We start from the raw sequence: 57,671 nt of genomic DNA, 5'->3' as shown, positions 1-57,671 counted from the left end.
CCCGGACAAGGACTTCCTGCCACCGGACCTGGCGGCTGCGGCGGCGAAGAACTTCGAGCGTCGCCCCTGAAGCGCAGTCGTTGCAGGGCGGCCTTGTGTCGCGAGAGGGCCGCAAAGCGGCCCCCGGGGATATCAGCGTGAAGCTCATATGCCGGGGCCGCTCTGCGGCCCTTTCGCGACACAAGGCCGCACCTCTGAAATCGCATCGCTGTGATGATCTACCTGGAAATCAGCGCATGAGTTTACCGAGGCCATCGAGCAGTCGCTGCAATGCCCCCTGATTGGCTCGCATCACTGCCCTGCCCGCCTCGCCCATGCGCTGGGCATCCTGCGGCAGCTCAATCAAGCGTCGCACGGCCTCGGCCAACCCATCGGCATCGTCCACCTGTTGCAACGCCCCCGCCTCGCGCAGCATGGCGCTGATCTCGAGGAAGTTGAACACGTGCGGCCCCATCAGCACCGGCAAGGCCAGCGCTGCGGGCTCCAGCGGGTTGTGCCCACCGGTCGCTACCAGGCTGCCGCCAACGAAGGCAATGTCGGCCAATGCATAGAGGAACAGCAACTCGCCCATGGTGTCGCCGACCAACACCTGCGTCTGCGCATCGACCGGGGTGCCCGCAGACCGGCGCACGCTGGTGAACTGTTCGCTGCACAGCGCGTGCACCGCAGCGAATCGCTCGGGGTGACGCGGCACCAGGATCAGCAACGCATCACCATGTACCTGCAGCAACTGCCGATGCGCCTGCAGGATCAAGGCATCCTCACCTTCGTGGGTGCTGGCGGCGATCCACACCGGGCGCTGTTCAGCGCCCCACTGCTCACGCAATGCCCTGGCACGCGGCAGCAGTTGCTCGTCGATCTTCAGGTCGAACTTGATCGAACCCGTGACCTGCACGCATTCAGGGCGCGCGCCCAGCTCACGGAAGCGCCGGGCCTCGGTTTCGGTCTGCACGGCGATCAGGCTCATCTCGGCCAGCATCGGCCGGGTCAGGTTGGCAAAGCGCCCATAGCCACGGGCCGAGCGCTCGGAAAGGCGCGCGTTGGCCAAGGCCACCGGGATGCCACGCCTGGCACATTGATGGATATGGTTGGGCCACAGTTCGGTTTCCATGATGATGCCGAGCTTCGGCTGCACATGGTCGAGAAAACGCCCAGCCGCCCAAGGCAGGTCGTAGGGCAGGTAGCAGTGCTGCACGCGAGGCTCGTCGGCGAACAGGGCGCGAATGCGCTCGGAACCGGTCGGGGTCATGCAGGTCAGGGTGATTGGCAGCCCCGGGTAGGCCTTGAGCAAGGCGCGCACCATGGGTGCCGCGGCGATGCTCTCGCCCACCGAAACGGCATGCACCCATATGCCACCCTGACGCATGGCTGGCAGCTTGCAGGCAAAGCGCTCGCCGATGCGCTGGCCATAGGCCGGCGCCTTGCGCGCGCGCAGGTACAGGCGCAGCGCAACCAGCGGCAGGCCCAGGTGAAACAGCAAGGTATAGAGTGTTCTGTTCATGGCGGCGCAGTTTACCCGATCGCGCGCAGGTGCACTGCAAAGCGCTCGGCCAGCCACTGCGCGGCCGGGCCCAAGGGCTCGTCGCGGCGCCAGGCCAGCTCCGCGACCAGGGCCGGTGGCCGCCATTCGCTGTCCAGCTCGACCATATGTGCCTGGTAGGTCGGGTATTGCACCACGTGGCGCGGCAGCCAGGCCCAGCCCAGCCCACGCATCAACAGCTCGGCCATGGCATAGAAACTGTCGGCGCGCCACACCTGCGGGCTGATTGCCTCGCCGCCGGGATAGCCACTTTGCTGCGGGGTGATCAGCAACTGGCGGTGCCGCGCCAATTGCTGGCGGGTTACCCGCCCTTCGCCTGCCAGCGGGTGGCCGACCGCGCACACGGTGACCATTTCCACACTGCCCAGGGCGCGCCGCTCCAAGGAGGCCGGGATACGTTCGTGGTTGAAGAACAAGCCCAGGTCGGCGCGTCGCTCCACCAGCTTGCGCGCCACATCGCCCTGGGCGCCACTGGCCAACTGCACCTCCAGGAACGGGTAGCGGCTGGCCAGCTCGTCGAGGCTGTCGATCACCGGCTGGTAGGGCATGGCTTCGTCCTGAGCCACCCGCAGCAGGGCCTCCTGACCGCGCATCAGCGCCAGCGCACGGCCATCCAGGCGCTCGCACTGGCGCAACAGTTCACGGGCATCTTCCAGCAGGGCACTGCCGTTTTCAGTCAGCCGGGGTTGGCGGCCACTGCTGCGCTCGAACAAGGTGACCCCCAGGTCGGTTTCAAGCAGGGCTATCGCGCTGCTGATCGCCGACTGGGCCTTGCGCTGTTCGCGGGCCACGGCCGAGAACGAGCGCAGTTCAGCAACCCGCAGGAACGTACGCAGCTGTTCGAGGTTCCACTGCTCGGCCATCGACCTATCTCCCATATAGATAGGTAATGACTTTACCCCATTCAAGGTAAGTCTAGAATCTGCCGCCAGTTACCGGAGGATCTCGCCATGAATGCCTACACCTACCTCGCCATCGCCATCTGCGCCGAAGTCATTGCCACCGCCTCGATGAAAGCGGTCAAAGGCCTGAGCACGCCCTTGCCGCTGTTGCTCATGGTAGTCGGGTATGCCGTCGCATTCTGGATGCTGACCCTGGTGGTACGCAGCATTCCGGTGGGGATCGCCTATGCCATCTGGTCAGGTTTGGGGATCGTGCTGATCAGTGTGGCGGCGCTGGTGATCTACGGCCAGAAGCTGGATGTGCCGGCCATGCTGGGTATGGCGATGATCGTGGGTGGGGTGGTGGTGATTCAGCTGTTTTCGAAGACGGCTGGCCATTGATGTTGCCTGTATACTTGCCAGCTGTCCCAGTTTTCGAGGTACCGCCATGCCATCCGCCATTTCCACTGACGTGCTGATCGTCGGCGCCGGGGTCGCAGGCCTCTGGCTCAATGCCCGCCTGCGCCGCCTGGGCTATTCGACGGTGCTGGTGGAGCGCGCCAGCCTTGGCGGCGAGCAGACCATTAAGTCCCAGGGCATCATCCATGGTGGTACCAAGTACGCCCTGCACGGCGCCCTCACCGGTGCCTCGGAAGCCATCGCCGACATGCCGCGCCGCTGGCGCGAAGCGCTGAATGGCAGCGGCGAGCTGGATCTTACCCATACCCGCCTGCTGTCCGACGCCCACTACCTGTGGTCGCCAGGCACCCTGGCCGGCAACCTCACCAGCTTCTTCGCCAGCAAGGCCGTGCGCGGCCGGGTCGACCAGGTGAAGGGCGAGCAACTGCCACCCGCACTGCAGGACCGCGCCTTCAAGGGCAAGGTCTATCGCCTGGCCGAACTGGTCGTCGACGTGCCCAGCCTGCTTGCCAACCTGGCCGAACTGGCGGGTGACAGCCTGCTGGCCGGCGAGCGCATCGAACCGTTGCGCGAGGCTGACGAGCTGGTCGGCCTGCGCGTCGACGGCCGCGACATCCGCGCGCAGCGCATCGTGCTCAGCGCCGGCGCCGGCACCGAAGACTTGCTGCATGCCCTGGGCCTGACTCAACCAGCCATGCAGACCCGCCCGCTGCACATGGTCATGGCCAAAGGTGCCAACCTGAAGCCGCTTTATGCCCACTGCCTGGGCGGCGGGCCAAAGCCGCGGGTGACAGTGACCACCCATCCGGCTGCCGATGGCCAGTGGGTCTGGTATATGGGCGGCGACCTGGCCGAGGCCGATGGCGTCGCCCGCGAGCCGTCTGCGCAAATCGTGGCGGCACAGAAGGAAATCGCCAGCCTGCTGCCATGGGTCGACCAGAGCCAGGTGCGCTGGGCCACCCTGCGGGTCAACCGCGCAGAACCGGCGCAGTCGGGCCTGGTGCGCCCGGACAACGCCTTCCTCGCCGACCAGCAGCGCCTGCTGGTCGGCTGGCCGACCAAGCTGGCCCTGGCACCGGACTTCAGCGACCGGGTCATCGCCCACCTGGAGCGCGACGGCATCCGCCCACAGGCCCAGGCCAACCTCGCCGACCTGCCACGCCCCCCGCTGGGCGTACCGGCCTGGGAGCAACTGCTACCATGAGCCTGCCAACCCTGCACGACTTCCACCGCAACCTGGGCAGCACCGGCTTCAAGGTATCGCCGCTGGGCCTGGGCACGGTCAAGCTGGGCCGCGACCAGGGCGTCAAGTACCCCACCGGCTTCACCATCCCCGGTGATGACGAAGCCCGCCTGCTGCTGGCCCAGGCCCGCGAGCTGGGCATCAACCTGATCGACACCGCCCCGGCCTATGGCCGCAGTGAAGAACGCCTGGGCCCGCTGTTGCGCGGCCAACGCGATGAATGGGTGATCGTCAGCAAGGTTGGCGAAGAATTCGACAACGGCCAGTCACACTTCGACTTCAGCGCTGCCCACACCCGCCGTTCGGTAGAGCGCAGCCTGCAGCGCCTGGAAACCGACCGTATCGAGCTGGTGCTGGTGCACTCCGACGGCAATGACCTGGCGATACTCGAACAACAGGAGGTGTACCAGACCCTCGCCGAGCTCAAGCAGGAGGGCAAGATCCTCGGCTATGGCCTGTCTGGCAAGACCGTCGCCGGTGGCCTGAAGGCCCTGGAGCGAGGCGATTGCGCCATGGTCACCTATAACCTCAACGAGCAGGCAGAACGCCCGGTGCTGGACTACGCTGCCGAACACGGCAAGGCCATCCTGGTGAAGAAGGCCCTGGCCAGCGGGCATATCTGCCTGGCCCCAGGCGTTGACCCGGTGCAAGCCAGCTTCGAGCTGCTGTTTGCCCATCCGGGCGTCAGCAGTGCTATCGTCGGCACCATCAATCCGCTGCACCTGGCCCACAACGTGGCAACCGTCGCCCGTATTCTTGGCCAGCATTGAGTTGCCCCTGGCCCCAGGGCCTGGAGACTGACCGGACGCAAGGAGGAGCCGCGTGGCGCGAACGCTGATCCGCAAGAACCCGAGCAACTTCAAGACGCTGCCGCTGCATGTCGAGGCCACGCCCGAAGGGCTGATCTACCAGAGCATCGGCATGCCGCTGAATTTCGCCCAGACCCAACAGCGGCGCAAGGCCATCCAGTTGCCCGATGCGCAGCGCTTCGTGGTCGAGCTGGCCAACCTGGGCGTGTCGGTGCGACTGACCTTGCATTGGCAGAACCGCGATTACTGGGTGTTGGTGCGCCAGCGTCGCCAAGACCGTGGCGATGTGGTGCTGAAACTGATCTCCGGTTACGTGCCGGCGCAGGAGCTGAACCTGCCGTTGCACACCGCCGTGCAGGAAGTCGCCGAGGAATGCCTGCTGGAAACTCCGGAAGGCTGGCTGGGCGGGCGCTTCAATGATACCTGGCTGCCTGTGCCCTACGCGGCCGCCCTGCACTACCGCGAAAACCCGCACTTTGTGCTGACCCCGCAGTCCGGTGCAGCGCGCCCGGTGCATTGCGGCAAACTGATGCTGCTGGAACGGCCAAGAGCCTACGTGCACCTGCCTACCGCCTCGTTGCAGCTGATCTATGACATGCGCCTGCAGGTTCCGCGGGAGGCCAAGAAGCTCAGCCTGTTCCACGTCGATGAGCGGCTCGAAGGCGACCAGCTGGTGGCGCGGCTCAACCGCAAACGGCCGGACCTGTACCTGATGCCGCTACAGGACGGCCAGCCACTGGCTGAGCTGTATACGCTCAAGAAGGATGAGCTGATGCCGGCAAGCACCCGTGGGCTGTACCTGGCCGAAAGTTTTGCCCGCCAGGAGGGTTGGGTGGTGAAGGAAGAGCGGGTGCGCTGGAAGGATTGGGTGAAGCAGCAGGGGTTGGTGGAAAGCAAACCGGTGCGGGCTTCGCACTTGCAGCGCTTTGGTGACAAGGCGCGGGCACTGCTGGAGCGGGCGCGTACTTCGCTGCACAAGTAAGAATCGGGGGCTGCTGCGCAGCCCCGGCTTTCAGTTCTTGCGGATCTTCTCGACGATCGCCGTGGTCGAGCTGTTCTCGACCAGCCCCAGCACCTTCACGGTACCGCCATAGGCCTTGACGATATCGGCACCCACCACCTGGTCGATGCCGTAGTCACCACCTTTGACCAGCACATCCGGCTTGACCTGGCTCAGCAGGTTCTCCGGGGTACCCTCAGGGAAGCTGATCACCCAGTCCACCGCCCCCAGCCCGGCCAGTACGGCCATGCGCCGGTCGACGCTGTTGATCGGCCGGCCCGGCCCTTTCAGGCGGCTGACCGAGGCATCGTCGTTGACCGCGACGATCAGGCGGTCGCCCTGGGCACGGGCCTGCTCCAGGTAGGTGACATGGCCAGCGTGCAGGATGTCGAAGCAACCGTTGGTAAAGACGATCTTCTCTTTGTGCGCCCGCGCGTCATCGATGGCCAGCAGCAACTGCTCCAGGCCCAGCACGCCGCGCTCGGAGCCTTCCTCACGCTGGATGGCCCGGCGCAGTTCAGGGGCGCTGATCGCCGCCGTACCCAGTTTGCCGACCACGATACCCGCCGCCAGGTTGGCCAGGGCCACCGCGTGTGGCAGGTCCTCTCCAGCAGCGATGGCTGCCGCGAGGGTGGAAATGACGGTATCGCCGGCACCGGTCACGTCGAATACTTCCCGAGCCCGTGCCGGCAAGTGCAGCGCCGGCTGGCCACTGCGCAACAGGGTCATGCCATGCTCGCCACGGGTCACCAGCAAGGCGCCCAGGTCCAGGTCCTGCAGCAACTGCAGGCCCTTGGCGACCAGGTCGGCTTCATCGGCGCAACGGCCGACGATGGTCTCGAACTCGCTGAGGTTCGGGGTGATCAGGCTGGCGCCACGGTAGATGGAGAAGTCCTTGCCCTTGGGGTCGGCGAGCACCGGAATGCCCTTGGCCCGCGCCGCCTGGATCAGGCTCTGGTGATTTTTCAGTGCACCCTTGCCGTAGTCGGACAGGACCAGCACCTTGACGCCCTCGAGCAGGCTGTCGACCTCGGCACCCAGCGACAGCGGGTCGGTGGCGAACGGTTCTTCGAAATCGATGCGCAGCAGTTGCTGGTGACGGCTCATGACCCGCAGCTTGACGATGGTCGGCTGGTGCGCGATGCGCTGGAACACCGAACGCACGCCGGCGGCCTGCAGGCTGTTGGCCAGGCTGTCGGCGGCTTCGTCCTGGCCGGTGACGCCAATCAGCGAAGCCGGTGCACCGAGGGCGGCAATGTTCAAGGCAACGTTGGCCGCGCCGCCGGGGCGATCCTCGATCTGGTCGACCTTGACCACCGGGACTGGCGCTTCCGGCGAGATACGCGAAGTACCGCCATGCCAGTAGCGGTCGAGCATGACATCGCCGACCACCAGTACCGGGGCTTGATCGAAACGCGGCATGGACAACTTCATGGGCAACCCATATGGAAATAATGAACAGGGGCAGGATATTAGCACAGGGTTGGGAACGGCTTTACGGCCAGATCACCCTGGGAAAATTCCCGTGACAATCGGGGCCGTGATGGCCCCGGTCAACGAGGGTTCAGGTGATATCGGCCTTGGCCGGCTCATCCAGGCCCATGGCATGCAGGCGGGCATAATGGCCATTAGCCGCAAGCAGCTCGGCATGGGTGCCACGTTCGACCAGACGGCCCTGGTCCATGACCAGGATCTGGTCGGCCTTCTCGATGGTCGACAGACGGTGGGCAATTACCAGCGTGGTACGGCCTTGCATCACATGGTCCAGGGCAGCCTGGATATGCCGCTCGGACTCGGTATCCAGCGCCGAGGTAGCTTCGTCGAGAATCAGCAGCGGTGCGTTTTTCAGCAGTGCCCGGGCAATCGCCAGGCGCTGGCGCTGGCCGCCAGAGAGCAGGACGCCGTTTTCACCCACTTCGGTATCGAAGCCGTTCGGCAAGCGGTCGACGAACTCCTTGGCATAGGCATCGGCCGCAGCAGCTTCGATGTCGGCGCGCGGTGCACCGGCCAGGTCGCCATAGGCGATGTTATTGGCCACAGTATCGTTGAACAGGGTGACGTGCTGGGTCACCTGCGAAACATGGCGGCGCAGGTTGCGCAGGCGATAGTTCTCGATTTCCACGCCGTCGAGCAGGATCTGCCCCTGGTTGTGGTGATAGAAGCGCGGGATCAGCGCTGCCAGGGTCGATTTGCCGCTGCCGGAGCGGCCGACCAGGGCAATCATCTGCCCCGGCTCGGCGATGAAGCTGATGTCGCTGAGCACCTCGCGATCGGTGCCCGGGTAGGTGAAGCTCAGGTTGCGCACTTCCAGGCGCCCTTCCACCCGCTCTTTCTCGACGGTGCCGGTGTCCACTTCAGGTGCTTCGTCCAGTTGCTCGAAGATGCTCTCGGCACCGGCCAGGCCCTTCTGGATGGTCGAACTTACCTCGGAAAGCTGGCGAATCGGCTTGGGCAGCAGGCCTGCAGCGGTGATATAGGCCACCAGGTCACCAGCGGTGGACTCACCGCGCAGGAACAGCACCAGGAACATCAGCGCAGCCATGGCGATGTAGATCACCAGCTGCAGCATCGGCGTGTACAGCGAACCGGTCTTGGTCATGCGCAACTGCTTGTCGGTGTTGCTCTGGCTGGCCTTGCCGAAACGCTGCTCCTCGTAGGCCTCGCCGCCGAAGCTGCGCACCACGCGATAGCCCTGGATGGTCTCCGAAGCGACATGAGTGACGTCGCCCATGGCTACCTGGATCTTCTTGCTCTGCTTGCGGAATTTCTTGCTGGCGACACTGACCATCACCGCGATCAACGGCATGATGGCAATCATCACCAGGGTCAGGTGCCAGTTCATCCACAGCAGGTAGGCGAACAGGAACACCACGGTCAGGCCTTCGCGGATCACTACCTTGATCGCATCGGTGGCCGCACCGGTGACCATGGTCACGTTGAAGGTGATGCGCGAAATCAGGTGCCCGGAGTTGTGGTTGTCGAAGTAGCGGTTGGGCAGGACCAGCAACTTGTTGAACAACTCCACGCGCAGGTCATGCACCAGGCACAAGGAAACCTTGGCCAGGAAGTAGTTGCCGAGGAACGAACCCAGGCCCTGCCACGCGGCAATGAGGATGATCAGCAGCGGTACGGCCTGCAGCAATTGCAGGTCACGCAGGTAGGGGACGTTGGGGAACAACACCGCTTCGGGGTTGCTCAGCCCATCGACGAAATACTTGAGGATGCCGGCCAGCATCGGCTGGGTCGAGGCAAAGATCACGAAACCAACGATGCTCAGCAGGAAAATGCCGACATAGGGTTTCACATAGCTCAGCAGCCGGAAGTAGATCTTCAGGCTGGAGGTGTGTTCCGCCGGTCGCGGTGTTTCGGCCATTATCGAGCTCGCTGTTCAGGTTGAACCGGAAATTTTACCACAGGCGTCATTTTCGGCACGCCCCCATGGCAGCAACATGGCCAGGCCCACGGGCAGCCAGCTGATGAACCATTCGGCACGTGGAGTACCGGTGAGGCTGGCGGCGTCGAACTGCATGGCCAGGGTCGAATAGACCCAGAAGCCGAGCAGGATCTTGCCGAACAGTGTGTCGCGTGCGCGTACAATCTCACCTAGCGTGTACAGCCATACCAAGACCCATAGCAGCATGCCGGGCAGGCCGATTTCCACCGCGATATGGGTGAACATGTTATGGGTGTGGTCGAAGTGCTTGCCCACCGCACTCACGTCGTAGGCTGCCCCCAGGCCGAGGCCGGTCCATGGATGTGCGGCAATCATGTCGACCACGGCATGGAAGATTTCCGGCCGGTAGGACGAGCCGCGCTGGGCGATCAGGTCATATGCCAGGTAGAAAGCCAGACCAGTGGCGGTGGCCGCCAGGATCGAAAACACTCGGCTATGCCGGTCACGGAACCACAGCGGGGCCAGGATCACGGTAAGCACCAGAGCCAGGACCGCGCCACGGCTCTGGCTGAGCATGGCGAACGCACCCAGACAGGCCAGCGCTGCCAGCCACAACAGCTGCAGGCCGCGTTGCTGTGGCGGCAGGTAAAGCAGGAAGAGCACAGCCGAGCCGATGACATAAGCGCCCAGGATCGGGTGCGATATTTCACCGATGCCTTGCAGGCGGGCCAGCAAAGGCTGGGCCTGCATGCCGTAGAAATGGATCACGGAAACCAGCGCGGCAACGGCCAGCAAGGCGCTGCCGGCCAGCAGCAGCTGGCGAATGCGTGCCTGGCCAAGCTGGGCCAGCAATGGGAACGCCAGCAGGAAGACGAGGATGTAAAGCAGCCGCTTGATCTCCCGTCCCGGATCTTCTGCTATCGACCATGCCAGGCTCAGCCCGCTCCACGCCAACAGCAACAGCACACTGCCCCACAAAGCTGGCTGATGCTTCCAGGCTTGTACCAGAACCTGCCTGGCAGACCAGGCCAGGACCAGCGTGGGCAACCACAGGAACAACACCAGGCCTTGCTGATAAATCTTGTTGCTGGGTGCCAGGGCGATGGCCGCCAGGAACCAGACCAGACCCAGGCCCAACCAGGCTCGAGCCCAGCTTTTTTGATACAACATCCTTTTCCCCCGATGAATCAAAGACACCATCCATGGTGCTACTGCATTATTTTCGGCATTATTGCCGGTCATTTTGCTCGACAGACGACAAGGCCCTATCCATGCAATGCTCCCGGCTCCCCCAGGTCGACTTCGATCAGCTGACACAAGGCGCTCAGGTGCTTGAGGCAGACAGCCATGGCGCCAAAGTCTACCTGCTCGCGGATGGTAATTTCCTCAAGGTTTTTCGCCGCAAGCGTCTGATTTCATCTGCACTGCTGCGCCCGTACTCGCAGCGCTTCGTCGACAATGCCGCACGCCTGGCGCAAATGGGCATCCCCACCCTGGAAGTGATCAGCCAGCACAAGCTCGACCTGCCAGGCCGCACTGCAGTGCTGTACCGCCCGCTGCCAGGGCGGACCTTGCTGCAGATGTCGCGCGACCAAGGTTTCAGCTGGGATATCTACCTGCCGCGCCTGATCGAGCTGATCCGCCAGTTGCATCGCAGCGGTGTGTACTTCCGTTCCCTGCATCTGGGCAATGTGGTGGTTACCCCCGAGCATCAGCTGGGCCTGATCGACGTGGCGGACATGCGTTTCCTGCGCGCGCCCCTGTCGGCGCGCATGATTCGTCGCAACGTGCAGCACATGGTGCGCTACATCGAGCGGGAGAACCTCGGTGACCGATTCCCCGTTGCCGCCTTCGAGGCAGCCCTGCTGGCGCGCTGAAAGTCAACCGCGCAGCAGGTTATGCGAGTCGTTGCAGAACGCCTGCCAGGCCTGCTCCGGGGCCAGCGCCCGACGCTGCCGGGCGGCCGTTGCAGGGGCATCGCGCGTCGTGCATTGCTCGATCGCCTCGGCCCAAGCGTCTTCATCGGCAATTGGCAGGTAGCAACCCGTATCCTGCAACTGCTCACGGAATACCTGCAGGTCGCTGCAGACCACCGGTACATCGGCCATGACCGCTTCCTGAACCACCAGCCCCAGGCCTTCGGAACGCGAAGGAACCATGAGCCAGTCGAACGCACGGTACAGTTGCTGCAGGTCGTCGCGGTGTCCGCTCAGGTGTACGCGCCCGGCCAGGCCCAGCGCATCGATACGCGCCTGCAGCGCCGCACGCAGCGGGCCTTCACCGATGATCGCCAATTGCAGCCCCGGCTGGCGCGCGCTGGCCTTGGCAAAGGCCTCGACCAGCATCTCGAAGCCTTTGCTCTCCACCAGCCGCCCGACCGCGCCCAGCAGCAGACCGCTGGCCGCTGGCAAATCCAGCACTTGCCTGGCCACTTCGCGGCTCAACAACGGCTCGGCGAAAGCCCGAGGATCCAGGGCCATGCGCAGCGTCTGCACCGGCCTGCCGAGGTCATTTTCAAGCGCCGCAGCGAGCGTCTGCGAAACAGCGGCAATGCTCAGCCGCTCTGCCGAGAACATGCGTAGCAGGTGCACATCACTGGCACTCAGCCGCGTCTTGCCGTGGAACAGCACCTTGGCGCGCACCCGCGGAACCTGCTGCAGCAACGGCAACACCAGCCGCGCCACGCCGACGCCGTCGAGCAGCACCACTTCTGCCTGGGCCTCGTCCAGCGCCTTGCGCAAGCGCATGCGCAACCATGGACGCAAAAGGCGCCACAAGTGCCGCCCTTTCAGGGCCCGTGGCGGCATGTGCCACTCCCGGGTCGAGCCGAGCCCACAACACAGCCCGCTACCGAGCAGCAGCCAGTTGCTGATCCGGGCATCGGCCCCCGCGTGCGACAACACTTGCCGATGCACCTTGTGGATGGACATGTACGGCGTTCCGCCCGCCCACATCATATTGACGATGTTCATGGGTCCGTTCCCGCTCATGTCAGGTGGGACAGTGACTTCATTGAACAAATAGTGTGATTACCATGCCGATCACGGCACCTGCCACCAACGTCAATGCCAACTTGATCCGATCCCGCTTACGACGTTTGGCCTTGCGCTCCACTTCGATGGGCAAGGTCACGTGGTTACCAAAGCCGGTGTGCAATACTGCATCACCCTCCAGAGTGACCGCTGTCAGATTTAACTCAGCATAGCGTCGGGAAAGAGCCTTTTCCCCAGAATAGGCAGCAAATGGCGCGCAGCGCTGGTAGTCGGCAAGCCGGCGCAGCCCAGGGTTGAGCGAAAAGGCCTGCCACTCGGCCTTGTCGGACAGCAGCGGATAACAAGGCACACCGGCAATTACCTGACGATCACCGAGGTGGATATAGGGGCTGTGGATGGCCAAGTCATGGGCATGGCTGCGCAGCCACACCTGCAACAGGTCGGGGCTGGCCTGCAGAATGGCCCGCGAGTCTTCGACGAAGCCCTGGCGGTAGAAATGCCAGTCATCCTCGCAGTGGAAGATGTACGGCGTCCTGACGTGGCTGTAGGCCAGGTCGATGGACGGCAACTGGCCGAGCTTGGGCCGGTTGACGAACACCTTGCAGTGCGGTTTCCAATGCTCCGGCACAGCGGCGTGCACGGCATCGTCACCGGAATCCTCGGTAATGAATACCTCACGAATGGGCGCGGTGTTGTAGCGATCGAAACTCTCAAGGGTATCTTTGAGCAGATCGAACCGCCCACAGCTGGTCACGACGAGCGTGACATCACTCTCATTTGAAAAGCGCACCGGACTCCCTCCGCCTTGCGACTATCGACTTTCAACACCCGCTCCGTACGGGCGAAAGTTCTTGTGTTAGATACCCAGCTTCAGGCGCAGCCGCTGCCATGCAGACAACGGCGGGTGGGGCCTGAGCGCCGGGCGCATGTGGTCGACGATGCTACGTCCAACGGCCCCGAAACTGAAACGGGAAACCGCCAGATGGCGACCATTTTCGGCAATCTGCCGGGCCAGTGCAGGGTCTGCACGCAAGCAACGGAGTTTTTCCTGAAGGGTCGGGATGCTGTCATAAAACACCACGTTGTGCATGTCTTGCAGGCCCAACGCGCGGTTTTCTTCCTCGCCCTGGTCATACGCCAGCAACACACAGCCGCAGGCCATGGCTTCGAAGTTCTTGATCATGTATTCGCCCATGCCGACATCGGCACTGACGAAGAAGCGGATCCGATTGAGCGTGTTGCAGTAATCCTCGCCCGATTTGGTACGGGTCACCACCAGGTTCTCGACCCGGCCCAGCTCGTCCAGCAGCGCCTTGCGTCCGCTGTAGGCTACGCTGTTGGTGCTGCCGACAAACGCCAGCTCGATGTCACGCTCGCGCCCCTGATCACTGAGTAACTGCTCGTCGTAGCCCTTGGGTACGAACACGGCATCGAACCCTTCCTGGCGCAGGCGCTCGCTGACCATGTAGCCGGAACTGATAACCCGCGCCCATGGCAGCTGGCGATAATGCGCACTGAACTTGCCGGTGTACTTGCACGGGATGTAGTTCTGGTAGGCGTCATGCTCGAGGATGACCAGGTTCGGCACCGTGCGGATGAACGCCGCCTGGCGAATTTCCTGCTTGAAACGCAGGAAGAACACGATGCGGTCATAGCGCTCGACCTCCACCTCCCGCTTGAAATAGCGGCGCAGGTTGCGCTGGTCTTCGCTGGTCAGCCAGCGCAGGTCGCATTCGCAGTTGGCCGCGACGCCATCGTACAGGCGGTCGAGAATGGCCCGCTGTTCCTTCTGCACCAGAAATAGGACTTTCATTGCTTTCCTTGGGCGCTCTGCGCCATCGCGGTCAACCATGGGGGCTACAGCTCACGCCGCCAGAACAGTTCATGTCGGCGCACGGCCTTGCGGAAGAACTCGTTCTCGCCGTACGGCGATGGCCTGCGCCCGGCCAGCCAACGCTGCAACCAGCGGCGTACCCGGCGCTTGAACGGCGCGGGCGGCTGCAGGTCGTGCATCATGCCCAGGGCCATGGCCTTGTCGCGCTGGGTCACCAGGTCGAGCACCAGGCTGCAGGGCGCCCAGGCCTGATCAGCGCTCATCTGCGGTGGCAGGGCTACACCATCGCCACTGTCGCCCATCGGCCAACGGTCGTTGTCATGCAGGTGGTTGGCGTAGCAGAGCAAGGTTTGCGGCTGCCAGGCCTGGCCTTGCAAGGCTTCCAGAACTGCGGCCTGGGCGCAGATGTGGTCGGGGTGCGGGTCGAGCTGCGGGTGCGGCATCACCAGCACATGCGGCCTGGCCATTGCCAGCAAGGCCCGCAGGTCGGCAAGCAGGTTGTGCCAGGTCGGCGCGCCATCGCCATCGGCCGGCAGTGGGAACGGGTTGAACTGGCGGAACAGGCGGATATCGGCAAGGCCGGCCTCACGGGAAGCGGCCGGCTGGTCTGGCGCGGCCTGCATGGCGGGCAGTTGCAGGCAGAAATAGCCCAGTTGCACGCAGCGCGATTCCGGGACCCCGGCCCAGCGTGGCACGGCGATACTGTCCCAGGCCCGCAGGCGGCCTTTCAACCGTGCAGCCTCGGCCTTGGCGAGGCCCATCTGCTGGTAGTGCTCAGCCTCGATTTCACCGGCGGTCAGAGTCACCACCCAGGCTTCGTCGGCCTGGCTGTAGAGACCGTAAGCAGCCAGCTCGGCATCATCGGCATGCGGCGCGATCACCATCACCCGCCGCCGCTGCAATTCAACCGCCGGGGATATCCACAGGCGCGGCTGGCCGAGCAAGCGACAATGGCGGCCACGCAGGCGCAACGAGCCGCCCTGCAGAGGCGCGGCCAGGCCGGTCAGGTTGAGAAAACGCACGCCATCGACGCCGCGCTCGAAGGTTTGCCGATCGCCCTGCTCGCTGACCAGAATGTCGACCTTCGGATCGAACAAGCGCCCCAGCCAGCTACTTGTCACTCGCAGTTCGAGGATCAGGGTTTCGTTGCCTTGCAGCACGCAGTCGGCCTTGAGCAGATCACCCTCCAGCCTGGCGGCAACCGCCCGGGCCTGATCGCCGAAGTCGTAGGCGTAGTCCTCGCTGGGCGCATAGAACAGATGGTCGGCAAACCAGGCTTCGTGCCCCGCCCACAACAGCGGCAACAGCAGCAGCGGCAGCCACCACCAGCTGAATACCCCCAGGGCGACCAGCGCGACCAGGCCCGCCAACAAGCTCAGGCGCTTGTTGCGCCGATGGCGCTTGAGCAACTGCTGCTTGCGGCTCACGCCTGATACACCGGCACGGGGTTGCACCAGCGGTCCTTGTATTCGCGGTCGGCACGGCCGAACGAGAACCGCAGCGGTTTGTTGCGCGCCCGGGCATCCTCCCAGGCAGCCTGGGTATTGAGGAAGCTCAACACGCTACCAGGGCTGAAAGCCTTGGTTTCCGGGTCGACACCGCCATTGATGTACTCGACACTGACCCACTCGGGCGCTTCGACGCGGTACACCAGCTGGATGGCAATCGGCTTGCCGTCCAGCAGCAACACCGAACCGATCAGCAGCTCGCGCAGGCGCTCCAGCACATCGGCCATGCGCTCGGCCCCGGTGGCCGGGAAACCCCAGCGACGCTGGAACAGGTCGCAGTACATGCAGGCAATCTCCTGAGCGCTGAAGTCGCCGATCGGACTCACCACGCCGCCCGCCTCTTCCAGCAGGCGCAGCTCGCGGCGCTGGTTGTAGCGGAACTTCTTCGACAGGTCTTCCGGCGCACGCGCCATGGCCAGCTGTTCCTTCTGCGCCTTGAGGCCACTGAAGCGGCCCTGGTTCAGTTCGGACAGGTAACGCGCCGTATGGCGCAACGGCGCAGCGGCATCGGCCGCCGCCGGCAGGATGATTTCGGCATTGCCCAGGTCGAACAGGGCTTTCTTGCCGCTACGCTTGAGCACATCCTTGGACAGCGCCAGGTGGTGCCCCCAGGCCGGGAGGGCGGCCTTCAGCACGCCGGCCTGGTGCCACCCCAGGTAACGCACCGGGAGCTGCGCCAGGTCGGCCAGTTGTTCGACCACCAGCGGATGGGTAGCGACGCTGCCGCCGAAGCGGGCCCATGCCTCGGCGTAGGCCTTCGCGTCGATGGCTTGCCAACCGCGTTCGCGGAAGGCCTGGATACGGTTGAGCATCAAGCCTTCCCTACCAGAGAGCGGACTTGCGGCAGCTGCCAGAAGGCTTCGCGCACCGCCTGGTCGGAGAAGCGCTCACGCAGACGCAGTAGCATGTGTGCGGCACAGGCCTGGCGCTGCGGCTCATCGAGCACGGCCATGTGCTTCAGGCCTTGGGCCAACTGCCCGGCATCACCCAGCGGGAACAGCACGCCAACCCCCTCGACCACTTCGCGCGCACCGCCACAGGCCGTAGCCAGCACGGGAACTCCGGCGACCATCGCCTCGAGCAGGACCATGCCAAACGGCTCATGGTCGGAACTGAGGGCGAACACGTCGAACGCCTGGAAATAGCGGCGTGCGTCTGGCACCTGGCCAAGGAAATCGACCTGCCCGGCAATGCCCAGCTCGGCGGCCAGCGCCTTGAGCCTGGCCTCCAGGCGGCCCTTGCCGAGGATCGCCAGACGTGCGCCAGTCGGCAGCCCCGGCAGCGCTTCGGCAAAGCCACGCAACAGGGTGGCCTGGTCCTTGTCCGGGTGCAGGCGCCCGACATTGCCGACAATCCATGCCTGCGCATCCAGGCCCAGGGCCTGACGGGCTTCGACGCGCGGCACCAAAGCCGCTTGCAGGGCTTCGATGTCGATGCGGTTGTACAGGGTCTGGATACGCTCTGCCGGCCACTGCGGCAGACAGCGACGCATGTCGTCACGCACGGCGTCCGATACCCCGAGCAGGCTCAAGCGCTTGCTGAACAGGTTGGCGAACAGCCGGCGGCCCTTGCGCTGATAGTCGCCGAAGGCATGGTGCACGCCAATCACCGGCAGGCCGGTACCCAGCAGCGCGACATAGATCGGCTTGAAACGATGGGCAATGCAGAAGGCAAAATTGCGCTCGGCCGCTATCCGCCGCAATGCGCGGATAGCGCCGAGCTTCAGGCCACGCACGGCCTTGGAGCTGAACTCGAGGAACAATACCTCGTCCGACGCACAGCCGGCCGCCACATGCGGGTCGGCAGCGCCGGTGAGGAACACCGTGGTCACCTGGTAGCCATGCCCCTGGAACAGGCTGGCATACTGACGGGCGCAGTCCAGGAATGGCCCGTCATAGCCATGGCAGAACTGCAGGATGCGCGGCTCAGAGCGGCTGGTCATACGGGGCTGCGCCGTCCTTCACCACCAGGATGTCCTCCATGATGAGGTACTGCAGATCCGAGCCGAAGAACATGTTCAAGGCGTCGGTCGGCGAGCAGATCATCGGTTCACCACGGCGGTTCAGCGACGTGTTGAGCGACACGCCATTGCCGGTCAGGTCCTCCAGCGCCTTCATCATGTCGTAGTAGCGCGGGTTGTATTCGCGCTTGAGCACCTGGGCCCGCGAGGTGCCATCCTCGTGGACCACCTCCGGCACGCGAGTCTTCCACTCTTCAGCCACTTCAAAGGTGAAGGTCATGAACGGCGCAGGGTGGTCGACCTTGATCATGTGCGGGGCGACGGTGTCGAGCATCGACGGGCAGAAAGGTCTCCAGCGTTCGCGGAACTTGATCTGCTCGTTGATGCGGTCGGCCACACCCGGCACGCTTGGGCAACCGATGATCGAGCGGCCACCCAGGGCACGCGGGCCGAACTCCATGCGGCCCTGGAACCAGGCCACCGGGTTGCCATCGACCATGATCCGGGCGATGCGCTGCGGCATGTCGTCGAGCTTGCGCCACTTCGGCGCGTTCGGGTGGCGGGCACAGGCGGCGATCACGTCCTCGTTGGAGTACGACGGGCCGAGGTAGACGTGCTCCATCTTCTCGACCGGCACGCCACGGGCGTGGGAAACGTAGGCGGCGGCGCCCACGGCGGTACCGGCGTCACCGGAGGCCGGCTGCACGAACAGTTCCTTCACATCGGAACGGGCGATGATCTTCTGGTTGAGCTTGACGTTCAGCGCGCAGCCGCCAGCGAAGGCCAGCTTGCCGGTTTCACGCAGGGTGTCGCCCAGGTAATGGTCGATCATCTGCAGGGCGATCTTCTCGAACAGCGCCTGCATGCTGGCTGCGTAATGGATGTACGGCTCGTCGGCGATGTCGCCTTCGCGCTTGGGACCCAGCCATTCGATCAGCTTCGGCGAGAAGTAGAAGCCCTTGCCCTTTTCTTTATAGCGACGCAGGCCGATCACGTTGGCGTATTCGGTGTTGATCACCAGCTCGCCGTTTTCGAAGCTGGCCAGGCGCGAGAAATCGTATTTGCTGGCGTCGCCATATGGCGCCATGCCCATGACCTTGAACTCGCCGTCGAGCATCTCGAAGCCGAGGAACTCGGTGATTGCGCCGTACAGGCCACCGAGCGAGTCCGGGTCGAAGAATTCCTTGATCTTGTGGATCTTGCCGTTTTCGCCGTAGCCAAAGAAGGTGGTGGCATACTCGCCTTTACCGTCGATGCCGAGAATCGCGGTCTTTTCCTTGAAGCCCGAGCAGTGGTAGGCGCTGGAGGCGTGGGCCAGGTGGTGCTCGACCGGCTCGATCTTGACCTTTTTCGGATCGAAGCCCAACTGCTCCAGGCACCAGACGATCTTCTTGCGGTAGCGCTTGTAGCGGCGGTTGCCCATGAGGATGGCGTCGAGGGCACGATCCGGGGCGTACCAGTAACGCTTGGCGTAGTGCCAGCGTGCCTTGCCGAACAGGCTGATCGGGGCGAACGGAATAGCTACCACGTCGACATCGGATGGCTTGATGCCGGCCTGCTCCAGGCAGAACTTCGCCGACTCGTAGGGCATGCGGTTCTTCGCATGCTTGTCACGCACGAAGCGCTCTTCTTCGGCGGCGGCAACCAGCTTGCCGTCTATGTACAGGGCCGCGGAAGGGTCATGGCTAAGGGCGCCGGACAGGCCAAGAATCGTCAATGCCAAGGGATCAGCCTCTTCATTCGTAGAAATGCGCCAGCGGCCCATCGGGCGGGTGGCGGCTAAAGGGCGGGATTATAACGCAAAGATCACGAACTGCGCGGTCGTTGTAGGAGCGGCCTTGTGTCGGGAACAGGCCGCAAAGCGGCCCCAGGTTTTCAGCTTCGCAGCAGAAATTGCCGGGGCCGCTTTGCAGCCGTTCGCGACACGAGGCTGCTCCTGCAGGGGATTGCAGTGCTGACTATTCGGCGATCAGCCAGTCCATGCGGTAGCTGCCGGCAGTCTGTGCCAGCTCCCTGGCCAGCCAGGGCAGCAGTTCCTTCAGTTCGTCCTCCAGCCCCCACGGCGGATTGGCGATGGCCAGGCCCGAACCATTCAGGCCCTGCGGGCTGTCCTGGTGGTGCACGTACAGCTCGACACGCAGCAGCTTCGGTGCGCCGGTGCTGGTCAGGTCCTGGTAGAAACGGGTCAGCGAGCGCTGGTCCTTGATCGGATACCAGATGGCCGCGACCGTCTGGCGCATGCGGCTGATCGCTTCTTTCATCGCCGTAGTGCAGCGCTTCAGTTCATCAGCCTGCTCGAACGGCGGGTCGATCAGCATGATCGCGCGCTTTTCCTGCACCGGCAGCAGGGCTCGCGGCACATGCCAGCCTTCGCCCAGGTGCACGACCACGCGCGGGTCCTTCTTCATGTTCTCCTTGAGCAGCGGCCCGTCTTCCGGGTGCTTCTCGTTGAGCAGGGCGCGGTCCTGCTGACGCATCAGGCGGCGGGCCAGCTCGGGCGAACCGGGGTAATAGCGCAACTCGCCATCAGCGTTCAGGCGCTTGATGATGCGCAGGTAGTCAGCGGCCATGGCCGGCAGGTCATCGCGATTCCACAGGCGGGCCACCCCTTCCAGGTATTCGCCGGTGCGGGTTGCCTGGTCGCCTTGCAGGTCGTACAAGCCGAGCCCTGCGTGGGTATCGATGTAGGCGAACGGCTGCTCCTTGCGCGACATCAGGGCGATGAGGCGGGTCAGCACGATGTGCTTGAGGACGTCGGCGTGGTTGCCGGCGTGGAAGGCGTGACGATAATTCATGGCAACTCCTGCGGGGGTGGCAAGTTTACCTTGCCTTGCAGGCGGAGTCAGGCCTGGCTGTCGATCGGCGGCGCCCGCCAGGCAGGCGCCGCCGATTCAACCGGTGTTACTTGTCAGCGTGGTACGCCGCATCAGCCGTTTCGAAGCGCTGCACCATCGCTTTCGAAGGGCTGCCCAACTTGCTCACCACGACGATGGCAATGCTGGCGAACAGGAAGCCCGGGATGATTTCGTACAGCCCGAGGGTGTCGAAGTTCTTCCACAGGATCACGGTCAGCGCACCGACCACGATACCGGCCAGTGCGCCGTTACGGGTCATGCCTTTCCACAGCACCGAAATCAGCACCACCGGACCGAATGCGGCACCGAAACCGGCCCAGGCGTAAGCCACCAGGCCCAGTACACGGTTTTCCGGGTTGGCGGCCATGGCGATGGCGATCAGGGCCACGGCCAGGACCATCAGGCGACCGACCCACACCAGCTCGACCTGCGAAGCGCTCTTGCGCAGGAAGGCCTTGTAGAAGTCTTCGGTCAGGGCGCTGGAGCACACCAGCAACTGGCAGCTCAAGGTACTCATCACCGCTGCCAGGATGGCCGACAGCAGCACACCGGCGATCCACGGATTGAACAGGATCTTGGCCAACTCGATGAACACACGCTCGTGGTTCTCGGTGACCGGGCCAGCCAGATCAGGATGAGCCGAGAAATAGGCGATGCCAAAGAAGCCCACGGCGCAGGTGCCGGCCAGGCAAAGGATCATCCAGGTCATGGAGATACGGCGGGCGTTGGCAATCGATTTCACCGAGTCGGCGGCCATGAAGCGCGCCAGGATGTGCGGTTGACCGAAGTAGCCCAGGCCCCAACCCATCAGCGAAATGATGCCGATGAAGGTCGCGCCCTTGAACATGTCGAAGTGAGCCGGGTTCACCACCTCGATAGCGGCGAAGGTCTGGTCGAAGCCGCCAGTGGAGATCAGCACGATCACCGGGGTGAGGATCAGCGCGAAGATCATCAGCGAGGCCTGCACGGTATCGGTCCAGCTCACCGCCAGGAAGCCACCAATGAAGGTATAGGCAATGGTCGCCGCCGCACCGGCCCATAGCGCGGTTTCGTACGGCATGCCGAAGGTGCTCTCGAACAGACGGGCACCGGCGACGATGCCGGAAGCGCAGTAGATGGTGAAGAACACCAGGATCACGATGGCCGAAATGATCCGCAGCAGGCCGCTATGGTCTTCGAAACGGCTGGAGAAGTAGTCCGGCAGGGTCAGCGCATCGCCGTTGTGCTCGGTCTGCACGCGCAGCCGGCCGGCAACGAACAGCCAGTTGAGGTAGGCGCCGACGGTCAGGCCGATGGCAATCCAGGCTTCGGACAGGCCAGAGAAATAGATGGCGCCCGGCAGGCCCATCAGTAGCCAGCCGCTCATGTCGGAAGCACCGGCGGAGAGCGCGGTCACCACGCTGCCCAGGCTGCGACCGCCAAGGATGTAGTCGGAAAGGTTCTTGGTGGAGCGATAGGCCGCGAAGCCGATCAGCACCATTGCCGCGATGTAGATCACGAACGTGATCGTTAGTGGGTTGCCCATTATGTGTGCCCTGGCGTTTGTTTTTATCTCATGCACAACCGCAGCCATGGCGGTTGCACCCAGGCGGCGAATGCTATGCAACAACGCGAAGCGGGTGCAACCATTTTTCACCGGCAAGTTGCACCTGCCCGCGGATTTTCCGATAAAGCCGATTTCTTGCTCCTTTTTGGAGCAATCAGGCCGGTTTTCAGAATAAAACGCACCGAAAACACGCCTTTTAAACTTCCACGATCGGCCAGCTGACGAGTTGCACCTTTTTCAGCAAAAATTAGGGTTGCACCTGGTTGCACCCGAATTGTCCTACAGCTACTCTTGGCGCCAGCTTAGGCCACAGCCGTGGCAATAACGAGGATAAGAAATGGCGACGACCACCCTTGGGGTCAAACTCGATGACCCGACCCGTGAGCGACTCAAGGCAGCTGCGCAGTCCATTGACCGCACGCCGCACTGGTTGATCAAGCAAGCGATCTTCAACTACCTGGAGAAGCTCGAGGGTGGTGCCACCCTGACCGAACTCAACGGTCACGCCAGCAACCTGGCCGACGACGCTGGCGAAATCCAGCCCGACCACAGCCACCAGTGCTTCCTCGAGTTCGCCGAGAGCATCCTGCCGCAGTCGGTGCTGCGCTCGGCGATTACCGCCGCCTACCGCCGCCCCGAACAGGAAGTGGTGCCGATGCTGCTGGAGCAGGCTCGCCTGAGTGCCCCGCTGGCCGAGGCGACCAACAAGATGGCCGCTGGCCTCGCCGAAAAACTGCGTAACCAGAAGAGCGCCGGCGGCCGTGCCGGTATCGTCCAGGGCCTGCTGCAGGAATTCTCGCTGTCGTCCCAGGAAGGCGTGGCGCTGATGTGCCTGGCCGAAGCCCTGCTGCGCATCCCCGACAAGGGCACCCGTGACGCGCTGATCCGCGACAAGATCAGCACCGGCAACTGGCAGCCGCACCTGGGCAACAGTCCGTCGCTGTTCGTCAACGCCGCCACCTGGGGCTTGCTGCTGACCGGCAAGCTGGTGTCCACCCACAACGAATCCGGCCTCACTGCCTCGCTTACCCGCATTATCGGCAAGAGCGGCGAGCCGATGATCCGCAAGGGCGTCGACATGGCCATGCGCCTGATGGGCGAGCAGTTCGTCACCGGCGAAACCATCGCCGAAGCCCTGGCCAACGCCAGCCGCTTCGAGTCCAAGGGCTTCCGCTATTCCTACGACATGCTCGGCGAAGCCGCACTGACCGAGCATGACGCGCAGAAGTACCTGGCGTCCTATGAGCAGGCCATCCACTCGATCGGCAAGGCCTCCCATGGCCGTGGCATCTATGAAGGCCCGGGCATCTCGATCAAGCTGTCGGCCCTGCACCCGCGCTACAGCCGCGCCCAGTACGAGCGCGTGATGGAAGAGCTGTACCCGCGCCTGCTGTCGCTGACCCTGCTGGCCAAGCAGTACGACATCGGCCTGAACATCGACGCCGAGGAAGCCGACCGCCTGGAGCTATCGCTCGACCTGCTCGAGCGCCTGTGCTTCGAGCCTTCGCTGGCCGGCTGGAACGGTATCGGCTTTGTCATCCAGGCCTACCAGAAGCGCTGCCCTTACGTGATCGACTACGTCATCGACCTGGCCAAGCGCAGCCGCCACCGCCTGATGATCCGCCTGGTGAAAGGCGCCTACTGGGACAGCGAGATCAAGCGCGCCCAGGTCGAAGGCCTGGAAGGCTACCCGGTGTACACCCGCAAGGTGTACACCGACGTGTCCTACGTGGCCTGCGCCCGCAAGCTGCTGGCCGTGCCAGAAGCGATCTACCCGCAATTCGCCACCCACAATGCCCACACCCTGTCGGCCATCTATCATATTGCCGGGCAGAACTACTACCCGGGCCAGTACGAGTTCCAGTGCCTGCACGGCATGGGCGAACCGCTGTACGAGCAAGTGGTCGGCAAGATTTCCGAAGGCAAGCTGAACCGCCCGTGCCGCGTCTATGCACCGGTCGGCACCCACGAAACGCTGCTGGCCTACCTGGTGCGTCGTCTGCTGGAGAACGGCGCCAACACCTCGTTCGTCAACCGCATCGCCGACCATTCCATCTCCATCCAGGAACTGGTCGCCGACCCGGTCGCCAGCATCGAGCGCATGGGCACCCAGGAAGGCAGCATCGGCCTGCCGCACCCGCGCATCCCGCTGCCGCGTGAGCTGTATGGCAGCGAGCGGGCCAACTCGGCCGGCATCGACATGGCCAACGAACACCGCCTGGCATCGCTGTCGTGCGCCATGCTGGCAACCGCCCACAACGACTGGAAAGCTGCCCCGCTGCTGGCCTGCGCCGCCAGCGAGAGCGCTGCCGTCGCCGTACTGAACCCGGCGGACCACCGCGACGTGGTCGGCCATGTGCAGGAAGCCACTGTCGCCGACGTCGACAACGCCATCCAGTGCGCCCTGAATGCCGCACCGATCTGGCAGGCCACCCCGCCGGCCGAACGTGCTGCCATCCTGGAACGCACCGCCGACCTGATGGAGGCCGAAATCCAGCCGCTGATGGGCCTGCTCATCCGCGAAGCCGGCAAGACCTTCGCCAACGCCATCGCCGAAGTGCGTGAAGCGGTAGACTTCCTGCGCTACTACGCGGTGCAGGCACGCAACGACTTCAGCAACGACGCCCACCGCCCGCTGGGCCCGGTGGTGTGCATCAGCCCGTGGAACTTCCCGTTGGCGATCTTCACCGGCCAAGTGGCCGCGGCCCTCGCCGCCGGTAACCCGGTGCTGGCCAAGCCGGCCGAGCAGACCCCGCTGATCGCCGCCCAGGCCGTGCGCCTGCTGCTGGAAGCCGGCATTCCGGAAGGCGTGCTGCAACTGCTGCCAGGCCGTGGCGAAACCGTCGGTGCCGGCCTGGTCGGTGACGAGCGCGTCAAGGGCGTGATGTTCACCGGCTCCACCGAAGTTGCCCGTTTGCTGCAGCGCAACGTCGCCGGCCGCCTGGACAACCAGGGCCGCCCGATCCCGCTGATCGCCGAAACCGGCGGCCAGAACGCGATGATCGTCGACTCCTCGGCGCTGACCGAGCAGGTAGTGATCGACGTGGTGTCCTCGGCCTTCGACAGCGCCGGCCAGCGTTGCTCGGCACTGCGCGTGCTGTGCCTGCAGGAAGATTCCGCCGACCGCGTGATCGAAATGCTCAAGGGCGCCATGGCCGAAAGCCGCCTGGGCAGCCCGGACCGCCTGGCGGTGGACATCGGCCCGGTGATCGACGCCGAAGCCAAGGCCGGCATCGAGAAGCACATCCAGGGCATGCGCGAGAAAGGCCGCCCGGTCTACCAGGTGGCGATTGCCGATGCCGCCGAGATCAAGCGCGGCACCTTCGTCATGCCGACCCTGATCGAACTGGAAAGCTTCGACGAACTGAAGCGTGAAATCTTCGGCCCGGTGCTGCACGTGGTGCGCTACAACCGCCGCAACCTCGACCAGCTGATCGAGCAGATCAACAATTCCGGTTACGGCCTGACCCTCGGCGTGCACACCCGCATCGACGAGACCATTGCCAAGGTGGTGGAAACCGCCAATGCCGGCAACATGTACGTCAACCGCAACATCGTCGGTGCAGTGGTGGGTGTGCAGCCGTTCGGTGGTGAAGGCCTGTCCGGCACCGGCCCGAAAGCCGGCGGCCCGCTGTACCTGTACCGCCTGCTGTCGACCCGCCCGGCGGACGCGATTGGTCGCCACTTCCAGCAGCAGGACGGCGAAGGCAAACCAGACCGCACCCTGCACGAGCAGTTGATCAAGCCGTTGCACGGCCTGAAAGCCTGGGCCGAAAGCAACCAGCATGCCGACCTGGCCGCGCTGTGCAGCCAGTTCGCCAGCCAGTCGCAGAGCGGCATTGCCCGCCTGCTGCCAGGCCCGACCGGCGAGCGCAACAGCTACACCATCCTGCCGCGTGAGCACGTGCTGTGCCTGGCTGACAACGAAGCCGACCTGCTGGCGCAGTTCGCTGCAGTGCTGGCTGTGGGTAGCTCGGCGATGTGGGTAGACGGTGAACCTGGCAAGGCCCTGCGCGCTCGCCTGCCGAAAGAGCTGCAGGCCAAGGTCAAGCTGGTGGCGGACTGGAGCAAGGACGAAGTGGCGTTCGACGCCGTGATCCACCATGGCGACTCGGACCAGCTGCGCGGCGTGTGCCAGCAGGTGGCCAAGCGTGCCGGGGCGATCGTCGGTGTGCACGGGCTGTCCAGCGGCGATCATCAGATTGCGCTGGAGCGCCTGGTGATCGAGCGGGCGGTGAGTGTTAACACTGCGGCGGCGGGTGGTAACGCCAGCCTGATGACCATTGGCTGATGGCTGAGGGTTGTTGAAGAGAAAGGAGAGCTTCGGCTCTCCTTTTTTTATGGGCACTGAGTTGAAAATCAGGCCTTCTTCCTGCCCAACTCAGCATCATCCATGAGCGCTTTGTCCATCACATCGCCAGAGCCACCAGAGACACCAGCTTTTGCCGCCCTCCGAAAGTAGCATCAGCCCAAGCCACACCGAATAACCCGTATTGGAAACCAGCATCGGCCAAACCAGGAACGTGGATATCGAAGGAACGAAAAAAAAGATACGAAAGGGGATCTGCACCATCGCCAGGTAGACCGCCACCCGACAACGCAGAAGAAACAACACGCAAGTCACGATCAAGGAGAGCTGCAGAGCCAGGCCCAGCCAGACTATGAACTCCAGCCCTCCTCCCCAGTTCTGCATGTTGTGCAATCCATCGTTGAAATCCGTCCAGAAAGGTATCGCGCCTCGCGCCATGCTGCGAAGGACGTAAAGAAAGAGGTAGAACGCATCCATGCCTCCCCAGAACAGGAAAGCGGTTCTATACATGCTCAAGCTCGAGCTCTCCAATGTCACCTCCAGTTTTCGCAGAAGTACCGCTTTCTGTGGAGCGATCTCGCGTCGCGAAACGGCCGCCACGCGGCCCCAGCAATTTCAGCAGTGGAACTGAAACCTGGGGGCCGCTTCTACACGCAGCAGAGAAACCCGCTCAAACCATGGATGACAGTGCGATCAAAGCAAACAGCTGTGCTGTTCCAAGCGCGATAAACAGTAACATCCATAGCCAATTGGCCAGCGTGAAACGGCTGTTGGCCAACCCTTCTTTGTCACCCGCACTAAAGTTGGTGCCTTTTTGCATGGGTACCAGAACGATCAGCCAGGCAGCATGGGACACCAGCCCCGCAAAATAGGCTTCCCACAGTCGGTTCTCCAGAACAATGCTGGTGACCACCCAAACAACGCACATACCGTAGTAGCCCAGCGTGAGCGCCAGGATGGACCATGAATAGCTTCTATCTGAGTCGCGAATATGGTCATTCACTCTTCTCAGTAGTGGATAGATGAAGAAAAGCGCAAAAAAGCTTCGCCAGAACGGGCTGACCTTTTCACCTGTTCTGGCTCCATACAGCTTCCAGCTTTGATAGAAGCAATACAGCCAGTAGAAGCCCATGGTGAAGAAGGTCATTACGCCAAACTTCATAGGCGAAACTACGAAGAAGGGCAGCTGATCGCGTTGGACAGCTGTCAAGTCATTACTGTTGACATCATTCATCTGAAACGTCGCCTTGTGAAAACCAAAGAGCACATTCAAGGCCAAATGCCACGTGGTCCGCGATAGTCCAAATCCACTCCGACTTGTGGGAAACGTCTCGGTTTTTTTCTGTGCCTGTTCGGCTTTTCTCGTGCCTCCTACTGGTAATGCGCAGTTCCCCGCATCAACACACTCCTGTGGTCTCACGCCAAAGGCACCGCCCAGGGGCCCCAGCTTTCTAAACCCATATCACCCAAACCTATTAACCTCCCGCACCCCTCCCTATCCGCCTAGACTCGCAGCATCCCGCCTCAGGACCGCGACCATGCCCGAGACCCTGCTCAGCCCCCGCAACCTGGCCTTCGAGCTCTACGAAGTACTCGACGCCGAAGCCTTGACCCAGCGCCCGCGCTTTGCCGAGCACAGCCGTGAAACCTTCGATGCGGCGCTCACCACCGCCCGCACCATCGCCGAAAGGTTCTTCGCCCCGCACAACCGCAAAGCCGACGAAAACGAGCCGCGCTACGTCGATGGCCGCGCCGAACTGATCCCGGAAGTGAAACCTGCCATCGACGCCTTCCTCGAAGCCGGCTTCCTCAACGCCAACCGCGACTTCGAGGTCGGCGGCATGCAGTTGCCCAGCCTGGTCTCACAGGCCTGCTTCGCCCACTTCCAGGCCGCCAACGCCGGCACCACGGCCTACCCGTTCCTGACCATGGGCGCAGCCAACCTGATCGAGAGCTTCGGTAGCGAAGAACAGAAACGCCTGTTCCTGCAGCCGATGATCGAGGGCCGTTACTTCGGCACCATGGCCCTGACCGAACCCCATGCCGGCTCTTCGCTTGCCGATATCCGCACCCGTGCCGAGCCTGCCGATGACGGCAGCTACCGGCTCAAGGGCAACAAGATCTTCATTTCCGGCGGCGACCACGAACTGTCGGATAACATCGTGCACATGGTGCTGGCCAAGCTGCCGGACGCCCTGCCCGGGGTGAAGGGTATCTCGCTGTTCATCGTGCCGAAGTACTTGGTCAACCCGGACGGCAGCCGCGGCCCGCGCAACGATGTGCTGCTGGCCGGGCTGTTCCACAAGATGGGCTGGCGTGGCACCACGTCCACCGCGCTGAACTTCGGCGACAACGGCCAGTGCGTCGGCTACCTGGTCGGCCGGCCGCACCAGGGCCTGGCCTGCATGTTCCAGATGATGAACGAAGCCCGCATCGGCGTCGGCATGGGCGCCGTAATGCTCGGCTATGCCGGTTACCTGTACTCGCTGGACTATGCCCGCCAGCGGCCGCAGGGCCGGCTACCGGACAACAAGGACCCGCATAGCCCGGCGGTGCCGATTGTCGAGCACACGGATGTGAAGCGCATGCTGCTGGCACAGAAGGCCTATGTAGAGGGCGCCTTCGACCTGGGCCTGTACGCCGCACGCCTGTTCGACGACACCCATACCGCCGCTGCTGAAAGCGCCCGTAACCAAGCGCAAGACCTGCTCGACCTGCTGACCCCGATCGTCAAGTCCTGGCCCTCGACGTTCTGCCTCAAGGCCAACGAACTGGCGATCCAGATTCTTGGCGGCCACGGCTACACCCGTGAATATCCCGTCGAGCAGTACTATCGCGACAACCGCCTGAACCCGATCCACGAAGGCACCGAGGGCATCCAGTCGCTCGACCTGCTCGGTCGCAAGCTGGCGCAGAACAATGGCGCAGGTCTCAAGCAGCTGATCCGCCTGATCGCCGCCACCGGCGAGCGCGCCAGCCACCACCCCAGCCTCGACCCGCTGCGCCAGCCGCTGGAACAACTGGTCAACCGCCTGCAAGCCACCACCCTGGCCCTGCTTGGTGACCTGGCCCAGGGCAAAGTCGCCGGCGCCCTGGCCAACTCGGCCTTGTACCTCAAGGTCTTCGGCCATTGCGTGATCGGCTGGCGCTGGCTGGAACAGGCCATTCACGCCGAGCTTGGCCTGCGCAAGAGCAGCCCGCTCGACCGCGACTTCTACCTCGGCAAGCTACAGGCCGCACGTTATTTCCTGACCTGGGAAGTACCAGGCTGCCATAATGAGCTGGCATTGCTCGAGGCGCGCGACGATACCTGCCTCGCCATGCAAGACGGGTGGTTCTAGGGGGAGCCACCGTGTACACGGAGGCTTCCGCATGTTCGATTCCAGCGCCCTGCTGCGCCAGCGCTTCGCCGCGCTGCGCAGTACGGCCGAGTTGTTTTCCCTGCGCCATGTGAAACAGTCGCACCAGGCGCTGTCGGTACGTCGCAATGTTGCAGAGCCGCCGCTGTTCAGCCAGGACGAAGGCGCCATGCTCACCGTGCGGGTCAATGGCGTAGAGGCCTATGCCGCCACCGCCGACCTGTCCCAGGGCGGCCTGCAACGCGCGCTGGAGCACGCCGAGGCACTGGCTCGGCAGATCGCCAGGCACAGCCTGCTGGACCTGCGCGGGCAGGCAGTGACCAGTGCCCAGCATGACCACATTTCGCCCAACTTCGACCAGCCTGTGCCCTCCCTCGCCGACTGCCTGGGCTTGCTCGCGGCGGAATCGGCCAGCGTGCCCAAGGACAGCCGCCTGGTGGACTGGCAGGCCAGCCTGGGCATCAGCCTGGTCGAGCAGACCTACCTGAATTCGGCCGGCGCGCAACTGCGCCATGCGCAACGCTTCCTGTTCCCCGGCGTCGGGGTCACCGCCAGCGACGGCCAGGACAGCCAGAGCCGCAGCCTGGGCCGTGACAACTTCGGCCAGCAGGGCGGCTTCGAAGTCATCGAGCGCTGTGGCCTGGTGGGTGCCGCCCGCCGGGTGGCAGACGAGGCGCTGCAACTGCTGCTGGCGCCGAACACCCCCAGCGGCCCGCGTGACCTGTTGTTGATGCCGGACCAGATGATGCTGCAGATTCACGAATCGATCGGCCACCCGCTGGAGATGGACCGCATCCTCGGCGACGAGCGCAACTACGCCGGCACCAGCTTCGTCAAAACCAGCGATTTCGGCCAGCTGCAATATGGCTCCAGCCTGCTGAACGTGACCTTCGACCCGACCATCGGCGAAGAGCTGGCCAGCTACAGCTTCGATGATGACGGGACCCCGGCCAGCAAGCAGTTCCTGATCCGCGACGGCCTGTTGCTGCGCCCGCTGGGCGGTGCGCTGTCGCAATTCCGCTCCGGCCTCGACGGCGTGGCCAACAGCCGTGCCTGCGGCTGGAACCGTGCGCCGATCGACCGCATGGCCAACCTCAACATCGAGCCGGGGGACAAGTCGCTGAGCCAGCTGATCGAGGGTATCGAGCACGGTATTCTGATGCGCACCAACCGCTCCTGGTCCATCGACGACGCGCGCAACAAGTTCCAGTTCGGCTGCGAATGGGGCCAGCTGATCGAAGATGGCGAACTCAAGGACATCGTCAAGAACCCCAACTACCGCGGCATTTCCGCGCATTTCTGGCGTAACCTGGCGGCGGTCGGTGATCGCAGCACCTTCCAGGTGCTGGGTACGCCCAACTGCGGCAAAGGCGAACCCAACCAGGTGGTACGGGTTGGTCACGCCTCGCCAGCCTGCGTGTTCCGCCAGATTGATGTATTCGGAGGAGACGCCTCGTGAAGAACGCTTTCGAAACCTTGGTCGCGGAGCTGAACAAAGCCTTGCGAACGGGCGAGCAGTTCACCCTCGGCTACAGTGCCGAGCAGTCGCAGTTCGTGCGTTTCAATCACGCCAAGGTGCGCCAGGCTGGCGAAGTGAGCCAGGCCAGTGCGCAATTGCGCCTGATCCGCGATGGCCGTCAGGCGGAGCAACAGGTGACCTTGAGCGGTGACGCGCAACTCGATAGCCAGCGCCTGAACACTGCCCTTGAGCAACTGCGCCAGACCTTGCCGCTGTTGGCCGTCGATCCGTACCTGCGTCTGGACGAAAGCGCCTGGCACAGCCACAGCCAGCAGCAACAGCCGCTGCCCGAACTGAATGAGGTACTGGCCCTGCTCGAGCACGAAGCCGGCGACCTTGACCTGGTCGGCATCTACGCCGCCGGCCCCATCTGCCGGGGCTTCGCCAGCTCGTTCGGGGCCTTCGGCTGGCATCAGGCCAACAGCTTCAACGTCGACTGGAGCCTGTTCCATGCAAATGGCGAGGCGGTGAAGGCCAACTACGCAGGGCAGGCGTGGCGCGCTGACGACTTCACCACGCGGCTGCGCCAGGCACGCGAACAACTGGGCTTCCTCGGCCGCCCGGCAGTTACCCTGAAGCCTGGCAGCTATCGCGCCTACCTGGCCCCGGCGGCGATGGACGAAATTGCCGGCATGTTGTGCTGGGGCGGGTTTTCCGCGCAGGCCCTGGCCACCGGGAACAGCGCCCTGCAGCGCCTCTACAACGGCGATGCGCGGCTGAGCCCGCTGGTGAGCTTCAGCGAGCAGGTTAGCGGCTCGCTGAGCCCGGCGTTTTCCGATGAGGGCTCGCCGCGCCTGGACGTGCCGTTGATCCAGCAAGGCAAGGCGCTGCAACGGCTGGTCAGCGCACGCAGCGCTGCCGAATTCGGGTTGCTGGCCAATGGCGCCGACAGCTACGAATCGCCATGCGCGCTCAGCCTGGCACCCGGTAGCTTGCCCAGCGAGCAGGTGCTTGAGCGGCTCGGCACCGGGCTGTACATCAGCAACCTGTGGTACCTGAACTACTCGGATCTACCGGCAGCGCGGATGACCGGGCTGACCCGCTTCGCCACGTTCTGGGTGGAGAATGGGCAGATCCAGGGGCCGGTGCGCACCATGCGCTTCGATGACAGCCTGTACAGCCTGCTCGGCAGCCAACTGGAGGACCTGACCCGCGAACGCGAGATGATCCTGTCGACCAGTACCTATGGGCAGCGCAGTACCGGGTCGAGTCATTTGCCGGGGGCACTGGTCAAACACCTGACCCTGACATTGTGATTGGACTTGCCTGCCCTTTCGCGGCCAAAGCCGCTACCACAGGAAACGCACAAACCCTGTGGGAGCGGCTTTGGCCACGAAAGGGCAGGCACTGACAAACGAGGAAGTCATGCCCGAACGCACCCCGCTGGACCCCGTCACCGCCCGCTGGATCCCCTGGGTGGTGGCCATCGCCTTCTTCATGCAGTCCCTGGACGGCACCATCCTCAACACCGCATTGCCGGCCATGGCCCGCTCGCTGGCCGAAGACCCGCTGCGCATGCAAGGCGTGATCATCGCCTACATGCTCACGGTGGCCTTGCTGATCCCCGCCTCGGGCTGGATCGCCGACCGCTTCGGTACCAAGCGCATCTTTTTCAGCGCCATCCTGCTGTTCAGCTTCGGCTCGCTGCTGTGCGCGGCGGCCAACAGCCTCGGTTTCCTGATCTTCGCGCGGGTCGTGCAGGGCCTGGGCGGCGCGCTGATGCTGCCGGTCGGGCGCCTGGTGGTACTGCGCGCCTACCCACGCACCGAGCTGGTGCGCATCATGAGTTTCATCACCATTCCCGGCCTGCTCGGCCCGCTGTTGGGCCCGACGGTCGGCGGCTGGCTGGTGGAGATTCTCAGCTGGCACTGGATCTTCCTGCTCAACCTGCCCGTCGGCCTGGTCGGCTGCTATGCCGTGTGGCGGTTCATTCCCGACCTGCGCGGCGCCGAACGCACCACCTTCGACGGCCCGGGGTTCCTGCTGTTTGGCGCAGCGATGGTGCTGATCACCATCGCCATGGAGGGCCTGGGTGAACTGCACTTGCCACACCTGCGGGTGATGTTGCTGCTGTTCGCCGGCATGGCCTGCCTGGCGGCCTACTGGCTGCGCGCCGGGCGCGACCCCGAGCCACTGTTCTCGCCCAGCCTGTTCCGCGTGCGCACCTTTGCCATCGGTATCCTCGGCAACCTGTTCGCCCGCCTGGGCAGTGGCGCCCTGCCGTTCCTGGTGCCATTGCTGCTGCAGGTGGCGCTGGGCTACTCGCCGGCCCAGGCCGGCATGAGCATGATTCCACTGGCCGCAGCGGCCATGCTCGCCAAGTCCATTGCCCGGCCGCTGATCGAACGCCTTGGCTACCGCATCATCCTCACCGGCAACACTTTGCTGCTGGGCGTGCTGCTGGCCAGCCTCGGCCTGGTCGACGAGCAGACGCCCTATGCCGTGTTGCTGCTTCAGCTTGGCCTGCTCGGAGCCGTGAACTCCATGCAGTTCACGGCGATGAACACCGTAACCCTGATCGACCTTGACGACGCCAGCGCCAGCAGTGGCAACAGCCTGCTGTCGGTGGTGGCGCAGCTGTCCCTGAGCCTGGGCGTGGCCTGCGCCGGTGCGCTGCTGGGTGGTTTCACCGCTGCCGGCAGCGCCGAGGGTGTGGAAACCACCCTGGGCGCATTCCAGCTGACCTTCGTGACCATCGGCGTGATGGCCATGCTCGCGGCGGCGATCTTCCTGCAGCTGGCGCCGACGGACGGAAGGCGTGCGCGTCGTCCGGAACAACACATGGAGTCGTAGGGCGAATGGCCACGAGGCTGGTAGACTATGCGGCATTTTTCGCTTCGCAACGCAGGCCCGCCTCGTGACCACCGACTCCACCGCCTTTGCCTCCCTGCCGCTGTCCGCCGCCATGCTGGCCAACCTGGACGCCCTCGGCTATGCCTCGATGACGCCGATCCAGGCCGAGAGCCTGCCGGTCATTCTCAAGGGCCAGGACCTGATCGCCCAGGCCAAGACCGGCAGCGGCAAGACCGCCGCCTTCGGCATCGGCCTGCTCAACCCGATCAACCCGCGCTATTTCGGCTGCCAGGCGCTGGTGTTGTGCCCCACCCGCGAGCTTGCCGACCAGGTGGCCAAGGAGCTGCGCCGCCTGGCCCGCGCCGAGGACAACATCAAGATCCTGACCCTGTGCGGCGGTGTTTCGCTGGGCCCGCAGATCGCTTCGCTGGAGCATGGCGCGCACATCATCGTCGGCACCCCGGGGCGTATCCAGCAGCACCTGGACAAGGGCACGCTGGTACTCGACGGCCTGAACACCCTGGTGCTGGATGAAGCCGACCGCATGCTCGACATGGGCTTCTTCGACGCCATCGCCAGCATCATTGGCAAGACCCCGTCGCGTCGCCAGACCCTGCTGTTCTCGGCCACCTACCCGGCCAGTATCAAGCAACTGGCCGCCGACTTCATGCGCAACCCGCAACAGGTCAAGGTCGAGAGCCTGCACAGCGACAACCAGATCGAGCAGCGTTTCATCGAGATCGACCCGCAGCAGCGCCTGGAGGCCGTCACCCGCGTGCTCGGCCACTATCGCCCGCAGTCCTGCGTGGCGTTCTGCTTCACCAAGCAGCAGTGCGAGGACCTGGTCGCCCACCTGACCGCCAAGGGTATCGTTGCCCAGGCCCTGCATGGGGACCTGGAGCAGCGCGACCGCGACCAGGTGCTGACCATGTTCGCCAACCGCAGCAGCTCGGTGCTGGTGGCCACCGACGTGGCTGCACGCGGCCTGGACATCGACGGCCTGGACATGGTCATCAACGTCGAGCTGGCGCGTGACGCGGAAATCCACGTGCACCGCGTGGGCCGTACTGGCCGTGCGGGCGAAAAAGGCATTGCAGTCAGCCTGGTGGCACCTGCCGAGGGGCACCGCGCCCAGGCCATCGAAGAGTTGCAGAAGAGCCCGCTGCGCTGGGACCAGCTGGACAGCCTGAAGAGCAAGGGCGGCGAGCCGCTGCTGCCACAGATGAGCACCCTGTGCATCGCGGCCGGGCGCAAGGACAAGCTGCGCCCGGGCGACATCCTTGGCGCGCTGACCGGGGATGCCGGGATCCCGGGCAAGCAGGTGGGCAAGATTGCGATCTTTGACTTCCAGGCCTTTGTTGCCGTGGAGCGGCCACTGGCCAGGCAGGCCATGCAGCGCTTGAACAGCGGCAAGATCAAGGGCCGCTCGCTGAAAGTTCGCATCGTCTGACATTTTTTCCGGGGCTGCTTTGCAGCCGTCACCGGCAAGTCAGCTCCCACTGGATCTCCCCTGGCCTCTGCCCGGGTGCAGTCCCTGTGGGAACGGGCTTGCTGGCGACGAGCCACACAGCGGCCCTGGCTACCAATGAGGTAACACCGTGCACTCCACCGACGTGATCATCCTCGGCGCCGGCGCCGCCGGCCTGATGTGCGCCCAGCTCAGCGCCCGTCGTGGCCGCCGGGTGCTGGTACTCGACCATGCCAACAAACCGGGCAAGAAGATCCTCATGTCCGGCGGCGGGCGCTGCAACTTCACCAACCTGTACACCGAACCCGGCAACTTCCTCTCGCACAACGCCCACTTCTGCAAGTCGGCCCTGGCCCGCTATACCCAGTGGGACTTCATCGAGCTGGTGTGCAAGCACGGCGTGCCCTACCACGAGAAGAAGCTCGGCCAGCTGTTTTGCGACAACAAGGCCAGCGACATCCTCGACATGCTGCTGGCCGAATGCGACGAGGCCGGTGCCGAGATCCGCATGCACACCAGCATCGACCAGATCGAGAAGACCGAAGGCGGCTACCTGCTGCAGACCAGCGGTGGCCAGTTCGCCTGCCAGTCACTGGTGATCGCCACCGGCGGCCTGTCGATCCCGACCCTGGGTGCCACCGGCTTCGGCTACCAGGTGGCACGCCAGTTCGGCCACACCCTGCTGCCGACCCGCGCCGGCCTGGTGCCGTTCACCATCACCGAGCCCCAACTCAAGGCACTGTGCACCGAGCTGTCCGGCACCTCGCTGGATTGCACCGCCAGCTGCAACGGCACCAGTTTCCGCGAGAACCTGCTGTTCACCCACCGTGGCCTCAGCGGCCCGGCGATCCTGCAGATCTCGTCGTTCTGGGAGGCCGGTGACACGGTCGAGATCAACCTGCTGCCCGACCGCGACGCGCTGGCGTGGCTGCAACAGATGCAGGCCGAGCGCGCCAACGCCGAACTGAAGACCGTGCTCGCCGAAGTGTTCACCCGCAAGCTGGCCAACCTGCTGGCCGAGCAGTGGTTCGAGTCCAGGCCGATGAAGCAGTACACCCCGGCAGAACTGGCGCAGATCGCCGACAAGCTGGCGAACTGGCAGGTAGTACCGGCCGGCACCGAGGGCTACCGCACTGCCGAAGTGACCTTGGGTGGGGTGGACACCCGCGAAGTGTCGTCCAAGACCATGGAGTCGCTGAAGAGCCCAGGCTTGTATTTCATCGGTGAGGTGCTGGATGTGACCGGCCACCTGGGCGGTTTCAATTTCCAGTGGGCCTGGGCCTCCGCCAACGCCGCTGCGCAGTTCGTGTAGAGTAGAATCCATTCAGCAGCACGGAACGCTTCTTGCTGACCGTGCAGCCATGCATTCAATCGCTCACTGCCCAGCAGGCCATCATGTCATCGAGCTCGTTCCGTCAGTCACTGCGTCGCCTGTGGGGCCAAGACAAGTTCAGCTACAGCATCCGGGTCACCATTGCCCTCACCGGCAGCCTGGCCCTGTGCTGGTACCAGAACGAGATGGCCCTGCTGATTCCGCTGTTCCTCGGCATCATCGCCAGCGCCCTGGCGGAAACCGATGACAGCTGGCAGGGCCGCCTCAGCGCCCTGGCCGTTACCCTGGTGTGTTTCGCGATCGCCGCGCTGGCGGTCGAGCTGCTGTTCCCCTACCCCTGGATCTTCGTCATTGCCCTGGCCCTCGCCGCCTTCAGCCTGACCATGCTCGGGGCGCTGGGTGAGCGTTATGGCGCCATCGCTTCGGCGACCTTGATCACTTCGGTATACACCATGATCGGCGTAGACCAGCGCGGCGGCCAGGTCACCGACTTCTGGCACGAACCGTTGCTGCTGGTGGCAGGTGCGGCGTGGTACGGGCTGCTGTCGGTGCTGTGGCAGGCGCTGTTTTCCAACCAGCCGGTGCAGCAGAGCCTGGCCAAGCTGTTCTTCGAGCTGGGCAGCTACCTCAAGCTCAAGGCTAGCCTGTTCGAGCCCATCCGCACCCTCGACATCGAAGCGCGGCGCCTGGAGCTGGCCCAGCAGAACGGCAAGGTAGTGGCGGCCCTCAACGCAGCCAAGGAAATCATCCTGCACCGGGTCGGCAATAGCCAGCCCAACTCCAAGGTCAGCCGCTACCTCAAGCTGTACTTCCTGGCGCAGGACATCCATGAGCGGGTCAGCGCCTCGCACTACCCCTACAACGCCCTGACCGAGGCGTTCTTCCACAGCGACGTGATGTTCCGCTGCCAACGCCTGCTGCGCAAACAGGGCTCATCCTGCCAGGAGCTGGCCCGTTCGATCCGCCTGCGCCAGCCATTCGTCCTGGCCAGTGGTTATCCCGAAGCCCTCGAGGACCTCAACGCCTCGCTGGAACACCTGCGCATCCAGAGCAACCCGGCGTGGCGCGGCCTGTTGCGCTCGCTGAGGGCGCTGGCGGCCAACCTGGCGACGCTGGACCGCCTGCTCAGTGCGGCCAGCAACCCGGACAGCCTGGCCGATGCCAGCGACAGCAGCCTGCTCGACCGCTCGCCACGTTCGCTGAAGGACGTGTGGACGCGCTTGCGCACCCAACTGACACCAACCTCACTGCTGTTCCGCCATGCCTTGCGCCTGCCGCTGGCATTGTCGATCGGCTATGGCATGGTGCACCTGATCCACCCGACCCAAGGCTACTGGATCATCCTCACCACCCTGTTTGTCTGCCAGCCCAACTACGGTGCAACCCGGCGCAAGCTGGGGCAGCGGATAGTCGGCACCGCGTTCGGCCTTACCGTAGGCTGGGCGTTGTTCGACCTGTTCCCCAACCCGGTTGTGCAGTCGTTGTTCGCCGTGGTTGCCGGGGTGGTGTTCTTCGTCAACCGCACCACCCGCTATACCTTGGCCACAGCAGCCATCACCCTGATGGTGCTGTTCTGTTTCAACCAGATCGGCGATGGCTACGGCCTGTTCCTGCCGCGCCTGTTCGATACCCTGGTGGGCAGCCTGATCGCCATTCTTGCGGTGTTCCTGTTCCTGCCCGACTGGCAAGGGCGGCGCCTGAACAAGGTGCTGGCCAATACCCTGACCTGCGCCAGCCTCTACCTGCGCCAGATCATGCAGCAGTACGCCCACGGCAAGCGCGACGACCTGGCCTACCGCCTGGCCCGGCGCAATGCCCATAACGCCGACGCGGCACTGTCCACCACCTTGGCCAACATGCTCATGGAGCCGGGGCACTTCCGCAAGGAGGCCGACGTCGGCTTCCGCTTCCTGGTGCTGTCACACACCTTGCTCAGCTACCTCTCCGGGCTGGGCGCGCACCGCGATACCGCCTTGCCCGCGGAAGTACAGGAACAGTTGATCGAAGGTGCCGGGCAGAGCCTGGCCAGCAGCCTGGACGAAATCGCCAACGGCCTGGCCGCGCGCGCGCCGGTGGCGATTCACAGTGATGCCGAAGAAGCGCTGGCCAATGCCCTGGAGCAGATGCCGGACGACCTGGATGAGCACCAGCGCCTGGTACAGACGCAGCTGGCGTTGATCTGCCGACAGTTGGCCCCGTTGCGGACCTTGGCCGCGCACCTGATCAAGGAAGGTGCGCCAAGCTGATTTCCTGGGTGGCCTGAGCGATCAGAAGCCATGCTGACGCAGCAGCCGGGCATAGCTGCCATCGGCCTTCATCGCCGCGATCGCCCGCTCGAACCGTTCGACGATCTGCGCATGCTCAGGGTGCTTCAGGCTGACCAGGATATGCAGGGTGTTCTCACCCAACGGCGGCTCCACCAGCATCACCCCATCACGCACTTCCTGCGGCTCGCGCTGCAGGTTGTATCGGGCCACGTATTCGTCCTCCACCGCCAGGTTCACCCGCCCAGCGGCCAGCATGCGCACCGCTGATGAAAAGTTGCGCACCGGCACTTTGTGCAGACGGCTGTCACCATCGAACGCCGGGGAATAGGCGTAGTCACGCACCACAGCAATGCTGTAGGGGTACAAGTCGGATTGACGCCGGTAGCGAAATGCCTCGCCTTTGCGCTGCAGCAGGCGAACGCGGTTAGTCAGGTAGGCTGAGGAAAACTGCCCGATACGCTCGCGCGAGTCGTTGTGCCAGGCGTTGATCAGCACGTCGTAGCGCCCTTCGCTGACCCCGAGCAACGCTCGCGCCCATGGCACCTCCTCGAACCCGCTGGTGTAGCCGGCCCGAGTCAGCGCGGTGGTGACGATGCTGGTCGCCAGACCGCCGCCGGGCATGCCGGCGTCGGTGAACGGCGGCCAGTTGTCCGCCACCAGGCGCAGCCGGTCAGCCCCCAGGGCTGGCGCCGCCAGCATCATTGCCAGTAATCCCAGAACACAAAGCAGTGGCCGCATGCTCAAGTCCTTTTCGCAATCGGGGAGCACACATTGTCAGGGCGGTCTTCTTCGCAACTGCCGATGAGATTACACAAAGCCTCAGCCCAGGACAGCGGCCAATAGTGTCATTTAGCCTCTATTTTGGCCGAAGCTTCTATCCTGCCGCATAAAGCTGCGATTTGTTCAGGGATAACCCAGCACTTCACGGATCTGCCGCAAGTGCCGGATGATCCACTGCTTGTCGATCGCCCCCCAGTCATGGATGCGGTAATGGCCGGCGTGATTGCGCGCGCCTTCCTGCTGCTCGAACTCGCAGATGATATCCAGGTCGGCCAACGCGGCGATGGTGTCCTGGGCGGTGCGCCGCGGCATGCCGGTGGCCTCCATCAGGGCGGGCACGCTGGTAGCGGTCTGGCTGTCGATCAGCCAGGCCACGTACAGGCGCCGGTAGAAGCTGCTCTTGGTCTTGCTCACTTCCATGCTGCGTGGTCCTTAACAGTTGCCCGGCAGCTCCCGATAGGTCAGGTAGACGCGCAGGTCGAATTCCAGTTGGTGGTAGTCCGGCTCCATGTGCTGGCAGAGCTGGTAGAACGCCTTGTTGTGATCACGTTCGCGCAGGTGTGCCAGTTCGTGCACCACGATCATGCGCAAGAACTGCGGCGCTGCTTCCTTGAACAGCGAGGCAATGCGAATTTCCTTCTTCGCCTTGAGCTTGCCGCCCTGCACCCTCGATACCGCCGTGTTCAGGCCCAGGGCCCGGTGGGTCAGGTCGAGGCGACTGTCGAACAAAACCTTGTCCAGGGGCGGCGCGCTGCGCAGGTACTGTTGGCGCAGATCCTGGGCATAGCCGTACAGCGCCTTGTCGCTTTGTACGTCATGGCGGCCAGGGTAACGGCGCTGCAGATATTCGCCCAGGCGGCCGCTGTCGATCATCTGCCGCACCTGTTGCTGCAGGTGCGGGGGGTAGGCTTGCAGGTAACGTAATACAGTCATGGCGCGGCTTTCGGTATGACGGATGCCGATTCTAGCCAATCAGGGCATTGGCCAGGAGAAAATCGCCGGAAAACTGCTGGCATCCGCGGCGGTCATCGGGTACGCCACCAGGAAGCCCTGCACGTATTCACAACCGTTGGCCTTCAGCCAGGCCGCCTGGACCGTGGTTTCAACGCCCTCGGCGATCACCGTGATGCGATAGTCGCCGCACAGGCTGATGACGCTGCGCACCAGCGCAGCATCCACTGCCGAATCGGGCAGGCGCGCCACCAGGTGGCGGTCGAGCTTGAGGGTATCGATCGGCAGGTCGCGCAACATGCGCAACGAACAGTCGCCGGCACCGAAATCGTCCAGCGCCACCCGCACCCCCAGGTCGCGCAAGCGGTGGATCTGTTTCACCGCCGCATCGATGTTGTACATCAGCGAGGTTTCCGCCACCTCCACTTCCAGCTGTGCCGGGTCCAGCTGGTACAGCTGGATCACCCGCTGCAACTCCTCGACCAGGCCAGGCATGACGAATTGTGCACGGCTCAGGCTGATACCCAGCACCAGGTCTGTGGCAAAGCGCTGGCACCAGGCCTGACGCTGGGCCGCACCCTGGCGGTAGATCCAGCTGGCCAGGCGGTTGATCAGGCGCGCCTCTTCCAGCAGCGGGATGAACAACCCGGGCGGCACATCGCCAACACTGGGATGCTGCCAGCGCAGCAACGCTTCAAAACCTCGCAACTGACCGCCATTGAAGGCGACCTGCGGCTGGTACACCAACGTGAAGTCCTGCTGCTCGATGGCTGCGCGCACGCTGTCTTCGAGCATCAGCCGCGAACGTGCCCGGCCATTGAGTTCCTGGTCATAGAAGCGGTACTGCTGGCGCCCCGCCTGCTTGGCCGCGTACATCGCCGCATCGGCGGCACGCAACAGGCCTTCGACGTTGGCGCCGCAGTCCGGGTAGGTGGCGATGCCGATGCTGACCCCAAGGCACACGTCGAAGCCGTCCACCTCGTGGCTGATGGAAACGCGCTCCAGCAGCCGTTCGGCATAACGCCCGGCCTGCTCCGGATACGGCAGGCCGTCGAACAGCGCGGTGAATTCATCACCGCCCATGCGCGCCAGCAGCGCCTCGCTGCCCAGGCAGTCCTTGAGCTGCTCGGCGACCCAGCGCAACACCCGGTCACCGGCGTCGTGGCCAAGCGAGTCATTGATGCGCTTGAAGCCGTCCAGGTCCATGTACATCAACGCCTGCGACTTGTCCGAGCGCTCGTTGCGCAACAGCGCGCCTTCGGCGGCCTGGTAGAAACCGCGGCGGTTGAGCAGGCCGGTGAGCGGGTCGGTCACGGCCTGGTACTCCAGCTGCTGGTGCAGGTTGCGTACCACCGACATGTCCAGCACCGTCACCACCATGGCCTGCTGGTCGACCGGCAGCGGCGCGCAGGACAACGCCACGGGCAGCAGCTCACCGCCAGAGGAACGCAGTTGGGCATCGTGCACACGGAAGATCTGCCTGCCCAGGTAGGCCTGGTAGAAGCCCGAGTCCTCCCACAGGCTGGCATTGGCCAGTTGCACAAGATCGAGCAGGCGGGCGCCCTGTAGCTGTGCTACTGGCGTGGACAACAGGCTGGATATGGCCGGGTTGGCAAAGCTGATGGTGCCCTGCGCATCCACCACCAGGATGCCCTCGGCGGCGTTTTCCAGGATCGATGCATTGAACGCCGTGGCCGCTTCCAGCTCGCGGGTCAGGCGTTGCAGCATGCGCCGGTTTCGCTGCTGCTCGAGCAGGGCCTGGACCTTGGGCTTGAGGATCTGTGGGTCGAACGGTTTGAACATGTAGTCCACGGCGCCGCTGGCATAGCCTTTGAGCACGGCGGCTTCGGACTGTTCGTTGGCGGTGAGGAAGATGATCGGCGTCAGCCGGGTACGCTGGCTGCCGCGCATCAGCCGGGCGACTTCGAAGCCATCCATCTCCGGCATCTGCACATCCAGCAAGACCAGGTCGACTTCATGTTCAAGCAATGCGTTCAGGGCTTCCATACCCGAACTTGCCGTTAATACCTGCCAATCCTGACGGGCCAGCAATGCCCGCATGCTGATGAGGTTCTCGGGGTAATCGTCTACCACCAGGAGAATCGAGTTGCCATCCAGTGGCTGCGGTAGAGCGGGAGCGCCATCCATGCTGCTTCTCTATTATGTGATCGACTTCAAAAATACACTTGGATCCATTAGTACTCTAGCTCTGAGCGAATAACACGCAATGCAATCAGAACGCTATCAGCGACCCAACTGTAACGTAGCCGACTAACGGTCGGTTCTCCGGGCCTCCGTGCTGCTGATCTACAGGCCTGCATGAGCAGCAGTTTTTCTGAAACCCGAAAACGAAAAACCCGCATTTCTGCGGGTCTTCCGTGTTGCCAGTCGATCAGTTGACCTTGGCGGCCAGCTCGCCCTTGGCATAGCGCTGGAACATGCCTTCCAGGGAGATCGGCTTGATCTTCGAGGCATTGCCGGCGGTGCCGAAGGCTTCGTAGCGGGCGATGCACACGTCACGCATCGCCTTCACGGTTTCGGCAAAGAACTTGCGTGGGTCGAACTCGCTCGGGTGCATGGCCATGTGGCGGCGGATGGCGCCGGTGGAGGCAAGACGCAGGTCGGTGTCGATGTTCACCTTGCGCACACCGTACTTGATGCCTTCGACGATTTCCTCGACCGGCACACCGTAGGTTTCCTTGATGTCGCCGCCGTACTGGTTGATGATCGCCAGCCACTCTTGCGGTACCGAGGACGAACCGTGCATCACCAGGTGGGTATTGGGGATGCGCTTGTGGATTTCCTTGATGCGGTCGATAGCCAGCACGTCACCGGTTGGCGGCTTGGTGAACTTGTAGGCACCGTGGCTGGTACCGATGGCGATCGCCAGGGCGTCGACCTGGGTCTTCTTGACGAAGTCCGCAGCCTCTTCCGGGTCGGTCAGCATCTGGCTGTGGTCCAGCACGCCTTCGGCGCCAATGCCGTCTTCTTCACCGGCCATGCCGGTTTCCAGCGAACCCAGGCAGCCCAGCTCGCCTTCTACCGAAACACCGCAGGCGTGAGCCATGGCAACGGTCTGCTGGGTAACGCGCACGTTGTACTCGTAGTCGGTCGGGGTCTTGCCGTCTTCGCCCAGCGAACCGTCCATCATCACCGAGCTGAAGCCCAGCTGGATCGAACGCTGGCAGACGTCAGGGCTGGTGCCGTGGTCCTGGTGCATGCACACCGGGATGTGCGGGAATTCTTCGATGGCCGCCAGGATCAGGTGACGCAGGAACGGCGCGCCGGCGTATTTGCGGGCACCGGCCGAGGCCTGGACGATCACCGGGGAGTCGGTCTTGTCGGCCGCTTCCATGATGGCGCGCATCTGCTCGAGGTTGTTGACGTTGAAAGCTGGAACGCCGTAACCGAACTCGGCGGCGTGGTCCAGCATCTGGCGCATGCTAATGAGTGCCATGGTGTATCTCTCTCCCGACAAGCGTCGTTTGTTTCGTGCAAGCCTGCCGCAGGGGCGGTTGCTGTTCAAGTAGTGTGGGCCGCCCTCGCGGCCCGGCCAGTCACGGTGCCTTGCAGCCCCGCCCAATCAGATCGTTGGTTGCCACCCAGTACACCAGGCCCTCTTCGCCCTTGGTATGGAAGGCCAGCATGCCATCGCTGTACAGCGCACCCGATGCACCGGGCTCGGCCTTGAGGCGGTAGACCTGGTCACCGCCCCCCAGGCGCACATCAACCTGGTCACGTTGCGCATCGGCGAAGCGCCACAGCACTTCAGCCTGGCTGTCGCAGACCCAACGGGTCCAGTCATCCGCCGGGGCGGGTTGCGCCGGCTGCAGCAGCGAGCATCCTGCCAGTGTCGCCAGGGCCGTCACGGCCAAAAGCGCTTTCATTCAGCTTCCTCGATTCGGGGCCGCACCGCGGCCCCTTTTCAAGACCACAAATCAGCCTTCAGGTTGCCTGTCACCCGATCAAGGGCAACCCGGCGCCTTGCGCTGGTGGTCTTCGTCGTACTTTTCCAGGCCTTCCGGGCCCACGCGCTTGCTGATGACCGGCACAGTCTCGGCTTGCCATTCGGACTGGTAACAGCCGCCCTTTGGCGGCTGCCCCGGTTCGACATCCGAGGCCGGGCTGCCAGCGCAGGCGCTCAGCAGGCCAACCAGCATCATCACAGGCAATTGCTTGACCATCAGGCCACTCCCTTTGCCAGGCGCCGACGTCATCAGGCCTTGGCCCGTTCTTCCAGAATGGCCACGGCCGGCAGGACCTTGCCCTCGACGAATTCGAGGAAGGCACCACCACCGGTAGAAATGTAGGAGATATCGGCGCCAACGCCATACTTGTCGATCGCCGCCAGGGTGTCACCGCCGCCGGCGATGGAGAACGCCGCGCTATCGGCGATGGCCTTGGCCAGCACCTTGGTGCCGTTGCCGAACTGGTCGAACTCGAACACACCGACCGGGCCGTTCCACAGGATGGTTTTCGACGACTTCAGCAGCTCGGCGAAATTGGCGGCGGTTTGCGGGCCGATGTCCAGGATCATGTCGTCAGCGGCAACGTCGGCAATGGCCTTGACGGTGGCTTCGGCGCTTTCGGCAAATTCCTTGGCAACTACCACGTCGACCGGCAGAGGCACGCTGACCTTGGCAGCGATGGCCTTGGCCGTGTCGACCAGGTCGGGCTCGTACAGCGACTTGCCCACCGGGTGGCCAGCAGCGGCGAGGAAGGTGTTGGCGATGCCACCGCCGACGATCAGCTGGTCGCAGACTGCGCTCAGGCTGTTCAGCACGTCCAGCTTGGTGGACACCTTGGAACCGGCAACGATGGCGGCCATCGGCTTGGCCGGGGCTTTCAGGGCCTTGCCCAGAGCATCCAGCTCGGCAGCCAGCAGCGGGCCGGCAGCAGCGACCTTGGCGAACTTGGCAACACCGTGGGTCGAGCCTTCGGCGCGGTGGGCGGTACCGAAAGCGTCCATGACGAACACGTCGCACAGGTCGGCGTACTTCTGCGCCAGCTCGTCGGCGTTCTTTTTCTCGCCCTTGTTGAAACGCACGTTCTCGAACAGCACCAGGGAGCCGGCCTGGACCTCGACACCATCGAGGTAGTCGGCAACCAGCGGCACTTCACGGCCCAAGGCCTTGCTCAGGTAGTCGGCAACTGGCTTGAGGCTGTTCTCGGCCGAAAATTCACCTTCGGTCGGACGGCCCAGGTGCGAGCAGACCATTACCGCCGCGCCCTTCTCCAGGGCCAGCTTGATGGTCGGCAGCGCTGCCAGGATACGCGCGTCGCTGGCTACCACACCGTCCTTCACAGGCACGTTGAGGTCTTCGCGGATCAGTACGCGTTTACCTTGCAGGTCGAGGTCGGTCATCTTCAACACGGTCATGAATGCAGTCCTTCAGGGCTGTTTGTTGCGGGTGGGGTGGACGACGTGCAGATAGTGTTCGGCAACGTCGAGCATACGGTTGGCAAACCCCCATTCGTTGTCGAACCAGGCCAGCAGGTTCACCAGGCGTGGGCCGGCAACACGGGTCTGGCTGGCATCGACGATCGCCGAATGCGGGTCGTGGTTGAAATCACAGCTGGCATGCGGCAACTCGGTGTAGGCCAGCAAGCCTTTCAGCGGGCCTTCCAGCGCCGCCTCGCGCAACACCTGGTTGACTTCGGCCGCACTGGTATCGCGGGCAGTCTGCAGGGTGATGTCCAGGCACGAGACGTTGACGGTCGGTACGCGTACCGCTTTGGCCTGGATTCGCCCGGCAAGTTCCGGGAGCAGGCGTTCGATGCCACGCGCCAGACCAGTGGACACCGGGATCACCGACTGGAAGGCCGAGCGCGTGCGGCGCAGGTCTTCGTGGTGATAGGCGTCGATTACCGGCTGGTCGTTCATCGCCGAGTGGATGGTGGTGATCTGCACGTACTCGATACCGAACGCCTGGTCCAGCACGCGCAGCAGCGGCACGCCGCAGTTGGTGGTGCACGAGGCGTTGGACACCAGCCGCTCACGGCCGGTCAGGCAGGCCTGGTTGATACCGTAGACCACCGTGGCGTCGACGTCGGCCTCGCTGGCCATCGGCTGCGAGAACAGCACCCGCGGTGCACCGGCGTCGAGGAAGCGCTGGCCATCGGCGCGGGTGTGGTAGGCGCCGGAGCACTCCAGCACCAGGTCGATGTTCAGGGCCGCCCAGTCGATGCCTTCAGGGGTGGCACTGCGCATCACCTTCACGCAGTCGCCATTGATATGCAGACAGTCGCCATCGACCTTCACCTCGCCGGGAAAACGCCCGTGGGTAGAGTCGAAGCGTGTCAGGTATTCCAGGCTGGCCTGGTCGGCCAGGTCGTTCAGCGCGACGATCTCGAAACCGGCCTTCGCCCCCCGCTCGAACAGCGCGCGCAGGACACAGCGGCCGATACGGCCATAACCGTTGAGTGCAACTTTGTAGGGACGCGGGTGGGACATAGGTAGCTCTTGAACTCCGGCAGTTGAACGGGGCCGCTGCGCAGCCCATTCGCGGCACAAGGCCGCTCCTACAGGGGACGGCATACGCAATACCCTGTGGGAGCGGCCTTGTGCCGCGAACGAGGGCCAAAGGCCCTCGCCTTCCTTGTATCAGTCTTCCAGCAGCTCTTCGGCAGTACCGAGGATGTTCTCCACGGTGAAGCCGAACTCTTCGAACAGAGCCGAAGCCGGCGCCGACTCACCGTAGGTGGTCATGCCGATGACGCGGCCTTCCAGGCCAACATACTTGTACCAGAAGTCGGCATGAGCAGCTTCGATGGCAATGCGCGCACCCACTTCCAGCGGCAATACCGACTGCTTGTAGGCAGCATCCTGGGCATCGAACACGCTGGTGCACGGCATGGAAACCACACGCACCTTGCGGCCTTGCTCGGTCAGCTTGTCGAACGCCTGAACCGCCAGGCCCACTTCCGAACCGGTGGCGATCAGGATCAGCTCAGGCTCGCCGGCGCAGTCCTTGAGCACGTAGCCGCCACGGCTGATGTCGGCGATCTGCTGGGCGTCACGTGCCTGGTGCTGCAGGTTCTGGCGCGAGAAGATCAAGGCCGAAGGGCCGTCCTTGCGCTCCAGGGCGTATTTCCAGGACACGGCGGATTCCACCGCGTCGGCCGGGCGCCAGGTGTCCAGGTTCGGCGTGCTGCGCAGGCTGGTCAGCTGCTCGATCGGCTGGTGGGTCGGACCGTCTTCGCCCAGGCCGATGGAGTCGTGGGTATAGACGTGGATCACGCGCTGCTTCATCAGCGCCGACATGCGCACAGCGTTGCGGGCGTATTCCATGAACATCAGGAAGGTCGCGCCATAAGGCACCAGGCCACCGTGCAGGGCAACGCCGTTCATGATGGCGGTCATGCCGAACTCGCGCACACCGTAGAACACGTAGTTGCCGCTGGCATCGTTGGCTTCGACACCCTTGCAGCCCTTCCACAGGGTCAGGTTGGAGCCGGCCAGGTCGGCCGAACCGCCGAGGAATTCGGGCAGCAGCGGGCCGAAGGCGTTCAGGGCGTTCTGGCTGGCCTTGCGGCTGGCGATGGTTTCGCCCTTGGCCGCCACTTCGTTGATGTAGGCCTGGGCCTTCTCGCTGAAATCGGCCGGCAGCTCGCCAGCAGCACGGCGCTGGAACTCGGCAGCCAGCTCTGGATAGGCCTTGGCATAGGCTTCGAAACGCTGGTTCCACTCGGCTTCGGCCTTGGCACCGGCGGCCTTGGCATCCCACTCGGCGTAGATGTCGGCGGGGATCTCGAACGGGCCGTGGTTCCAGTTCAGCTCTTTGCGCGCCAGGGCGATTTCGTCGTTGCCCAGCGGCGCGCCGTGGCAGTCTTCCTTGCCCTGCTTGTTCGGCGAGCCGAAACCGATGATGGTCTTGCAGCAGATCAGGGTCGGGCGATCGCTCTTGCGAGCGGTCTCGATGGCAGTCCTGATCTCGTCGGCGTCATGGCCGTCGACATTGCGGATTACCTGCCAGTTGTACGCCTCGAAGCGCGCCGGGGTGTTATCGGTGAACCAGCCGTGCACTTCGCCGTCGATGGAGATGCCGTTGTCGTCGTAGAACGCGATCAGCTTGTTCAAGCCCAGGGTGCCGGCCAGCGAGGCGACCTCGTGGGAAATACCTTCCATCATGCAGCCGTCGCCGAGGAACACGTAGGTGTTGTGGTCGACGATGGTGTGGCCATCACGGTTGAACTGGGCCGCCAGCACTTTTTCCGCCAGGGCGAAGCCCACGGCGTTGGCGATGCCCTGGCCGAGCGGGCCGGTGGTGGTCTCGACGCCTGGGGTGTAGCCGTATTCCGGGTGGCCCGGGGTGCGGCTGTGCAGCTGGCGGAAGGCCTTGAGGTCATCGATCGACAGGTCGTAGCCGGTCAGGTGCAGCAGCGAGTAGATCAGCATCGAACCGTGGCCGTTGGACAGCACGAAGCGGTCGCGGTCGACGAATTTCGGGTTGCTCGGGTTGTGCTTCAGATAGTCGCGCCAAAGCACTTCGGCGATATCCGCCATGCCCATGGGGGCACCTGGGTGGCCGCTGTTGGCCTTTTGCACGGCATCCATGCTGAGGGCACGAATGGCGTTGGCACGTTCACGACGGCTGGGCATCGCTGATCTCCTGGGGGTTTGAATAGGTGGTGTCACGAAAAAAGGCGGCCATTTTCGCCCACTGGGGGGGCTTGGGGCAATGACGTATGGTCGCAGTCGGGGGATTTTCCTGCGATTGGCTTTCAAATCGGGGCAAAACCGGGCAAACCGTCCCGCTCATCACCCAATATCAAAACTTTTTGATATTGCCCTTGCTAGGGCAACGATGCCTGTCTAGACTGCCGCCCCATGAACCTGCGTGCGCAATCGATCCCCGAGCAATGCGAAGCATTGGCTGCCTTGTGCAAAGCCAGTGGCGACGCGTTGCGCCTGAACGTGTTGCGCGCCCTGGCCAATGACTCGTTCGGCGTGCTGGAACTGGCGCAGATCTTCGACGTTGGCCAATCGGGCATGAGCCACCACCTGAAGGTGCTGGCCCAGGCCGAGCTGGTCGCCACCCGCCGCGAAGGCAACGCCATCTTCTACCGCCGTGCCCTGCCCGACAGCTTGCGCCTGGGCGGCAGGCTGCATGCGGCACTGCTCGAAGAGGTCGACGACCTGGCCTTGCCGCCTGAGGTACAAGCTCGCATCGCCCAGGTGCAGCAACGACGTGCCGCCACCAGCCAGGATTTCTTCCTGCGCGTGGAAGAGAAGTTTCGCGCCCAGCAGGACCTGATCGCCGGCCTGCCGCAGTACCGCGAAAGCCTGCTGGCGCTGCTCGACAAGCTGAATTTCGACCCGACCGCCAGTGCCCTGGAGGTCGGCCCCGGTGACGGCGGCTTCCTGCCGGACCTGGCCCGGCGCTTCGCCCGGGTCACCGCGCTGGATAACAGCCCGACCATGCTCGAACTGGCACGCCAGGTCTGCGAACGTGAGCGTCTGGGTAATGTAAACCTGCAGTTGGCCGATGCACTGGGTGCAACGGATGTGGAAGCCGACTGCGTTGTGCTGAACATGGTCCTGCACCATTTCAGCGATCCGGCCCTGGCCCTGCGCCAGCTGGCCAAACGGGTGAAGGCAGGCGGCAGCCTGCTGGTCACCGAACTGTGCAGCCATGACCAGGGCTGGGCGCGGGAAGCCTGCGGCGACCTCTGGCTCGGTTTTGAACAGGACGACCTGGCCCGTTGGGCCACGGCAGCCGGGCTGGCCCCGGGGGACAGCCTGTACGTGGGCTTGCGTAACGGTTTCCAGATCCAGGTCCGCCATTTTCAGCGGACGGCTGGCGACATACACCATCGGTAAATTTCAGGAACCTTCGAGATGAGCGAATACTCCCTTTTCACCTCCGAGTCCGTGTCCGAAGGGCATCCGGACAAGATCGCCGACCAGATTTCGGACGCCGTCCTTGATGCCATCATCGCCCAGGACAAATACGCCCGCGTCGCCTGCGAAACCCTGGTCAAGACCGGTGTCGCCATCATCGCCGGCGAAGTCACCACTTCGGCCTGGGTCGACCTGGAAGACCTGGTGCGCAAGGTCATCATCGACATCGGCTACAACAGCTCCGACGTTGGTTTCGATGGCGCCACCTGCGCCGTGATGAACATCATCGGCAAGCAGTCGGTGGACATCGCCCAGGGCGTGGACCGCTCCAAGCCGGAAGACCAGGGTGCCGGTGACCAGGGCCTGATGTTCGGCTATGCCAGCAACGAAACCGAAGTGCTGATGCCGGCGCCGATCTGCTTCTCGCACCGCCTGGTCGAGCGCCAGGCCGAAGCGCGCAAGTCCGGCCTGCTGCCCTGGCTGCGCCCGGACGCCAAGTCGCAGGTCACCTGCCGTTACGAAAACGGCAAGGTGGTCGGCATCGACGCCGTGGTGCTGTCGACCCAGCACAACCCTGAGGTTTCGCAGAAAGACCTGCAGGAAGCGGTGATGGAGCTGATCGTCAAGCACACCCTGCCTGCCGAACTGCTGCACAAAGGCACCCAGTACCACATCAACCCGACCGGCAACTTCATCATCGGTGGCCCGGTAGGTGACTGCGGCCTGACCGGGCGCAAGATCATCGTCGATTCCTACGGCGGCATGGCCCGCCATGGTGGTGGCGCGTTCTCCGGCAAGGACCCGTCCAAGGTCGACCGTTCCGCCGCCTACGCTGGCCGCTACGTGGCCAAGAACATCGTCGCCGCCGGCCTGGCCGAACGTTGCGAGATCCAGGTTTCCTACGCTATCGGCGTGGCCCAGCCAACCTCCATCTCGATCAATACCTTCGGTACCGGCAAGGTTTCCGACGACAAGATCATCCAGCTGGTGCGCGAATGCTTCGACCTGCGTCCGTACGCCATCACCACCATGCTCGACCTGCTGCACCCGATGTACCAGGAAACCGCCGCCTACGGCCACTTCGGCCGCGAGCCGCAGCAGAAGACCGTCGGCGACGACACCTTCACCACCTTCACCTGGGAGCGTACCGACCGCGCCCAGTCGCTGCGTGACGCTGCCGACCTGTAACTTTTCCTGCAGCGCTCGATGAAAGCCCCTGCCGAGTGTTCGGCAGGGGCTTTTTCGTGACATATCGCCTGACAAACCCTGTATGGCACCGCGCACTTCACCTGCCTAGGCTGAGGGCTCCCACACGCCATGCAAGGATGCTGGCCATGCCACTCATGCTGTTGTTCGCCCTGCTGTTGATACTCCAGGCCCCGCTGACGCGGGCCGGCCAATGCCCGGGCTGGAGCCCGCAGCAAGCTGCCGCTGAAACCGCCCAGTTGCGTACCACGCTCGCCCGCTGGGATGACCACTACCATCGCCAGGGCGTTGCGCTGGTGCCAGATGAGTTATACGACCAGAGCCGCCAGCGCCTGACACACCTGCAGCAGTGCTTTGGCCTGGCGACCATCGCGGCGCCCTTGGCCAGTGCCCGCGGGCCGGTCCCCCACCCGATACCGCATACCGGGGTCGACAAGCTGGCCGACCAGCCGGCCGTGGTGCGCTGGCTGGCCGGCAAGCGCGGGGTCTGGGTGCAGCCCAAGGTCGATGGCGTAGCCGTCTCCCTGGTCTATCGGCAGGGCCGTCTGGTGCAATTGATCAGCCGCGGCGACGGGGTGCAAGGGCATGACTGGAGCCGCCACATCCCGCGGTTGGGTGCAATCACCCGGCAGTTGCACCAGCCCCTGGACCTGCTGTTGCACGGCGAACTGTATTGGCGCCTGGACGCGCACGTACAAGCCCGGGCAGGCAGCGCCAACGCCCGCGGTACAGTGGCTGGGCTGCTGGCGCGCAAGGTGTTGGGCAATGAACAGGGCAATGGCATCGGCCTGTTCGTCTGGGACTGGCCTCAAGGCCCCGCGCAACAGGCCGAGCGTCTTGCGCAGCTGGCGCAACTGGGCTTTCCCGAAGGCCAGGACTACAGCGTCGCCATCGATACAGCGGAGGACGCAGCCCGATGGCGCGAGCATTGGTACCGCACCGCCCTGCCTTTCGCCAGCGACGGCGTGATCCTGCGCCTGGGCAGTCGGCCGCCCGGCGAGCGCTGGCAGGCCCGGGCACCCTACTGGATTGCAGCCTGGAAGTACCCCTTCACACAGGCGTTGGCGGAAGTCCGCGAGGTCCGCTTCCGTATCGGCCGTACCGGCAAGGTCACGCCGGTGCTGCAGCTCCTTCCGGTGACTCTCGATGACCGGCGGATCACCCAGGTAAGCCTGGGCTCGCTGGCACGCTGGCAGGGCCTCGATATCCGTCCCGGCGACCAGGTGGCCGTGAGCCTTGCCGGGCTTACCATCCCGCGCCTGGAGCAGGTGCTGCACCGCGCCGTCGAGCGTCAGCCGGTCACCGCGCCAGCGCCCGGCCAGTACCACGTCCACAGTTGCTGGCAGGCCGCTGTCGGCTGTGAGGAGCAGTTCGTGGCCCGCCTCTCCTGGCTCAGTGGTAAACAGGGGCTGGCGCTGCCGCGCGTCGGCCCTGGCACCTGGCGCCGGCTGGTGGCAGCCGGGCTGGTGACCTCAATGACCGACTGGCTGCACCTGGATGCCGAACGCCTGGGCCAGGTCAGGGGAATCAGCGACATCACTGCGGCGCAGTTGCTGGACAGCTTCCAACAAGCCCGCTCGCGGCCATTTGCCCAATGGCTGCGCGGGCTAGGCGTGCCGACCCCAGCAGGTGTGCAGCTGGCAGGCGACTGGCCGGACCTGGCCGCGCGCGCAGCCGTCGAGTGGCAAGCCTTGCCCGGTATCGGCGCAAAGCGCGGGCAACAGCTTGTGGAGTTTTTCACCAACCTTGAGGTTCAAGCCATCGCCAACCAGCTCGGCATGGCCGGCATCGAAGGGTTTCGAGTCGACAGCCAGCACACCAGGCAATGATTTTTTACCAATTTACTTGCAGGGAAACTCCTCGAATCAAGCGGAAAGGCCCGACAAGGGTTTCTAAATGAGCAAAACCAAGGCAGGATTTCCCCCAACTTTTGCTGCCCCGCCCCGTCAAGGAGGCTTTTCATGAAACGTATTTCGACCCTTTTCCTGCTCGCGACACTCGGCCTGGCTGCCGGCGCCGTACAGGCTGCCCAACCGGATGCCGGCCTGACCGGTTGCGCCGCCAAGCGCAGCGCCATCGAAAACCAGTTGAAGATTGCCCGTGACCAGGGCAACGCCGGGCAGGTCTCAGGGCTGGAAGAGGCGCTGCGTGGGGTCGACAACTGCACCGATGCCAGCCTGCGCAAGGAACGCGAGCAGAAAGTGCTCGAAGCTCGTCACGAGGTGGCGCAGCGGGAGAAGGACCTGAAGAAGGCCGAGAAGAAAGGCGATTCCGAGAAGATCAACAAGCGCAAGGACAAGCTGGCCGAGTCGCGCAAGGAGCTGCAGGAAGCGGTGGAAGACCTGGACCGCTAAAGCCAGCAGCAACCGCGGTCAATGATTACGAAATTCGCTATGGCAGGCCTTGCACGCCGCTTCGACTTTGTCCATCGGCGCCTTCAGCCGGGCAGCGTCAAGTGGCTGACTGCGGGTAGCATCGACCAGTTCGCCAGTGACCTCTTCCAGCTGCCGGGCCAGATCATGAAAGCGGGCCTGGCGCTCCCAGACCTCGGCGCGCGCACTGCTATCGCCACCATCACGTGCCGATGGAAAGTGCTGCCAGGGCTGGTGCGAAAGGTTGTCGAGCTTCAGCGCACCGTCGGCAAACTTCACCCCGTCGAACGGCAGCCGGCCACGCAGCATGCCGCCCAGGTCTTCGCTGGTCCTGAGCATGTCCTTGAAGATCACCTTACGCTTGCCCAGCGGCGAGTTCGGGTCAACCCGCTCGCAACCACTCAAGGCACCGCCCAAGGCCACTGCAGCCAGCAGAACAACGGTCACTCGCTTCAACATCACGCTCACTTCGGCCTACGCAAATGGGCGGCCAGTATCGCCGTCCACGGGCCAAAGACCAATAGCCACATAAAAAACAAGGGCGAATATTCATCTTCGCCGCGACAGGAATACACACATGAAATCAGCCCTGCGCCATCTGGCCTGGACGCTCCCGGTGCTGGCTCTGCTGGCCGGCTGCAACGGCGGCGAGAACGCCCGGCCGGAGCCACACGCCATTGCCACCTACGTCCCGACCACCTGGAAGGACCTGCCGGCTGTCAGTGACGAAGACCTGCTGGCCGGCTTCTATGCCTGGCGCAACGGCTGCGAGAAGCTCAAGCGCGACCCGGTGTGGGCCGCTACCTGCGAAGCCGCCGGCAGTGCCACGGCCAGCGCTGCCCAGGTGCGCACCTTCCTGGAGCAGAACCTGGAGGTATATGGCCTGCGTTCCGCCGAGAACAACGCCCATGGGCTGATTACCGGCTACTACGAACCGGTCTACCCCGGCAGCCTCAAGCCGTCGGCAAGCAACCATGTGCCGGTCTACGGCATTCCCGATGACATGATCGTGGTCGACTTGGCCAGCGTGTACCCCGAGCTCAAGGGCAAACGCCTGCGCGGGCGCCTCGACGGGCGCGTGCTCAAGCCTTACGACACCGCCGAGGTCATCAACCGCGACGGCGTCAAGGCCCCGGTGCTGGCCTGGCTGACCGACCCTATGGACCTGCAGTTCTTGCAGGTGCAGGGTTCCGGCAGGGTGCAACTGGAAGACGGCCGCCAGCTGCGCCTGGGGTACGCCGACCAGAACGGCCATCCGTACCGGCCGATCGGGCGCTGGCTGGTGGAACAAGGCCAGCTGAAAAAGGAAGAAGTGAGCATGGGTGCCATCCACGCCTGGGCCCAGGCCAACCCGCAGCGCGTGCCGGAGCTGCTTGCCAGCAACCCCAGCTATGTGTTCTTCAGCACCCGCCCGGACAGCAACGAAGGCCCGCGCGGTTCGCTGAACGTACCGCTGACCGCCGGATACAGCGTAGCCATCGACCGCAAGGTGATTCCGCTGGGCAGTCTGCTGTGGCTGTCCACCACCCGCCCGGACGGAACCCCGGTAGTACGCCCAGTGGGCGCCCAGGATACGGGAGGAGCGATTACGGGCGAGGTGCGGGCCGACCTGTTCTGGGGCACCGGGCCGGAGGCCGGGGAACTGGCCGGAAACATGAAGCAGCAAGGGCAGATCTGGATGCTGTGGCCCAAGGGCAAGCCGCTGCCTGAGGTGCCCAAGGTACCCTGAAGGTCAAGCGAGCCCTGTGGGGGCGGGTTTACTCGCTAGCAAGACCACGCGGTGCATGACATCGGCTTCGCCGGTGTTCGCGGCTGAAGCCGCCCCCACAGGGACTACGGCAGTTCTCAGATGGAAACCACGAAAAACGCCACGATCATCGCCATCCCGGCAAACCACACCAGCGAGCGCAGCACGGCCCAGTCCGCCAGGTAGCAGATGATGTAAAGCAAGCGGCTGGTGATGTACATCACCCCCAGCACATCCTGGGTTACCTGTTCGGCATTGCCGACGATATCGGCCACCAGCACCGCCGCGGCAAAGGCCGGAAAGGCTTCGTAACTGTTCTGCTGGGCGGCATGGGCGCGGCGTGGCAGGCCGGAAAGCGTATCCAGGAAAGCACGCGGATCGTGGTTGTCTCTCAGGCCGAAACGGCCACTGCTCGCCTTGGCGATCAGCGCGCACAGCGGCGGCAGGACCAGCGCGATCAGAATGCACCACAGGGCAACGGTCATAGGCAGGACTCCTTGTTCAGTCTTCGGGTCAAAGCTTCATTATCAACATGCCGGCCAACACCAGCCCGCAAGCTAGGAGTCTGGGCCCGCCAAAAGGTTCTTTGAGGTAGCGCATGCCCAGTAGTACCACCAGGATAACGCTCAATTCCCGCAATGCTGCCGCCTCAGCCACCGACCCCAGGTGCATCGCCCACAGCACCAGGGCGTAACTGAGCAGGACGCACAGCCCTACCGCCAACCCCAGGCGCCACTGCAGGCGCCAGAACAACACGAACGGCGCACGTCGCGCCACGCTGGCAAGCAATGGAAAGGGCCAGGCGCTGAGCAAGGTCAGCCACACCAGGTAGTCCCAGGGTTTGCCCCACAGTCGCACGGCCTGGCCGTCAAACCAGGTGTAGCAGCCGATGCACAGGCCGATCAGGGCAACCACCGGCAGCATCGACCAGGGTAGCCGCTCACCGCCACCGCCCTGCCACAACAGGCAGGCCATGCCGCAAGGGATCAGCAGGATGCCAATGATCTGCTGCTGGCTCAGCGATTCGCCGGCAAAGGCCAGGGTCAATGCCAGCACTACCAGGGGCGACAGCCCGCGCATCAGCGGGTAGACCAGCCCCAGATCGCCGACGCGATAGGCCTGGATCAGCAGGAAGCGGTACAACTGCTCGGCCAACGCCGAAGCCAGCAGCCAAGGCCAGACGCTGGTCGGCGGCACCTCGACGAAGGCCACGGCAAGCACCGCGAAGGCCAGCGCCACCGTGTCCATGCTGGCGATCACCAGCAGGCGCTCACCACTGAATTTGATCAGGGTATTCCAGGTCGCATGCAGCAGGGCGGCGATCAGTACCAGGGAAGTTGCCAGCACACCGTTGGGTCCTTTGACGTTTTCGAGGGATGAATATATAGCGTTGGGGGGCGGGTTGCCTGGGATGTGTTCGCCGATGGCGGTTCAGCGCCTGTGGGATCGAGCGCTGCCATGATTGCGCCCGCCAGCTGTAAACACCCGGAACGCTTCCAGCAATTCTGGTCAAATCCTGTGCCCCGAAGCCCTCGTCAGATCATCAAAGAACTGCCCGAGCCATTCGGGTTATGACTTGGAAGCCACTACTACAGGATTCGGGATGCTTGAACTAGTTGCCGCGTTTATCTGCCTCACCACCCTCCTCACCTATGTGAATTACCGTTTCATCGGCCTGCCCCCCGCCATTGGCGTGATGGTTACGGCGCTGCTGTTCTCCCTGATGTTGCAAGGCCTGAG

Annotated in this window: 50 protein-coding genes (2 of these 50 running past the window's edge); 20 read left to right on the top strand and 30 right to left on the bottom strand. The window is 64.0% G+C overall.

Translation table 11 applies throughout. The features are described 5' to 3' along the window. A protein-coding gene (locus QSV36_RS18565; protein ID WP_289133678.1) for a TolC family outer membrane protein crosses the window boundary here: on the top strand, positions 1–70 show its final stretch. The gene continues 1,367 nt to the left of window position 1, outside the view; 70 of the gene's 1,437 nt are visible here — the last part of the coding sequence; its start codon lies off the left edge, out of view; it ends in the stop codon at positions 68–70. A gap of 159 nt (positions 71–229) precedes the next feature. Here the strand turns inward: QSV36_RS18565 and waaA are convergent, their stop codons facing one another. Continuing rightward, positions 230–1,501, bottom strand: a complete 1,272-nt coding sequence (waaA, locus tag QSV36_RS18560; protein ID WP_289133677.1) for a lipid IV(A) 3-deoxy-D-manno-octulosonic acid transferase — start codon at positions 1,499–1,501, stop codon at positions 230–232. Positions 1,502–1,512: 11 nt separating this feature from the next. Beyond that, positions 1,513–2,403: a LysR family transcriptional regulator gene (locus QSV36_RS18555; protein WP_225779463.1), complete on the bottom strand. Its 891-nt coding sequence runs from the start codon at positions 2,401–2,403 to the stop codon at positions 1,513–1,515. An 87-nt stretch (positions 2,404–2,490) separates the two neighbouring features. Between QSV36_RS18555 and QSV36_RS18550 the strand changes: the two genes are divergently transcribed. From QSV36_RS18550 to QSV36_RS18535, 4 genes are read left to right on the top strand one after another with little or no spacing between them, the layout of a single operon-like run. Next, positions 2,491–2,823: a DMT family transporter gene (locus tag QSV36_RS18550; protein WP_225779464.1), complete on the top strand. Its 333-nt coding sequence runs from the start codon at positions 2,491–2,493 to the stop codon at positions 2,821–2,823. A 46-nt stretch (positions 2,824–2,869) separates the two neighbouring features. Next, complete coding sequence (locus tag QSV36_RS18545; RefSeq protein ID WP_289133676.1) at positions 2,870–4,045, top strand: NAD(P)/FAD-dependent oxidoreductase; 1,176 nt, start codon at positions 2,870–2,872, stop codon at positions 4,043–4,045. After that, complete coding sequence (locus QSV36_RS18540) at positions 4,042–4,854, top strand: aldo/keto reductase (RefSeq protein WP_289133675.1); 813 nt, start codon at positions 4,042–4,044, stop codon at positions 4,852–4,854. The genes QSV36_RS18545 and QSV36_RS18540 overlap by 4 nt, the downstream gene beginning before the upstream one ends. Positions 4,855–4,906: 52 nt before the next feature. Then, positions 4,907–5,875, top strand: a complete 969-nt coding sequence (locus QSV36_RS18535) for a metal ABC transporter ATPase (protein ID WP_289133674.1) — start codon at positions 4,907–4,909, stop codon at positions 5,873–5,875. Positions 5,876–5,905: 30 nt separating this feature from the next. Here QSV36_RS18535 and hldE read toward each other — a convergent pair whose 3' ends face one another. The 3 genes from hldE to QSV36_RS18520 all read right to left on the bottom strand — a co-directional run bounded on the left by hldE (position 5,906) and on the right by QSV36_RS18520 (position 10,457). Continuing rightward, the gene (gene hldE, locus QSV36_RS18530) at positions 5,906–7,327 is read right to left on the bottom strand and encodes a bifunctional D-glycero-beta-D-manno-heptose-7-phosphate kinase/D-glycero-beta-D-manno-heptose 1-phosphate adenylyltransferase HldE (RefSeq protein ID WP_289133673.1); all 1,422 of its coding nucleotides are present in this window, start codon (positions 7,325–7,327) and stop codon (positions 5,906–5,908) included. Between the two features lie 130 nt (positions 7,328–7,457). Further along, entirely contained in the window at positions 7,458–9,266 is a 1,809-nt protein-coding gene (gene msbA, locus QSV36_RS18525) for a lipid A export permease/ATP-binding protein MsbA (protein ID WP_289133672.1), read from the bottom strand. A 15-nt stretch (positions 9,267–9,281) separates the two neighbouring features. Then, positions 9,282–10,457: an O-antigen ligase family protein gene (locus QSV36_RS18520; protein WP_289133671.1), complete on the bottom strand. Its 1,176-nt coding sequence runs from the start codon at positions 10,455–10,457 to the stop codon at positions 9,282–9,284. 101 nt (positions 10,458–10,558) lie between these two features. On the opposite strand from QSV36_RS18520, the gene QSV36_RS18515 reads away from it, so the two are divergent. Next, positions 10,559–11,164, top strand: coding sequence for a toluene tolerance protein (locus QSV36_RS18515; protein WP_289133670.1), 606 nt, complete (start codon positions 10,559–10,561; stop codon positions 11,162–11,164). A gap of 3 nt (positions 11,165–11,167) precedes the next feature. On the opposite strand, the gene QSV36_RS18510 is transcribed toward QSV36_RS18515, so the two are convergent. The 10 genes from QSV36_RS18510 to QSV36_RS18465 form a co-directional block, all read right to left on the bottom strand. Next, positions 11,168–12,259 (bottom strand): glycosyltransferase, encoded by a 1,092-nt coding sequence (locus tag QSV36_RS18510; RefSeq protein WP_289133669.1) that lies wholly within the window; start codon positions 12,257–12,259, stop codon positions 11,168–11,170. A gap of 37 nt (positions 12,260–12,296) precedes the next feature. Further along, complete coding sequence (locus tag QSV36_RS18505) at positions 12,297–13,070, bottom strand: glycosyltransferase family 2 protein (protein WP_289133668.1); 774 nt, start codon at positions 13,068–13,070, stop codon at positions 12,297–12,299. A 66-nt stretch (positions 13,071–13,136) separates the two neighbouring features. Next, positions 13,137–14,093 (bottom strand): glycosyltransferase family protein, encoded by a 957-nt coding sequence (locus QSV36_RS18500; protein WP_289133667.1) that lies wholly within the window; start codon positions 14,091–14,093, stop codon positions 13,137–13,139. Positions 14,094–14,137: 44 nt separating this feature from the next. Beyond that, positions 14,138–15,541 carry a PIG-L deacetylase family protein gene (locus QSV36_RS18495; protein WP_289134219.1) on the bottom strand — a complete coding sequence of 468 codons (1,404 nt, stop codon included), beginning with the start codon at positions 15,539–15,541 and terminating at the stop codon, positions 14,138–14,140. After that, a complete protein-coding gene (locus QSV36_RS18490; RefSeq protein ID WP_289133666.1) occupies positions 15,538–16,434 on the bottom strand; it encodes an antimicrobial resistance protein Mig-14 in 897 nt (298 codons plus the stop codon). Before QSV36_RS18490 ends, QSV36_RS18495 begins: the two co-directional genes overlap by 4 nt. Next, complete coding sequence (locus QSV36_RS18485) at positions 16,434–17,564, bottom strand: glycosyltransferase (RefSeq protein ID WP_289133665.1); 1,131 nt, start codon at positions 17,562–17,564, stop codon at positions 16,434–16,436. The genes QSV36_RS18490 and QSV36_RS18485 overlap by 1 nt, the downstream gene beginning before the upstream one ends. Next, a complete protein-coding gene (locus QSV36_RS18480) occupies positions 17,548–19,305 on the bottom strand; it encodes a carbamoyltransferase family protein (protein WP_289133664.1) in 1,758 nt (585 codons plus the stop codon). The genes QSV36_RS18485 and QSV36_RS18480 overlap by 17 nt, the downstream gene beginning before the upstream one ends. 235 nt (positions 19,306–19,540) lie before the next feature. Further along, on the bottom strand, positions 19,541–20,377 hold the full coding sequence (locus tag QSV36_RS18475; RefSeq protein WP_225779478.1) for a 23S rRNA (adenine(2030)-N(6))-methyltransferase RlmJ: 837 nt from the start codon (positions 20,375–20,377) through the stop codon (positions 19,541–19,543). Between the two features lie 106 nt (positions 20,378–20,483). Further along, on the bottom strand, positions 20,484–21,962 hold the full coding sequence (gene putP / locus QSV36_RS18470; protein ID WP_289133663.1) for a sodium/proline symporter PutP: 1,479 nt from the start codon (positions 21,960–21,962) through the stop codon (positions 20,484–20,486). Positions 21,963–22,069: 107 nt separating this feature from the next. Then, positions 22,070–22,252 (bottom strand): hypothetical protein, encoded by a 183-nt coding sequence (locus QSV36_RS18465; RefSeq protein WP_289133662.1) that lies wholly within the window; start codon positions 22,250–22,252, stop codon positions 22,070–22,072. A 68-nt stretch (positions 22,253–22,320) separates the two neighbouring features. On the opposite strand from QSV36_RS18465, the gene putA reads away from it, so the two are divergent. Beyond that, entirely contained in the window at positions 22,321–26,274 is a 3,954-nt protein-coding gene (gene putA, locus QSV36_RS18460) for a trifunctional transcriptional regulator/proline dehydrogenase/L-glutamate gamma-semialdehyde dehydrogenase (protein ID WP_289133661.1), read from the top strand. 96 nt (positions 26,275–26,370) lie between these two features. Here the strand turns inward: putA and QSV36_RS18455 are convergent, their stop codons facing one another. Beyond that, positions 26,371–26,802: a hypothetical protein gene (locus tag QSV36_RS18455; RefSeq protein WP_289133660.1), complete on the bottom strand. Its 432-nt coding sequence runs from the start codon at positions 26,800–26,802 to the stop codon at positions 26,371–26,373. 160 nt (positions 26,803–26,962) lie between these two features. Continuing rightward, the gene (locus QSV36_RS18450) at positions 26,963–27,526 is read right to left on the bottom strand and encodes a hypothetical protein (protein ID WP_289133659.1); all 564 of its coding nucleotides are present in this window, start codon (positions 27,524–27,526) and stop codon (positions 26,963–26,965) included. Between the two features lie 304 nt (positions 27,527–27,830). On the opposite strand from QSV36_RS18450, the gene QSV36_RS18445 reads away from it, so the two are divergent. From QSV36_RS18445 to yccS, 7 genes are all read left to right on the top strand, one after another. Next, positions 27,831–29,633 (top strand): acyl-CoA dehydrogenase, encoded by a 1,803-nt coding sequence (locus QSV36_RS18445; RefSeq protein ID WP_289133658.1) that lies wholly within the window; start codon positions 27,831–27,833, stop codon positions 29,631–29,633. A 31-nt stretch (positions 29,634–29,664) separates the two neighbouring features. Beyond that, the gene (locus tag QSV36_RS18440) at positions 29,665–31,110 is read left to right on the top strand and encodes a TldD/PmbA family protein (protein WP_289133657.1); all 1,446 of its coding nucleotides are present in this window, start codon (positions 29,665–29,667) and stop codon (positions 31,108–31,110) included. Beyond that, positions 31,107–32,426 carry a TldD/PmbA family protein gene (locus QSV36_RS18435; protein WP_289133656.1) on the top strand — a complete coding sequence of 440 codons (1,320 nt, stop codon included), beginning with the start codon at positions 31,107–31,109 and terminating at the stop codon, positions 32,424–32,426. The genes QSV36_RS18440 and QSV36_RS18435 overlap by 4 nt, the downstream gene beginning before the upstream one ends. 109 nt (positions 32,427–32,535) lie before the next feature. Further along, the gene (mdtD, locus tag QSV36_RS18430) at positions 32,536–33,963 is read left to right on the top strand and encodes a multidrug transporter subunit MdtD (RefSeq protein WP_289133655.1); all 1,428 of its coding nucleotides are present in this window, start codon (positions 32,536–32,538) and stop codon (positions 33,961–33,963) included. Between the two features lie 112 nt (positions 33,964–34,075). Further along, complete coding sequence (gene dbpA / locus QSV36_RS18425) at positions 34,076–35,413, top strand: ATP-dependent RNA helicase DbpA (protein WP_289134217.1); 1,338 nt, start codon at positions 34,076–34,078, stop codon at positions 35,411–35,413. Positions 35,414–35,561: 148 nt separating this feature from the next. Next, a complete protein-coding gene (locus QSV36_RS18420; RefSeq protein ID WP_289133654.1) occupies positions 35,562–36,743 on the top strand; it encodes a BaiN/RdsA family NAD(P)/FAD-dependent oxidoreductase in 1,182 nt (393 codons plus the stop codon). 83 nt (positions 36,744–36,826) lie between these two features. Continuing rightward, positions 36,827–39,010: a YccS family putative transporter gene (yccS, locus tag QSV36_RS18415; protein ID WP_289134215.1), complete on the top strand. Its 2,184-nt coding sequence runs from the start codon at positions 36,827–36,829 to the stop codon at positions 39,008–39,010. A 21-nt stretch (positions 39,011–39,031) separates the two neighbouring features. Here the strand turns inward: yccS and QSV36_RS18410 are convergent, their stop codons facing one another. From QSV36_RS18410 to tkt, 10 genes are all read right to left on the bottom strand, one after another. Continuing rightward, complete coding sequence (locus QSV36_RS18410; protein ID WP_289133653.1) at positions 39,032–39,769, bottom strand: substrate-binding periplasmic protein; 738 nt, start codon at positions 39,767–39,769, stop codon at positions 39,032–39,034. Between the two features lie 165 nt (positions 39,770–39,934). Next, positions 39,935–40,231, bottom strand: coding sequence for a winged helix-turn-helix domain-containing protein (locus QSV36_RS18405; RefSeq protein WP_289133652.1), 297 nt, complete (start codon positions 40,229–40,231; stop codon positions 39,935–39,937). Between the two features lie 12 nt (positions 40,232–40,243). Continuing rightward, on the bottom strand, positions 40,244–40,744 hold the full coding sequence (locus QSV36_RS18400; protein WP_225779493.1) for a M48 metallopeptidase family protein: 501 nt from the start codon (positions 40,742–40,744) through the stop codon (positions 40,244–40,246). 39 nt (positions 40,745–40,783) lie between these two features. Next, on the bottom strand, positions 40,784–42,910 hold the full coding sequence (locus QSV36_RS18395; RefSeq protein WP_289133651.1) for a putative bifunctional diguanylate cyclase/phosphodiesterase: 2,127 nt from the start codon (positions 42,908–42,910) through the stop codon (positions 40,784–40,786). A 244-nt stretch (positions 42,911–43,154) separates the two neighbouring features. After that, positions 43,155–44,219 (bottom strand): class II fructose-bisphosphate aldolase, encoded by a 1,065-nt coding sequence (gene fba / locus QSV36_RS18390; RefSeq protein ID WP_170033124.1) that lies wholly within the window; start codon positions 44,217–44,219, stop codon positions 43,155–43,157. Positions 44,220–44,319: 100 nt separating this feature from the next. After that, positions 44,320–44,649 (bottom strand): MliC family protein, encoded by a 330-nt coding sequence (locus QSV36_RS18385; RefSeq protein ID WP_170033126.1) that lies wholly within the window; start codon positions 44,647–44,649, stop codon positions 44,320–44,322. A gap of 78 nt (positions 44,650–44,727) precedes the next feature. Then, entirely contained in the window at positions 44,728–44,979 is a 252-nt protein-coding gene (locus QSV36_RS18380; RefSeq protein WP_289133650.1) for a hypothetical protein, read from the bottom strand. Then, the gene (locus QSV36_RS18375; protein ID WP_289133649.1) at positions 44,979–46,142 is read right to left on the bottom strand and encodes a phosphoglycerate kinase; all 1,164 of its coding nucleotides are present in this window, start codon (positions 46,140–46,142) and stop codon (positions 44,979–44,981) included. Before QSV36_RS18375 ends, QSV36_RS18380 begins: the two co-directional genes overlap by 1 nt. Before the next feature lie 12 nt (positions 46,143–46,154). Continuing rightward, a complete protein-coding gene (epd, locus tag QSV36_RS18370; RefSeq protein ID WP_289133648.1) occupies positions 46,155–47,216 on the bottom strand; it encodes an erythrose-4-phosphate dehydrogenase in 1,062 nt (353 codons plus the stop codon). 150 nt (positions 47,217–47,366) lie between these two features. Further along, positions 47,367–49,364, bottom strand: coding sequence for a transketolase (gene tkt / locus QSV36_RS18365; protein WP_289133647.1), 1,998 nt, complete (start codon positions 49,362–49,364; stop codon positions 47,367–47,369). Between the two features lie 228 nt (positions 49,365–49,592). On the opposite strand from tkt, the gene QSV36_RS18360 reads away from it, so the two are divergent. From QSV36_RS18360 to QSV36_RS18345, 4 genes are all read left to right on the top strand, one after another. Continuing rightward, positions 49,593–50,585 carry an ArsR/SmtB family transcription factor gene (locus tag QSV36_RS18360; protein ID WP_289133646.1) on the top strand — a complete coding sequence of 331 codons (993 nt, stop codon included), beginning with the start codon at positions 49,593–49,595 and terminating at the stop codon, positions 50,583–50,585. An 18-nt stretch (positions 50,586–50,603) separates the two neighbouring features. Continuing rightward, positions 50,604–51,794 carry a methionine adenosyltransferase gene (metK, locus tag QSV36_RS18355; protein ID WP_289133645.1) on the top strand — a complete coding sequence of 397 codons (1,191 nt, stop codon included), beginning with the start codon at positions 50,604–50,606 and terminating at the stop codon, positions 51,792–51,794. 146 nt (positions 51,795–51,940) lie between these two features. Next, complete coding sequence (ligB, locus tag QSV36_RS18350; RefSeq protein ID WP_289133644.1) at positions 51,941–53,641, top strand: NAD-dependent DNA ligase LigB; 1,701 nt, start codon at positions 51,941–51,943, stop codon at positions 53,639–53,641. 132 nt (positions 53,642–53,773) lie between these two features. Next, complete coding sequence (locus QSV36_RS18345) at positions 53,774–54,166, top strand: DUF1090 domain-containing protein (protein WP_225779500.1); 393 nt, start codon at positions 53,774–53,776, stop codon at positions 54,164–54,166. An 18-nt stretch (positions 54,167–54,184) separates the two neighbouring features. Here QSV36_RS18345 and QSV36_RS18340 read toward each other — a convergent pair whose 3' ends face one another. Then, a complete protein-coding gene (locus tag QSV36_RS18340) occupies positions 54,185–54,643 on the bottom strand; it encodes a c-type cytochrome (protein ID WP_289133643.1) in 459 nt (152 codons plus the stop codon). A gap of 118 nt (positions 54,644–54,761) precedes the next feature. Here QSV36_RS18340 and mltA point away from each other — a divergent pair, with 118 nt between their 5' ends. After that, positions 54,762–55,913, top strand: coding sequence for a murein transglycosylase A (gene mltA, locus QSV36_RS18335; protein WP_289133642.1), 1,152 nt, complete (start codon positions 54,762–54,764; stop codon positions 55,911–55,913). 116 nt (positions 55,914–56,029) lie between these two features. On the opposite strand, the gene QSV36_RS18330 is transcribed toward mltA, so the two are convergent. Both QSV36_RS18330 and QSV36_RS18325 read right to left on the bottom strand, forming a co-directional pair. Then, positions 56,030–56,416 (bottom strand): MAPEG family protein, encoded by a 387-nt coding sequence (locus QSV36_RS18330; protein WP_289133641.1) that lies wholly within the window; start codon positions 56,414–56,416, stop codon positions 56,030–56,032. Positions 56,417–56,444: 28 nt separating this feature from the next. Next, the gene (locus QSV36_RS18325; protein ID WP_289133640.1) at positions 56,445–57,278 is read right to left on the bottom strand and encodes an EamA family transporter; all 834 of its coding nucleotides are present in this window, start codon (positions 57,276–57,278) and stop codon (positions 56,445–56,447) included. A 256-nt stretch (positions 57,279–57,534) separates the two neighbouring features. Between QSV36_RS18325 and QSV36_RS18320 the strand changes: the two genes are divergently transcribed. Then, on the top strand, positions 57,535–57,671 hold the beginning of the coding sequence (locus QSV36_RS18320) for a cation:proton antiporter (protein WP_170033152.1). 1,099 nt of this gene lie beyond the right edge of the window; the window shows 137 of its 1,236 coding nt (coding positions 1–137); it begins with the start codon at positions 57,535–57,537; its stop codon lies beyond the right edge, outside the window.

It is taken from the genome of Pseudomonas sp. BCRC 81390, assembly GCF_030341915.1.
Classification (GTDB): domain Bacteria; phylum Pseudomonadota; class Gammaproteobacteria; order Pseudomonadales; family Pseudomonadaceae; genus Aquipseudomonas.
This window is presented reverse-complemented; position numbering and strand designations above follow the sequence as displayed.

Coding starts and splice junctions, on each gene's coding strand:
- waaA (WP_289133677.1), bottom strand. CDS start 1,501: ATGAACAGAACACTCTATACCTTGCTGTTTCACCTGGGCCTGCCGCTG.
- QSV36_RS18555 (WP_225779463.1), bottom strand. CDS start 2,403: ATGGCCGAGCAGTGGAACCTCGAACAGCTGCGTACGTTCCTGCGGGTT.
- QSV36_RS18550 (WP_225779464.1), top strand. CDS start 2,491: ATGAATGCCTACACCTACCTCGCCATCGCCATCTGCGCCGAAGTCATT.
- QSV36_RS18545 (WP_289133676.1), top strand. CDS start 2,870: ATGCCATCCGCCATTTCCACTGACGTGCTGATCGTCGGCGCCGGGGTC.
- QSV36_RS18540 (WP_289133675.1), top strand. CDS start 4,042: ATGAGCCTGCCAACCCTGCACGACTTCCACCGCAACCTGGGCAGCACC.
- hldE (WP_289133673.1), bottom strand. CDS start 7,327: ATGAAGTTGTCCATGCCGCGTTTCGATCAAGCCCCGGTACTGGTGGTC.
- msbA (WP_289133672.1), bottom strand. CDS start 9,266: ATGGCCGAAACACCGCGACCGGCGGAACACACCTCCAGCCTGAAGATC.
- QSV36_RS18520 (WP_289133671.1), bottom strand. CDS start 10,457: ATGTTGTATCAAAAAAGCTGGGCTCGAGCCTGGTTGGGCCTGGGTCTG.
- QSV36_RS18515 (WP_289133670.1), top strand. CDS start 10,559: ATGCAATGCTCCCGGCTCCCCCAGGTCGACTTCGATCAGCTGACACAA.
- QSV36_RS18510 (WP_289133669.1), bottom strand. CDS start 12,259: ATGAACATCGTCAATATGATGTGGGCGGGCGGAACGCCGTACATGTCC.
- QSV36_RS18500 (WP_289133667.1), bottom strand. CDS start 14,093: ATGAAAGTCCTATTTCTGGTGCAGAAGGAACAGCGGGCCATTCTCGAC.
- QSV36_RS18490 (WP_289133666.1), bottom strand. CDS start 16,434: ATGCTCAACCGTATCCAGGCCTTCCGCGAACGCGGTTGGCAAGCCATC.
- QSV36_RS18485 (WP_289133665.1), bottom strand. CDS start 17,564: ATGACCAGCCGCTCTGAGCCGCGCATCCTGCAGTTCTGCCATGGCTAT.
- QSV36_RS18475 (WP_225779478.1), bottom strand. CDS start 20,377: ATGAATTATCGTCACGCCTTCCACGCCGGCAACCACGCCGACGTCCTC.
- putP (WP_289133663.1), bottom strand. CDS start 21,962: ATGGGCAACCCACTAACGATCACGTTCGTGATCTACATCGCGGCAATG.
- putA (WP_289133661.1), top strand. CDS start 22,321: ATGGCGACGACCACCCTTGGGGTCAAACTCGATGACCCGACCCGTGAG.
- QSV36_RS18455 (WP_289133660.1), bottom strand. CDS start 26,802: ATGTATAGAACCGCTTTCCTGTTCTGGGGAGGCATGGATGCGTTCTAC.
- QSV36_RS18450 (WP_289133659.1), bottom strand. CDS start 27,526: ATGAATGATGTCAACAGTAATGACTTGACAGCTGTCCAACGCGATCAG.
- QSV36_RS18445 (WP_289133658.1), top strand. CDS start 27,831: ATGCCCGAGACCCTGCTCAGCCCCCGCAACCTGGCCTTCGAGCTCTAC.
- QSV36_RS18440 (WP_289133657.1), top strand. CDS start 29,665: ATGTTCGATTCCAGCGCCCTGCTGCGCCAGCGCTTCGCCGCGCTGCGC.
- mdtD (WP_289133655.1), top strand. CDS start 32,536: ATGCCCGAACGCACCCCGCTGGACCCCGTCACCGCCCGCTGGATCCCC.
- dbpA (WP_289134217.1), top strand. CDS start 34,076: ATGCTGGCCAACCTGGACGCCCTCGGCTATGCCTCGATGACGCCGATC.
- yccS (WP_289134215.1), top strand. CDS start 36,827: ATGTCATCGAGCTCGTTCCGTCAGTCACTGCGTCGCCTGTGGGGCCAA.
- QSV36_RS18410 (WP_289133653.1), bottom strand. CDS start 39,769: ATGCGGCCACTGCTTTGTGTTCTGGGATTACTGGCAATGATGCTGGCG.
- QSV36_RS18405 (WP_289133652.1), bottom strand. CDS start 40,231: ATGGAAGTGAGCAAGACCAAGAGCAGCTTCTACCGGCGCCTGTACGTG.
- QSV36_RS18400 (WP_225779493.1), bottom strand. CDS start 40,744: ATGACTGTATTACGTTACCTGCAAGCCTACCCCCCGCACCTGCAGCAA.
- QSV36_RS18395 (WP_289133651.1), bottom strand. CDS start 42,910: ATGGATGGCGCTCCCGCTCTACCGCAGCCACTGGATGGCAACTCGATT.
- fba (WP_170033124.1), bottom strand. CDS start 44,219: ATGGCACTCATTAGCATGCGCCAGATGCTGGACCACGCCGCCGAGTTC.
- QSV36_RS18385 (WP_170033126.1), bottom strand. CDS start 44,649: ATGAAAGCGCTTTTGGCCGTGACGGCCCTGGCGACACTGGCAGGATGC.
- QSV36_RS18380 (WP_289133650.1), bottom strand. CDS start 44,979: ATGACGTCGGCGCCTGGCAAAGGGAGTGGCCTGATGGTCAAGCAATTG.
- QSV36_RS18375 (WP_289133649.1), bottom strand. CDS start 46,142: ATGACCGTGTTGAAGATGACCGACCTCGACCTGCAAGGTAAACGCGTA.
- epd (WP_289133648.1), bottom strand. CDS start 47,216: ATGTCCCACCCGCGTCCCTACAAAGTTGCACTCAACGGTTATGGCCGT.
- tkt (WP_289133647.1), bottom strand. CDS start 49,364: ATGCCCAGCCGTCGTGAACGTGCCAACGCCATTCGTGCCCTCAGCATG.
- QSV36_RS18360 (WP_289133646.1), top strand. CDS start 49,593: ATGAACCTGCGTGCGCAATCGATCCCCGAGCAATGCGAAGCATTGGCT.
- metK (WP_289133645.1), top strand. CDS start 50,604: ATGAGCGAATACTCCCTTTTCACCTCCGAGTCCGTGTCCGAAGGGCAT.
- ligB (WP_289133644.1), top strand. CDS start 51,941: ATGCCACTCATGCTGTTGTTCGCCCTGCTGTTGATACTCCAGGCCCCG.
- QSV36_RS18345 (WP_225779500.1), top strand. CDS start 53,774: ATGAAACGTATTTCGACCCTTTTCCTGCTCGCGACACTCGGCCTGGCT.
- QSV36_RS18340 (WP_289133643.1), bottom strand. CDS start 54,643: ATGTTGAAGCGAGTGACCGTTGTTCTGCTGGCTGCAGTGGCCTTGGGC.
- mltA (WP_289133642.1), top strand. CDS start 54,762: ATGAAATCAGCCCTGCGCCATCTGGCCTGGACGCTCCCGGTGCTGGCT.
- QSV36_RS18330 (WP_289133641.1), bottom strand. CDS start 56,416: ATGACCGTTGCCCTGTGGTGCATTCTGATCGCGCTGGTCCTGCCGCCG.